This is a genomic window from Sandaracinobacter neustonicus (genome assembly GCF_006385875.1).
In the GTDB taxonomy this organism is placed as follows: domain Bacteria; phylum Pseudomonadota; class Alphaproteobacteria; order Sphingomonadales; family Sphingomonadaceae; genus Sandaracinobacteroides; species Sandaracinobacteroides neustonicus.
Genome location: NZ_VFSU01000032.1, coordinates 111,105 through 156,321, shown reverse-complemented (window position 1 = coordinate 156,321; position 45,217 = coordinate 111,105). Strand labels below are relative to the sequence as shown.

At 64.6% G+C, this 45,217-nt stretch carries 43 protein-coding genes and 1 tRNA gene (1 of these 44 running past the window's edge); 27 read left to right on the top strand and 17 right to left on the bottom strand.

From position 1 onward, the window contains the following. From FJQ54_RS15205 to ung, 9 genes are all read left to right on the top strand, one after another. A partial coding sequence (locus FJQ54_RS15205; RefSeq protein WP_268920591.1) for an alpha-amylase family glycosyl hydrolase occupies positions 1-679 on the top strand: 679 nt, incomplete at its 5' end. Then, positions 676-2,250: an alpha-amylase family glycosyl hydrolase gene (locus FJQ54_RS15200; protein ID WP_140929268.1), complete on the top strand. Its 1,575-nt coding sequence runs from the start codon at positions 676-678 to the stop codon at positions 2,248-2,250. The genes FJQ54_RS15205 and FJQ54_RS15200, both read left to right, overlap by 4 nt. A gap of 1 nt (position 2,251) precedes the next feature. After that, a complete protein-coding gene (locus tag FJQ54_RS15195; RefSeq protein WP_140929267.1) occupies positions 2,252-4,273 on the top strand; it encodes a glycoside hydrolase family 97 protein in 2,022 nt (673 codons plus the stop codon). A gap of 83 nt (positions 4,274-4,356) precedes the next feature. Continuing rightward, entirely contained in the window at positions 4,357-5,817 is a 1,461-nt protein-coding gene (gene zwf / locus FJQ54_RS15190) for a glucose-6-phosphate dehydrogenase (RefSeq protein ID WP_140929266.1), read from the top strand. Between the two features lie 39 nt (positions 5,818-5,856). Further along, on the top strand, positions 5,857-6,552 hold the full coding sequence (pgl, locus tag FJQ54_RS15185) for a 6-phosphogluconolactonase (protein ID WP_140929265.1): 696 nt from the start codon (positions 5,857-5,859) through the stop codon (positions 6,550-6,552). Between the two features lie 31 nt (positions 6,553-6,583). After that, positions 6,584-8,404 carry a phosphogluconate dehydratase gene (gene edd / locus FJQ54_RS15180; RefSeq protein ID WP_140929264.1) on the top strand — a complete coding sequence of 607 codons (1,821 nt, stop codon included), beginning with the start codon at positions 6,584-6,586 and terminating at the stop codon, positions 8,402-8,404. After that, positions 8,404-9,369, top strand: coding sequence for a glucokinase (locus FJQ54_RS15175; RefSeq protein WP_140929263.1), 966 nt, complete (start codon positions 8,404-8,406; stop codon positions 9,367-9,369). The genes edd and FJQ54_RS15175 overlap by 1 nt, the downstream gene beginning before the upstream one ends. Then, positions 9,366-9,977, top strand: a complete 612-nt coding sequence (gene eda / locus FJQ54_RS15170; RefSeq protein ID WP_140929262.1) for a bifunctional 4-hydroxy-2-oxoglutarate aldolase/2-dehydro-3-deoxy-phosphogluconate aldolase — start codon at positions 9,366-9,368, stop codon at positions 9,975-9,977. The genes FJQ54_RS15175 and eda overlap by 4 nt, the downstream gene beginning before the upstream one ends. Next, entirely contained in the window at positions 9,974-10,663 is a 690-nt protein-coding gene (ung, locus tag FJQ54_RS15165) for a uracil-DNA glycosylase (protein WP_140929261.1), read from the top strand. Before eda ends, ung begins: the two co-directional genes overlap by 4 nt. Before the next feature lie 262 nt (positions 10,664-10,925). Here the strand turns inward: ung and FJQ54_RS15160 are convergent. Beyond that, positions 10,926-10,999, bottom strand: a tRNA-Cys gene (locus FJQ54_RS15160). Positions 11,000-11,069: 70 nt separating this feature from the next. After that, entirely contained in the window at positions 11,070-11,384 is a 315-nt protein-coding gene (locus FJQ54_RS15155) for a hypothetical protein (protein WP_140929260.1), read from the bottom strand. Between the two features lie 222 nt (positions 11,385-11,606). Here FJQ54_RS15155 and eno point away from each other — a divergent pair, with 222 nt between their 5' ends. Next, entirely contained in the window at positions 11,607-12,881 is a 1,275-nt protein-coding gene (gene eno, locus FJQ54_RS15150; protein WP_140929259.1) for a phosphopyruvate hydratase, read from the top strand. A gap of 142 nt (positions 12,882-13,023) precedes the next feature. Here eno and FJQ54_RS15145 read toward each other — a convergent pair whose 3' ends face one another. Further along, on the bottom strand, positions 13,024-13,329 hold the full coding sequence (locus FJQ54_RS15145) for a hypothetical protein (protein WP_140929258.1): 306 nt from the start codon (positions 13,327-13,329) through the stop codon (positions 13,024-13,026). 396 nt (positions 13,330-13,725) lie between these two features. Between FJQ54_RS15145 and FJQ54_RS15140 the strand changes: the two genes are divergently transcribed. The 6 genes from FJQ54_RS15140 (at position 13,726) to lpdA (ending at position 20,079) form a co-directional block, all read left to right on the top strand. Then, positions 13,726-14,058, top strand: coding sequence for an FtsB family cell division protein (locus tag FJQ54_RS15140; protein ID WP_140929257.1), 333 nt, complete (start codon positions 13,726-13,728; stop codon positions 14,056-14,058). A 328-nt stretch (positions 14,059-14,386) separates the two neighbouring features. Next, positions 14,387-15,388, top strand: coding sequence for a pyruvate dehydrogenase (acetyl-transferring) E1 component subunit alpha (gene pdhA, locus FJQ54_RS15135; protein ID WP_235890489.1), 1,002 nt, complete (start codon positions 14,387-14,389; stop codon positions 15,386-15,388). Then, positions 15,388-16,746 (top strand): pyruvate dehydrogenase complex E1 component subunit beta, encoded by a 1,359-nt coding sequence (locus FJQ54_RS15130; protein WP_140929256.1) that lies wholly within the window; start codon positions 15,388-15,390, stop codon positions 16,744-16,746. The genes pdhA and FJQ54_RS15130 overlap by 1 nt, the downstream gene beginning before the upstream one ends. 12 nt (positions 16,747-16,758) lie before the next feature. Beyond that, a complete protein-coding gene (locus FJQ54_RS15125; RefSeq protein ID WP_140929255.1) occupies positions 16,759-18,039 on the top strand; it encodes a pyruvate dehydrogenase complex dihydrolipoamide acetyltransferase in 1,281 nt (426 codons plus the stop codon). A 22-nt stretch (positions 18,040-18,061) separates the two neighbouring features. Then, a complete protein-coding gene (locus FJQ54_RS15120; protein ID WP_140929254.1) occupies positions 18,062-18,712 on the top strand; it encodes a hypothetical protein in 651 nt (216 codons plus the stop codon). After that, complete coding sequence (lpdA, locus tag FJQ54_RS15115; RefSeq protein ID WP_140929253.1) at positions 18,709-20,079, top strand: dihydrolipoyl dehydrogenase; 1,371 nt, start codon at positions 18,709-18,711, stop codon at positions 20,077-20,079. The genes FJQ54_RS15120 and lpdA overlap by 4 nt, the downstream gene beginning before the upstream one ends. 9 nt (positions 20,080-20,088) lie before the next feature. Here lpdA and FJQ54_RS15110 read toward each other — a convergent pair whose 3' ends face one another. Genes FJQ54_RS15110 through FJQ54_RS15095 form a run of 4 tightly spaced genes read right to left on the bottom strand, consistent with a single transcriptional unit; the run spans position 20,089 to position 23,388 of the window. Then, positions 20,089-20,733, bottom strand: a complete 645-nt coding sequence (locus tag FJQ54_RS15110; RefSeq protein ID WP_140929252.1) for a carbonic anhydrase — start codon at positions 20,731-20,733, stop codon at positions 20,089-20,091. 43 nt (positions 20,734-20,776) lie between these two features. Next, complete coding sequence (locus FJQ54_RS15105; RefSeq protein ID WP_140929251.1) at positions 20,777-21,316, bottom strand: J domain-containing protein; 540 nt, start codon at positions 21,314-21,316, stop codon at positions 20,777-20,779. Then, the gene (locus FJQ54_RS15100; RefSeq protein ID WP_140929280.1) at positions 21,291-21,749 is read right to left on the bottom strand and encodes a hypothetical protein; all 459 of its coding nucleotides are present in this window, start codon (positions 21,747-21,749) and stop codon (positions 21,291-21,293) included. Before FJQ54_RS15100 ends, FJQ54_RS15105 begins: the two co-directional genes overlap by 26 nt. A gap of 34 nt (positions 21,750-21,783) precedes the next feature. Continuing rightward, on the bottom strand, positions 21,784-23,388 hold the full coding sequence (locus tag FJQ54_RS15095) for a phosphoenolpyruvate carboxykinase (protein ID WP_140929250.1): 1,605 nt from the start codon (positions 23,386-23,388) through the stop codon (positions 21,784-21,786). A 320-nt stretch (positions 23,389-23,708) separates the two neighbouring features. On the opposite strand from FJQ54_RS15095, the gene FJQ54_RS15090 reads away from it, so the two are divergent. From FJQ54_RS15090 to FJQ54_RS15065, 6 genes are read left to right on the top strand one after another with little or no spacing between them, the layout of a single operon-like run. Next, positions 23,709-24,428: a response regulator transcription factor gene (locus tag FJQ54_RS15090; RefSeq protein WP_140929249.1), complete on the top strand. Its 720-nt coding sequence runs from the start codon at positions 23,709-23,711 to the stop codon at positions 24,426-24,428. A gap of 27 nt (positions 24,429-24,455) precedes the next feature. Next, entirely contained in the window at positions 24,456-26,063 is a 1,608-nt protein-coding gene (locus FJQ54_RS15085; RefSeq protein ID WP_140929248.1) for a sensor histidine kinase, read from the top strand. Positions 26,064-26,073: 10 nt separating this feature from the next. Continuing rightward, positions 26,074-26,502, top strand: a complete 429-nt coding sequence (locus FJQ54_RS15080) for an HPr kinase/phosphorylase (protein ID WP_140929247.1) — start codon at positions 26,074-26,076, stop codon at positions 26,500-26,502. A 9-nt stretch (positions 26,503-26,511) separates the two neighbouring features. Beyond that, on the top strand, positions 26,512-27,462 hold the full coding sequence (gene rapZ, locus FJQ54_RS15075; protein WP_140929246.1) for an RNase adapter RapZ: 951 nt from the start codon (positions 26,512-26,514) through the stop codon (positions 27,460-27,462). Then, entirely contained in the window at positions 27,459-27,863 is a 405-nt protein-coding gene (locus FJQ54_RS15070; protein WP_140929245.1) for a PTS sugar transporter subunit IIA, read from the top strand. Before rapZ ends, FJQ54_RS15070 begins: the two co-directional genes overlap by 4 nt. 12 nt (positions 27,864-27,875) lie before the next feature. Next, positions 27,876-28,148 (top strand): HPr family phosphocarrier protein, encoded by a 273-nt coding sequence (locus FJQ54_RS15065; RefSeq protein WP_140929244.1) that lies wholly within the window; start codon positions 27,876-27,878, stop codon positions 28,146-28,148. A gap of 36 nt (positions 28,149-28,184) precedes the next feature. On the opposite strand, the gene FJQ54_RS15060 is transcribed toward FJQ54_RS15065, so the two are convergent. Further along, complete coding sequence (locus FJQ54_RS15060) at positions 28,185-28,442, bottom strand: YjhX family toxin (protein WP_140929243.1); 258 nt, start codon at positions 28,440-28,442, stop codon at positions 28,185-28,187. 386 nt (positions 28,443-28,828) lie between these two features. Then, complete coding sequence (bfr, locus tag FJQ54_RS15055) at positions 28,829-29,308, bottom strand: bacterioferritin (RefSeq protein WP_140929242.1); 480 nt, start codon at positions 29,306-29,308, stop codon at positions 28,829-28,831. Positions 29,309-29,464: 156 nt separating this feature from the next. Here bfr and ileS point away from each other — a divergent pair, with 156 nt between their 5' ends. From ileS to FJQ54_RS15040, 3 genes are read left to right on the top strand one after another with little or no spacing between them, the layout of a single operon-like run. Next, positions 29,465-32,299: an isoleucine--tRNA ligase gene (gene ileS, locus FJQ54_RS15050; RefSeq protein ID WP_140929241.1), complete on the top strand. Its 2,835-nt coding sequence runs from the start codon at positions 29,465-29,467 to the stop codon at positions 32,297-32,299. Beyond that, positions 32,296-32,787: a signal peptidase II gene (gene lspA / locus FJQ54_RS15045; RefSeq protein WP_140929240.1), complete on the top strand. Its 492-nt coding sequence runs from the start codon at positions 32,296-32,298 to the stop codon at positions 32,785-32,787. Before ileS ends, lspA begins: the two co-directional genes overlap by 4 nt. Further along, on the top strand, positions 32,780-33,217 hold the full coding sequence (locus FJQ54_RS15040; RefSeq protein ID WP_140929239.1) for a DUF3035 domain-containing protein: 438 nt from the start codon (positions 32,780-32,782) through the stop codon (positions 33,215-33,217). Before lspA ends, FJQ54_RS15040 begins: the two co-directional genes overlap by 8 nt. A gap of 478 nt (positions 33,218-33,695) precedes the next feature. Here the strand turns inward: FJQ54_RS15040 and FJQ54_RS15035 are convergent, their stop codons facing one another. The 5 genes from FJQ54_RS15035 to hflK form a co-directional block, all read right to left on the bottom strand. Next, positions 33,696-35,219 (bottom strand): helicase HerA-like domain-containing protein, encoded by a 1,524-nt coding sequence (locus FJQ54_RS15035; protein WP_140929238.1) that lies wholly within the window; start codon positions 35,217-35,219, stop codon positions 33,696-33,698. A gap of 98 nt (positions 35,220-35,317) precedes the next feature. Then, complete coding sequence (locus tag FJQ54_RS17870; protein WP_235890484.1) at positions 35,318-36,112, bottom strand: PEPxxWA-CTERM sorting domain-containing protein; 795 nt, start codon at positions 36,110-36,112, stop codon at positions 35,318-35,320. A 158-nt stretch (positions 36,113-36,270) separates the two neighbouring features. Beyond that, positions 36,271-37,854 (bottom strand): Do family serine endopeptidase, encoded by a 1,584-nt coding sequence (locus FJQ54_RS15025; RefSeq protein ID WP_235890483.1) that lies wholly within the window; start codon positions 37,852-37,854, stop codon positions 36,271-36,273. Between the two features lie 107 nt (positions 37,855-37,961). Next, the gene (gene hflC / locus FJQ54_RS15020; RefSeq protein ID WP_140929237.1) at positions 37,962-38,804 is read right to left on the bottom strand and encodes a protease modulator HflC; all 843 of its coding nucleotides are present in this window, start codon (positions 38,802-38,804) and stop codon (positions 37,962-37,964) included. Continuing rightward, the gene (hflK, locus tag FJQ54_RS15015) at positions 38,801-40,045 is read right to left on the bottom strand and encodes an FtsH protease activity modulator HflK (protein WP_235890482.1); all 1,245 of its coding nucleotides are present in this window, start codon (positions 40,043-40,045) and stop codon (positions 38,801-38,803) included. Before hflK ends, hflC begins: the two co-directional genes overlap by 4 nt. Positions 40,046-40,094: 49 nt before the next feature. On the opposite strand from hflK, the gene FJQ54_RS15010 reads away from it, so the two are divergent. Next, entirely contained in the window at positions 40,095-41,102 is a 1,008-nt protein-coding gene (locus tag FJQ54_RS15010; RefSeq protein WP_140929236.1) for a P-loop NTPase, read from the top strand. A 361-nt stretch (positions 41,103-41,463) separates the two neighbouring features. Here FJQ54_RS15010 and FJQ54_RS15005 read toward each other — a convergent pair whose 3' ends face one another. After that, positions 41,464-42,816, bottom strand: a complete 1,353-nt coding sequence (locus tag FJQ54_RS15005; RefSeq protein WP_140929235.1) for a TldD/PmbA family protein — start codon at positions 42,814-42,816, stop codon at positions 41,464-41,466. Between the two features lie 9 nt (positions 42,817-42,825). After that, on the bottom strand, positions 42,826-43,731 hold the full coding sequence (gene ubiA, locus FJQ54_RS15000) for a 4-hydroxybenzoate octaprenyltransferase (RefSeq protein WP_140929234.1): 906 nt from the start codon (positions 43,729-43,731) through the stop codon (positions 42,826-42,828). A 66-nt stretch (positions 43,732-43,797) separates the two neighbouring features. Here ubiA and FJQ54_RS14995 point away from each other — a divergent pair, with 66 nt between their 5' ends. Next, a complete protein-coding gene (locus FJQ54_RS14995; protein ID WP_140929233.1) occupies positions 43,798-44,616 on the top strand; it encodes a dienelactone hydrolase family protein in 819 nt (272 codons plus the stop codon). Here FJQ54_RS14995 and FJQ54_RS14990 read toward each other — a convergent pair. Continuing rightward, positions 44,574-45,217 carry the end of a fatty acyl-AMP ligase gene (locus FJQ54_RS14990; protein ID WP_140929232.1) on the bottom strand. Its footprint extends 1,132 nt past the window's final position, so 644 of the gene's 1,776 nt are visible here — the last part of the coding sequence; its start codon lies off the right edge, out of view — the gene reads right to left on this strand; its stop codon occupies positions 44,574-44,576. The two genes, FJQ54_RS14995 and FJQ54_RS14990, sit on opposite strands and share 43 nt — an antisense overlap.

The following is a 45,217-nucleotide window of genomic DNA, read 5'->3' as shown; positions in this document are numbered from 1 at the left end:
TATGGACCCACTCTATGCCGGCGGGGAGGGCGTACCGCAGCAGTTGCCGACCTTCCTTGGCAATCACGACATCGGCCGCTTTTCAACTTTCGTGCGCAAGGCCAACCCGGACGCCAGCGACGCCGAACAGCTGGCACGGGTGAAACTGGCCCATTCCATGTTGCTGTTGTTGCGTGGCGTTCCCACCATCTATTCCGGTGACGAGCAGGGGTTCGTGGGTGATGGCCATGATCAGGACGCGCGCGAACCGCTGTTTCCCAGCCAGGTCGCGGTCTATAACGACAATCGGCTGTTGGGGACCGCTGCGACGACGGCAAGCGCCAATTTCGACACCGCGCATCCGCTCTATCGCCATATCGCGGCGCTGGCGAAGCTGCGCGCGATCGAACCTTCGCTTCGGGGTGGCGTGCAACGGGTGCTGAACGCAGATGAGGAGCCGGGCCTGTTCGCAGTGGCGCGCCGATTGCCGGAAGGGAACCGGGGGCCGTTTATCGACACCATCATTGCCTTCAACACCTCGTCAAAGCCGCTGAAGGCCAATGTGATGATCGACCCGCGCATCGAGGTGACAAAGTCGCTGTGGGGAAATTGCGCCCAGCCGTCCGCACCTGGAACGCTGCCGGTGGAGATCGAGCCGTTCGGAACGTTGGTATGCGCCGGCGCGGTGGCTGTGCAATGAGCAACGAAATGCCCTGGTGGAAGGGCGCGGTAATCTACCAGATATATCCGCGCAGTTTTCAGGATTCGAACGGAGACGGTATCGGAGACCTGCCCGGGATCACGCGCCGGCTGGAATATGTCGCCAGCCTTGGCGTGGATGCGATCTGGTTGTCGCCCTTCTTTAGATCCCCAATGAGGGATTTCGGATACGACATCGAGGACTATTGCGATGTCGACCCAACATTCGGAACTCTGGCGGATTTCGATGCGCTGGTTGCGCGGGCCCATGCGCTTGGGCTGAAGGTGATCATCGATCAGGTTTATGCACACAGCTCTGATCGCCATGCATGGTTCCAATCAAGCCGGGAAGGGCGACATGGGACGCATGCGGACTGGTATGTGTGGGTTGACCCCAAGCCGGACGGCAGCCCGCCCAACAACTGGCAGTCCGTGTTTGGTGGCCCTGCCTGGACATGGGATGCGCGCCGCCGCCAATATTATATGCACAATTTCCTGCGCGAGCAGCCACAGCTCAACCTGCACAACCCGCAGGTGCAGGACGCCCTGCTGGCCACCGCGCAATTCTGGCTGGATCGCGGCGTGGACGGCTTTCGCGTGGATGCCATCAACTTCGCCATGCACGATCCGCTGCTCAGGGATAATCCGCCTGCGCCGCCGGGGCCGCGCACGCGGCCGTTCGACTATCAACTCAGGCGTTACAACCAGTCCCACCCGGACATTCCCGGTTTCCTCGCGCGTTTACGGGTGTTGCTGGACCGTTATGGCGCAACCTTCAGCGTTGCTGAGGTGGGTGGCGACGATCCCATCCCGGAAATGCGCGTCTTCACAGCCGGGAACAGCCATCTGAACTCAGCCTACAGCTTCGCCTTTCTCTATGCACAGGTGCTGACGCCGCAGCTGGTGGCGCATGCGCTGGGCGAATGGCCGGATGAGCCGGGGCTGGGCTGGCCCGGCTGGGCGCTGACCAACCATGATTCCCCGCGCGGGCTGTCCCGTTGGGCGGAACCGGCGCACCGCACCGCCTTTGCCCGCATGGCGATGCTGTTGCTGATGAGCCTGCGCGGCAATCCTTTCCTCTATTATGGCGAGGAACTGGGGCTGACGCAGGTGGAGATTCCCTTCGAGGAGCTTCAGGACCCGGAGGCGATCGCCAACTGGCCGCTGACGCTGTCCCGCGATGGCGCGCGCACGCCGATGCCGTGGGAAGCGGGCGCGCCAAACCTCGGTTTTTCTCCAGCGCGGCCATGGCTGCGGGTGGGGCCGGATCATGCCGCGCTGGCGGTGGACGTGCAGGAGGCGGACCCGCATTCGCTGCTGCACCTGACGCGGCGGCTGGTGGCGCTGCGCAAGGCGGAACCGGCGCTGCGGCTGGGGCGGCTGGAACGGATCGAGGCGGCGGGCGAGCTGCTGCGCTTCGAGCGCTGGCACGACAATCGCCGCATCCGGCTGGCCTTCAACTTCGGTGCGACGCCGCTGCCCATCGCGCTGGAGGGCGCTGTGCTGGCGGAGGTGAACGGCGCGACGCCCGACCTGCTGCCGCCGTTCGGGGCCATCGCGGTGGAGGGATAGGATGCGAAACCTGATCTGGCTGCTGGCCGGGCTGTTCCTGCTGGGGGCGGCCCGCGCGGAGGCGACGCCGGAGACGCTGCTTTCACCATCCGGGCATTTGAGCTTCACGATCGACACCGATGGCGACGGGCGGCCGCTCTGGTCTCTGGCGAGGGAGGGCGGGGCGGTGGTGAACCCCTCCCGCCTTGGCTTCATCCTTGGCGACGCGCCGAAGCTGGAGCGGAATTTCGAGATCGTGGAAGCCGTGCGCAGCAGCGCCGACAGCCGCTGGGAACAGCCGTGGGGCGAGCGGCGCTTCGTGACGGACCGGCACAATGAGCTGCTGGTGATGCTGCGCGAAAAGACCCCGCTGAAGCGGTTGCTGCGGCTGCGGGTGCGGCTGTTCGACGACGGGCTGGGCTTCCGCATCGAGTTCCCCGAACAGCCGAACCTGAAGACGGCGCGCATTGTGGAGGAACTGACCGAGTTCGATCTGGCGCAGCCGGGCACGGCGTGGTGGATTCCGGGCGGGCAGTGGAACCGCTACGAGTATCTCTATAACCGCACGCCCATCGCCGAGGTGGGGCAGGCGCACACGCCGATCACCTTCCGCGACAACGCCGGGCTGCACCTCGCCATCCATGAAGCGGCGCTGCTGGATTATGCGGGCATGTGGCTGCAACGGGTGGAAGGGCAGCGCTTCCGCTCGCAGCTGTCGCCATCGGGCACCGGGCCTGCGGTGGTGCGCGACCTGCCGTTCGCGACCCCGTGGCGGGTGATGCTGGTGGCTCCGGATGCGGCGAAGCTGTATGCCGCATCAGACCTCATCCTGAACCTGAACGAGCCTTCAAAGCTGCCGGATATCGGCCGCTGGTTCACGCCGCACAAATATGTGGGCGTGTGGTGGGAAATGCATCTGGACAAATCCAGCTGGGCTACAGGCCCAAAGCTGGGGGCGACCACGGAAAACACCCGTCGCTACATTGACTTCGCCGCCGCCAACGGCTTCCGCAGCGTGCTGGTGGAGGGCTGGAATCCGGGCTGGGACGGCGACTGGTTTGGCACCGGAGACGCGTTCATCTTCACCCGGCCCACGCCCTGGTTCGATCTGGAAGGGCTTTCGGCCTACGCCCGCCGCAAGGGCGTGCGGATCATGGGCCATCACGAAACGGCGGGGAACATCAAAGTGTATGAAGCGCAGCTGGCACCTGCGCTGGATCTCTATGCCCGGCTGGGGGTGGATAGCGTGAAGACCGGCTATGTGGCGGACGCAGGCGGGATTCAGGCGGCGGATGGCAGCTTCCAGTGGCATGACGGGCAGGTGATGAGCCGCCATCATCTGAAGGTGGTGGAAGAAGCCGCGACGCGCCGCATCGCCGTGAACCCGCACGAGCCGATCAAGGACACGGGCCTGCGCCGCACATGGCCGAACTGGGTGAGCCGCGAAGGCGCGCGGGGCATGGAATATAATGCGTGGGGCGATCCGAAGAATCCGCCGGACCACGAGATCAACCTGATCTTCACCCGGATGTTGTCCGGCCCGATGGATTACACGCCCGGCATCCTCAGCCTGAAGGGGAAGGGCGGCACCCCCATTCCCAGCACCATGGCGCGGCAGCTGGCGCTGTATGTGCTGATCTATTCGCCGATCCAGATGGCGGCCGATCTGCCGGAAAACTATGCCCGCCATCCGGGGCCGTTCCGCTTCATCAGGGATGTGCCCGCCGATTGGGACGAAACGCGGATGCTGGCGGGCGAGGTGGGGGAGTATGCGCTGATCGCCCGCAAGGATCGCAACAGCCAGGACTGGTATGTGGGCGGCGGCACCGATGAACAGCCGCACGAGCTGGAACTGCCGCTGGGCTTTCTGAAGGACGGGCGGCGTTACGAGGCGCAGATCTATGCTGACGGCCCGGCTGCGGATTTCCGCACCGAGGGGCGCTCAGACATCGCCATTTCGAAACGGGTGGTAACCTCTGCCGACCGGATCGCGGTTCGCATGGGCGCAGGCGGCGGGGTTGCCATTCGCTTCCGGGCACTGTGAAGTAGCGGGGAGATGGCGGCGGCCGGGCGGGAATACGAATTCACCTCTGGCCTCTGCCCAAAGCCTTGCTAGGACATCTGCCCATGACTGCGGTTCTTCTGTTCGGTGCCACCGGCGACCTTTCGCGGCGCATGCTGCTGCCGTCGCTCTATGGCCTGTCGGTGGATGGGCTGCTGCCGCCGGATGTGCGGATCGTGGGCACCGCACGATCGAAGCTGGACGACGAGGCGTTCCGCGCCATGGCGGCCGAGGCGCTGGCCCCGTACATCGCCAACGGGCTGGGTGATCAGGCGAAGGCAGACGCCTTCCTGAAGCAGCTGGCCTATGTGCCGCTGGATGCGACCGACATGTCCGGTTACCAGCGGCTGGCCGATGCCACCTGCGCGGCGGACGGCGGTTGCGAGAGCCAGTCCATCTCCATCTTCCTCTCCACTGCGCCATCGCTGTTCAAGCCCACCATCGAAGGGCTGGCGGGCGCGGGGCTGACGGGGCCGAACGTGCGGATCGGGCTGGAAAAACCGCTGGGCACCGATCTCGGCAGTTCGGCCGAGATCAATGATGCCGTGGCGGCGGCCTTCAGCGAAAGCCAGATTTTCCGCATCGACCATTATCTGGGCAAGGAAACCGTCCAGAATTTGATGGCGCTGCGCTTCGCCAATGTGATGTTCGAGCCTTTGTGGCGATCCGAATGGATATCGCATGTGCAGATCACGGTGGCGGAAACCGTGGGGCTGGAAGGCCGGGTGGACTTCTACGATGGCGCGGGGGCGCTGCGCGACATGGTGCAGAACCATATGCTGCAGCTGCTGGCGCTGGTGGCGATGGAGCCGCCGGGCCATTTCAGCGCCTCTGCCATCCGCGATGAAAAGGTGAAGGTGCTGCACGCGCTGCGCCCCATCGACGGGCGAACGGCCGCCAGCCACAGCGTGACGGGGCAATATGCAGCGGGCGCGGTGGGCGGCCAGCCGGTGAAGGGCTATGCCGAGGAACTGGGCCGCCCCAGCAGCACCGAGACTTTCGTGGCGCTGAAGGCGCATGTGGACAATTGGCGCTGGAAGGGCGTGCCCTTCTACCTGCGCACGGGCAAGCGGCTGGGCGCGCGCAAGTCCGAAATCCTGATCGCGTTCAAGGATGTGCCGTACAATATTTTCGGTGAGGGCGTGAAGGGCATGCAGCCCAACCGGCTGCTGATCAGCCTGCAACCGCAGGAAAATATCCAGCTGCAGCTGATGTCCAAGGTGCCGGGGCTGTCTCGTGGTGGCATTTCCATGCGGCCGGTGGCGCTGGATATCGGCCGCAAGGACGCCTTTGCCGATACCCGCCGCCGCATCGCCTATGAGCAGCTGCTGCTGGACCTGATCGAGGGGCGGCAGACGCTGTTCGTGCGCCGCGACGAGGTGGAGGCGCAATGGGCCTTCATCGACGGAATCCGAAAAGGCTGGGCCGAAAACGGCATGGAACCTCGGCCGTACACCGCCGGAAGCTGGGGCCCATCCGCCGCAATCGCGCTGATCGAGCGCGACAATGCGAGCTGGAACGACTAGCCGCGTGTGATCACAGCGATGACGAAATCGGAGATTCGAATGATCGACGCGGAATGGTGGGACTATGACTCGGCCGAGGAACTGGCCGAGGCCGTGGCAGGCGACGCGCAGTTCGTGATCGAAAGCGCGCTGGATGCGCGCGGCGACGCCGTGGTGGCGTTCGCGGGCGGCCGCACCCCGGATGCGGCGCAGGCGCTGCTGGCGAAGGCGAAGCTGAAGTGGAAGAGCGTGACGATCGTTCCGACGGATGACCGGCTGGTGCCCGTGCAGGATAAGGCTTCCAACGTGCGCGGGCTCGCGGAACGCTTCCTGCCGCTGGGCGCGCGGGTGCTGCCGCTGACGGGCGGGGATCTGCCGGTGGAGGCAGCCGGCAAGGCGGCGGACGCGCGGTTGCAGGCGATCCACTGGCCGCTGGATTTCGTGTGGCTGGGCATGGGTGAAGACGGGCATACCGCTTCGATCTTCCCCGGAGCGGATCTGGAAACGGCGCTGTCCGCGCCGCACCGCGCCATCGGCGTAACCCCCGATCCGCTGCCCGCCGAAGCGCCGTTCGCGCGCGTGACGCTGACGAAATCCGCCATTCTTGGCGCGCGCGCCATCCTGATCCACATCACAGGCGAGAAAAAGCGCAAGGTGCTGGAAAAGGCGCTGAAAGACGGTGCCGGTTCGCAATATCCCATCGGTCGGTTGCTGGCGGACGCCACGCAGGCGATCGATATCCACTGGTGCCCCTGAGATGATGGGGCGGCCGAAAGGGTAAACGCGCATGACCCTGAACCCGACAGTCGAGGCCGTGACGGCCCGGATTATCGAACGCTCGCGCGGCAGCCGCGGGCGCTATCTGGAGCTTGTGGCGCGGGAGGCGGACAAGGGCCTCAACCGCCACAACCTCGCCTGTTCGAACCTTGCCCATGCCTTCGCGGCCGCCGAGGGCGATAAGCCCGCGATCCGCGCGGGCAAGGCGTTCAACATCGGCATCGTCACCGCCTATAATGACATGCTCTCGGCGCATCAGCCCTATGGCCGCTATCCCGAGCAGATGAAGATTTTCGCGCGCGAGGTGGGCGCGACTGCGCAGGTGGCGGGCGGCGTGCCCGCCATGTGCGACGGCGTGACCCAAGGGCAGAGCAGCATGGAGCTGAGCCTGTTCAGCCGCGACACCATCGCGTTGTCCACGGCCGTTGCGCTCAGCCACGCCATGTATGACGGCGTGGCGATGCTGGGCATCTGCGACAAGATCGTGCCGGGCCTGCTGATCGGCGCGCTGCGTTTCGGGCATCTGCCCACCGTGCTGATCCCGGCAGGGCCGATGCCGTCTGGCCTACCCAATAAGGAAAAGCAGCGCATCCGCCAGCTGTTCGTGGAAGGCAAGGTGGGGCAGGAGGAACTGCTGGACGCGGAATCGGCGAGCTATCACAGCCCCGGCACCTGCACCTTTTACGGCACCGCCAACTCCAACCAGATGATGATGGAGATGATGGGGCTGCATGTGCCCAACGCAGCCTTCGCGCATCCGGGCACCAAGCTTCGGCAGCAACTGACGCGCGCCGCGGTGCATCGGCTGACGGAAATCGGACATGGCAGCAATGATTTCCGGCCAATTGGTCATGTGGTGGATGAAAGGGCCATTGTGAACGCGGTGGTGGGCCTGCTGGCCACGGGAGGCTCCACCAACCATGCGTTGCACCTGCCTGCCATCGCGCGGGCGGCGGGAATCCTGCTCGATTGGGAGGATATGGACCAGCTGAGCGGCGCGGTGCCGCTGATCGCCAATGTCTATCCGGCGGGGCAGGCCGATGTGAACCAGTTCCACGAAGCGGGCGGCATGGCCTTTACCATCCGCGAACTGCTGGGCGCAGGGCTGGTGCATGGCGATATCCTGACGGTGGCGGGCGAAACGCTGGGCGATTACGCGGCGGAGCCGGGGCTGGACGGCGATGCGCTGGTGTGGACCCCCGCGCCGGAGCAAAGCCGCGATGAAAGCATCCTGCGCCCGGTGAGCGCGCCGTTCCGCGCCGATGGCGGGATGCGGCTGGTGAAGGGCAATCTGGGGCGCGGCACTTTCAAGACCAGTGCGGTCGACCCTTCGCGCTGGACCATCGAAGCCCCGGCGCGGGTGTTCGAGGATCAGGCAGAGGTGAACGCCGCCTTCAAGGCGGGCGAACTGGACCGCGACGTAGTGGTGGTGGTGCGCTTTCAGGGCCCGCGCGCCAACGGCATGCCGGAACTGCACAAGCTGACCCCGCCGCTGGGGGTGTTGCAGGACAAGGGCTTTAAGGTGGCGCTGGTGACGGACGGGCGGATGTCCGGCGCGTCTGGCAAGGTGCCTGCCGCCATCCATATGAGCCCGGAGGCGCTGGGCGGCGGGCCCCTGGCGCGCGTGCGCGATGGCGACAGGATCCGGCTGTGCGCGGTGAACGGCACCATCGACGTGCTGATGAACCACGCCGAATTCATGGCGCGCGAACCGGCGCAGCCGCCGGTGGAGGCCGACGGCACCGGGCGGGAATTGTTCGCGCTGTTCCGGCAGGCGGCGGGCACGGCGGAATCCGGCGCGTCGCCCATCCTTGAGGCAGCGGGACTGTGATGGAACTGATCACGGCCGACATCGGCGGCACGCATTGCCGCTTCGCCATCGCCACCCGGCAAGCCGATGGCGCGATCAGCCTGAGCGAGATCGCCAAGCTGAAGGTGGCGGAGCATGCCAGCCTGCAAAGCGCCTTCGAAACCTATCGCGCCGGGCTGGGGCGCGAGGTGCCGGCGCACGCGGCAATCGCGCTGGCGGCCCCGACCGATGTGGAGCTGATCACGCTCGCCAACAACCCGTGGGTGATCCGCCCGGCTTTGGCGGCGGAGCGGCTGGGGCTGAAATCTGTGATGTTCATCAATGATTTCGCAGCCGTGGCGCATGCCGTGGCGAAATGCGGGACGGATGAACTTGAATGGATCGCCGGGCCGCATGAGGGGCTGCCGGACGAGGGCGTCGTCAGCGTGATCGGCCCGGGAACCGGCCTTGGCGTGGCCATCCTGCTGACGGGTGCGCAGCCGCGTGTGATCGCGACCGAAGGCGGGCATGTGGATTATGCCCCGCTGGACAGTCTGGAAGACCAGATTCTGCAGCAGTTGCGCAAACGCTTCCGCCGGGTTTCGGTGGAGCGGATCGTCTCTGGCTCGGGCTTTGCCAATGTCCATTCCGCGCTGGCCGCCATCGAGGGGCGCGCGGTGCCGCATCGCGACGATAGCGCGCTGTGGAAAGCGGCGCTGGAGGATAAGGACGCGTTGGCGCAATCCGCCTTCGATCGCTGGTGTTTGGCACTGGGTGCCGTGGTGGGCGATCTGGCGCTGGCCCAAGGAGCGGAAGCCGTGGTGCTGGCGGGGGGGATGCTGCCGCGCGTGCGCCATCTGCTTGGCCCCTCCGGCTTCCATTCGCGTTTCACCGCCAAAGGCCGGTTCGAGGCGCGGATGACGGCCATCCCGATCCTGCACATCACCCATCCGGAGCCGGGCCTGCTGGGCGCGGCGGCGGCCCGCTTCGCGAAGGAACAGCTATGAGCGCGATTGAACCCATCATGCGGCTTGCGCCGGTGATCCCGGTGCTGGTGATCGACGAGCCGAGCCATGGCGTGGCCATCGCCGAGGCACTGGTGGCGGGCGGGCTTCGCGTGCTGGAAGTGACGTTGCGCACGGCGGGTGCGCTGGAGGTGATCCGCGCGATGAAGCAGGTGCCCGGCGCGGTGGTGGGGGCAGGCACGGTGCTGAACGCGCGCGATCTGGATGCGGCGATCGCGGCGGGTGCGGAGTTCATCGTCTCTCCGGGCCTGACGGAAATGCTGGCCCATGCCGCGCTGGACCGGGAGATTCCCTTCCTGCCCGGCGTCGCCAATGCCGGAGACATCATGCGCGGGCTGGATCTGGGGCTGGATCGTTTCAAATTCTTCCCGGCCGAAGCCGCGGGCGGGCTGAAGGCGTTGAAAGCGCTGGCCGCGCCGTTCCGCAATGTGCGCTTCTGTCCCACTGGCGGCATCACGCAGGCGAGCGCGCCGGACTGGCTGGCGGAAGACGCTGTCCTGTGTGTGGGCGGAAGCTGGCTGGTGGGGAAGGGCGCGCCGGACGTTCAGGCGATCCACGCCGCCGCCGAAGCCGCAGCCGCATTGGCGTGAGCAGCGAGATCAAGCTGGAGGAGAGCTGGCGCCACGCGCTGGCGGAGGAATTTGAGCAGCCCTACATGCGCGACTTGCGTGCTTTCCTTGTGGCGGAGCGCGAAGCGGGCAAGCGGATTTACCCGCGCGCCTCGAACTGGTTTCGCGCGCTGGACCTGACTCCGCTGAACAAGGTGCGCGTGGTGATATTGGGGCAAGACCCTTACCATGGGCCGGGGCAGGCGCATGGGTTGTGCTTTTCCGTGCAGCCCGGCGTGAAGATTCCGCCGTCTCTGGTGAACATCTACAAGGAACTGAAGGGCGATCTGGGTATCGAACCGGCACGCCACGGTTTTCTGGAAAGCTGGGCAGAGCAGGGCGTGCTGCTGCTGAACAGTGTGCTGACAGTGGAGGATGGCAAGGCCGCCTCTCACGCCGGGCGGGGGTGGGAGCGATTCACTGACGCGGTGGTGCGCCGCGTGGCCGAACGGCCCGATCCGGCGGTGTTCATGCTGTGGGGGAGCCACGCCCAGCGCAAGGCGGGTTTCGTGGACGGCTCGCGGCATCTGGTGCTGAAATCGGTACACCCCTCGCCACTGTCCGCACATGGCGGCTTTTTCGGTTCGAAGCACTTTTCGCGCGCGAACGTGTTTCTGGAGTCGTCCGGGCTTGGCCCTGTGGACTGGCGCTTGCCAGCCCTGACCTGACGTCGGCGGCCCGAGCGGCCGCATTCAGCCGACCCATCTTCACATTTTAAGCGAAATCCAAAACGGCTTTTCGTTGATGATTGATTAATTAATGTAAAATATCAGTAAAATAATAAAATCAATATAAAACAATATGTTATATCAATTATTAAATTGATGTAAAAAGTGAATACGCGTTAAAATGACGCGCAAAAGGCAGTGCTACCAGAGCGTCCGCGGGGCGGCTTTTGCGAATGGTTTGGGAAGCGCGCGGGAGGAAAACTGGAGGCCCGAGCCGGAATCGAACCGGCGTGCACGGATTTGCAGTCCGCTACGTCACCACTCCGCCATCGGGCCTCGACGCGCGGAAGCGGGCGTCTAGCAGGGGTGCAATGGCAATGGAACCCCCCGTGGGCTCAATATGCCTTCAAGGATTTGATTTCAGATGCGCGCCGATCTCGTCGAAAAATCGCTCCAGCTGGTGCAGCACGTTCAGCTTGAAGGCGTAATTCACATCGGCCGAATTGCTTTCGATGATGGTCGATTCGTCCACCTTTTCCGCATAGGCGTTCGCCAGATTCTGCACATAGCTGGGCGTCAGCTCGATATGGCCGCCATCGGCCAGCAGGCGCAGCTGCACCACCATCATCTGCCGCACCAGCATCTCCAGCGTGGTAATCCGCGCGACGACCACCACGGGATCCAGCTCGATCTGTTCCTGCGGCTGTTCGTCGGACATCATTCGGCTCCTGCAAGGTCGGCGGGCGGCCGCCCCATCGGCGAAACCTAGCGAGGCGGGGCCGCTGGGCGCAAGCCGCCGAAACGCCTGCGCAGGTAATCAGGACGGGCAGGTTGATGTTTAACGAAGGGCAGGGCGACGCTGCCGGAGGTTGAACTTTGCCCGTGCGGCTGTAAGCGACCGTGGACCGATTGAATCGCACCAACCGAGCAACAGGGAGCCCCCATGACAGCGATCGCCGACCTCATCGCCCGAGAGATCCTCGACAGCCGCGGCAACCCCACGGTGGAAGTGGATTGCATATTGGAGGACGGCAGCTTCGGCCGTGCCGCCGTACCATCGGGCGCGTCGACCGGTGCGCATGAAGCGGTGGAGAAGCGCGACGGGGACAAGGCGCGCTATCTGGGGAAGGGCGTGCGCGAGGCGGTGGCGGCCGTGCATGGCGATATTTCCGATGCGCTGATCGGGCTGGACGCCGAAGAGCAGGAGCATGTGGACGCGGTGATGCTGCAGCTGGACGGCACGCCGAACAAGGCGCGGCTGGGCGCGAACGCGATTCTGGGCGTGAGCCTGGCCGTGGCGCGCGCCGCGGCCGAGGCGCGGGGGCTGCCGCTCTATCGTTATGTCGGCGGCACGGCGGCGCGGATACTGCCGGTGCCGATGATGAACATCATCAATGGCGGCGCGCATGCCGATAACCCCATCGATTTTCAGGAATTCATGATCATGCCGACTGGCGCGGAAACCTTCTCTGAAGGGCTGCGCTGGGGGGCGGAGATTTTCCACACGCTGAAGAAGATCCTGCACGATCGCGGGCTTTCGACCGCCGTGGGGGACGAGGGCGGCTTTGCGCCGAACCTGTCCAGCGCGACTGAAGCGCTGGACGTGATCCTGCAGGCGATTGAGAAGGCGGGGTACAAGCCGGGTGAGGATGTGAAGCTGGCGCTGGATTGCGCCTCTACTGAATTCTACAAGAACGACTCTTATCTTATGGAAGGAGAAGGAAAAATTCTTTCTTCAGACGAGATGTCAACATTCCTCGCAGAGCTGGTTTCGCGCTATCCCATCGTTTCCATCGAGGACGGCATGGCTGAAGATGACTGGGCCGGCTGGAAGATGTTGACGGACAAGGTCGGCGCGACGACGCAGCTGGTGGGCGATGACCTGTTCGTGACCAATGCCGTGCGGCTGCGCGAGGGAATCGCCAAGGGCGTTGCCAATTCGATTCTGGTGAAGGTGAACCAGATTGGCACCCTGTCTGAAACGCTGGAGGCGGTGAACACGGCGCACCGTGCGCGCTATACGGCGGTGATGAGCCATCGCTCTGGCGAGACCGAGGATTCGACCATCGCCGATCTCGCGGTTGCGACAAACTGCGGGCAGATCAAAACAGGGTCCCTCAGCCGCTCTGACCGGTTGGCGAAATACAATCAGTTGCTTCGCATCGAAGGTGAGCTGGGCGATACGGCCATCTATGCAGGACGCATTATCAATCTGTAATCACAGCATTATCTGATTGGGGCGCGGGATGTTTCTCCGCGCCCTTTTTCATGTGCCGTGCAAGCAAAATTAGAAAGGGGCCCGGCTTCATATGAAGCCGGGCCCCCAGGATTTTTATTACTCTAGGGTTGGAAGTTTGCGATCAGGCAGCGACCTTACGCCTGCTCGCTGCAACGCCGGCCAGGCAGATGCCCGTGATCAGCATTGCAAGATTGCCGGTGTTCGGCAGTGGCGGCAGTTGACTGCCGCTCGGTTGTTTGAAAGCGACTCGATCTGGTTCTGATTGAATAAAAGCGACTTTTTCTGGTGTCGTCTTAACCGTGACGATCTGTGTTGCGGTCATTGCACTTGCCCCCGGGACTTCTGCCTGGGTTTGCGCGAGTGCCGGAAATCCTCCGACCGAGAGGATCACGAGCGCGGCGCCTGCCTTCATACGTTGGCTGAACATGGCGTCTCTCCGTTTATCAGGGCGACCCGTTATTGTTTTCCGCCCGTTAACGATGGGATATCCGGTTACGAACGAGTGTTAAAGATAAGAAATCACCCGTTTACATTTATTCACGATCGGAATGGGTGCGGTGCGGCAAATTTGCAACACTCGTGCCACGAGTCCGTGATCTTCATATGGTGTGTGAACATAATCTTCACGTAGCGTGTTAACAAATTGACCTACAAGATATTGGGTTCATAGGATTGTTTGCCGGCAAGCGATGGGCTGGGCGGCTTTTGCGGATTCACCCGCGCCGGGCTGTTTCCGGGAGCGCCGGGTTGGCTGGAATCATGTCAATTTGTGATTCGCGGGGACCGCCCTTGACTGATTCGGGCGCGCGTGATTCTGTGAATTATGCACCCCGCCTCTCTTGTCGATCTGATGAAGCGCGCTGCGCTTCCGGCGCTGTGCCTGCTTGTGATTCTCTATTTCGGAACCCACGCGCTGTTCGGCTCGTCGGGCTATTTCGCGCTGGATGATATCCGCCGTTCCAAGCATGAGCTTTCCGAACAGCATGCTGCGCTGGCTGCGCGCAAGGCTGCGCTGGGGCGAAATATCGACCTGTTGAATCCGAAAGGCGCAGATCCCGACTATGCGGACGAACTGGTGCGTCGCCATCTGGGCGTGATTCGGCCCGATGAAGTGATCGTCCCGTTGGATGCGCCGCGCGGAGCCGCGCGCAACTGAACTTACGCGGAGCCGTGCGCAATTGGGGCGTCGCTGGCCCGGGCAGGGCAAATGTCGCACTGGAATTCGTATTCTGAGATAGGAGATAGGCCGGGACCGGCGGTTGAAACTTGGGGCATCCCCGGTAGAACGGCGCAATGGCATTTTTGCCGAAGGGGCGGCCGTTGATCGACCGCGATGAGGATTGAGGGGACTGCCAGTGGCAAAGGCAAAGGGTGCGGCAAGCGCCGGGGCCGGAACGTCGGGCGCACACACGCCCGCAAGGAAGTCGGGCGCGCACACGCCCGCAATGAAGTCGGGCGCGAAGACGCCTGCCGTGAAGGGGCATATGGAATTGCTCCCCAACATGACGCGCCATGAGCCGACGGCGGACGAGTATCGCGACTATTACCGCATGATGCTGCTGATCCGCCGCTTCGAGGAGAAGGCCGGGCAGCTCTATGGCATGGGGCTGATCGGCGGCTTCTGTCACCTGTATATCGGCCAGGAAGCGGTGGTGACCGGCCTGCAATCGGCGATCGTGCCGGGCAAGGACAGCGTTGTCACCGGCTATCGCGACCATGGGCATATGCTGGCCTGCCACATCGATCCGAAGGAAATCATGGCCGAACTGACGGGCCGCGCCGCCGGGATCAGCCGGGGGAAGGGCGGCTCCATGCACATGTTCTCTGTGGAGCAGGGCTTTTACGGCGGGCACGGCATCGTCGGCGCGCAGGTGCCGATCGGCGCGGGGCTGGGCTTTGCGCACAAATATAAGGGCGATGGCGGCGTGGCGCTGGCCTATTTCGGCGATGGGGCTGCCAATCAGGGGCAGGTCTATGAGGCCTTCAACATGGCCGAGCTGTGGAAGCTGCCGGTGATCTTCGTGATCGAGAACAACCAATATGCCATGGGCACTTCGGTGAACCGTGCCTCTGCCGAGGACCAATTGTATCGCCGGGGCGAGAGTTTCCGCATTCCGGGCATGCAGGTGGACGGTATGGACGTGCTGGCGGTGCGTGGTGCTGCGGCCGTGGCGCTGGAGTGGGTGAATGGCGGCCATGGGCCGATCCTGCTGGAGATGAAGACCTACCGCTATCGCGGCCACTCCATGTCTGACCCCGCGAAGTATCGCAGCCGCGAGGAGGTGCAGACGATGCGCGAAAATCGCGATCCCATCGATCACGCCAAGCGGGAAATGCTGGAGCGAGGCGACGCCGACGAGGCCTGGTTCAAGGCCATCGAGCAGGAAATCAAGAAGATCGTGGCGGAAGCTGCGGACTTTGCGGAACAAGCGCCGGAGCCGGAATTGTCCGAGCTTTATACGGACGTTCTGGTGGGGACTTACTGATGGAACTGAAGCTGCCTGCGATGTCCCCCACGATGGAGGAGGGGACGCTCGCCGCCTGGCATGTGAAGCCGGGCGATGTGGTGAAGCCGGGACAGGTGATCGCCGAGATCGAGACCGATAAGGCGACGATGGAGCTGGAAGCCGATGAGGCCGGCACAATTGTGTCTCTGGATGTCGCAGCTGGAACCGATGGCGTGAAGGTGGGGACGACCATCGCCGTGATCGCGCTGGAGGGCGAAGATGCGCCTTCTGCCACGGTGGCGCCGAAAGTGACGGCGCCTGAGCCGACCGAGGCCCCGGAGAAGGATGCTGCGGTGAAGGTGGATGCGCCTGCGCCCGCACCGGTGGAACTGACCCCGGCGACGGCGGCGGTGTTCGATGGCGCGACCCGCAAGCAGACGGTGCGCGAAGCGCTGCGCGACGCGATGGCCGAGGAAATGCGCGCCGACGAATCGGTGTTCGTGATGGGCGAGGAAGTCGCCCAGTATCAGGGCGCCTACAAGGTGACGCAGGGCTTGCTGGACGAGTTCGGCGACAAGCGCGTGGTGGATACGCCGATCACCGAATATGGCTTTGCCGGGCTTGGCGTTGGCGCGGCGATGGGCGGGTTGAAGCCTGTTGTGGAGTTCATGACGTTTAACTTTGCCATGCAGGCCATTGATCATATTATCAATTCTGCTGCGAAAACCAATTATATGTCGGGCGGGCAGATGCGCTGCCCCATCGTGTTTCGCGGGCCGAACGGCGCGGCTTCGCGCGTTGCTGCGCAGCATAGCCAGAATTACGGGCCGTGGTATGCCAGCGTTCCGGGGCTTATCGTGCTGTCTCCTTATGATGCGGCGGATGCCAAGGGCTTGCTGAAATCGGCAATCCGCTCGCCCGATCCGGTGGTGTTTCTGGAGAATGAGCTGCTTTACGGGCACAGCTTCGAGGTGCCGGAGGGCGAGCATGTGGTGCCGATCGGTAAGGCCCGGCTTTACCGCGAGGGCGGCCATGTGACGCTGGTCTCCTATTCCATCGGTGTTGGAATTGCGCTGGAGGCGGCCGCGACGCTGGCGGCCGAGGGGATCGAGGCCGAAGTGCTGGATCTGCGCTCTCTGAGGCCGCTGGACGAAGCGGCGGTGCTGGCCAGCCTGAAGAAAACCAACCGCATGGTGGTGGTGGAGGAGGGCTGGCCGGTGTGCAGCATTTCCTCTGAGATCATTGCCATCGCCATGACGAAGGGCTTCGACGATCTGGATGCGCCGGTGCTGCGGGTGACGAACAAGGACGTGCCGCTGCCCTATGCCAATAATCTGGAAAAGGCGGCGTTGGTGAAGGCGGCCGATGTTGTGGCCGCTGTGAAATCCATTCTGTAAGGGGCTGAAAACATGGCAATCGATATCACCATGCCGGCCCTTTCGCCCACGATGGAAACGGGCACGCTGGCGAAATGGCATGTGAAGGTTGGCGATGCCGTAAAGCCCGGCGACGTCATTGCAGAAATCGAAACCGACAAGGCGACCATGGAAGTGGAAGCCGTGGACGAGGGCGTTGTCACCGAGATTCTGGTGCCGGAAGGCACGGAAGAGGTGAAGGTGAACGCAGTGATCGCGCGGCTGCAAGGGGAGGGTGAAGAGGCGTCTCCGCCGCCAGCTGCCAAGCCGGTTGCTGCTCCGGTTGCGGCTGTTGAAGCTGCGCCCAAGGTGGCCGAACCTGCTCCTGCGCCGCCCGCTCCTGCGCCGGTTGCAGCGCCTGTTTCCTCTGGCACACGCCATATCGCCAGCCCGCTGGCACGCCGCATCGCGCAGCAAATGGGCGTCGATCTGGGTAGTGTGACGGGCAGCGGACCGCATGGGCGGATCGTGAAGGCCGATGTGGAAGCGGCGGCCGGCAAAGTGGCTGCCCCCGTGGCCCAGCCTGTGGCCGCCGCGCCGATTGCTGCGCCTGCCGCGAAGCCATCGGCCGCAGCAGAGGCTGCCGCGCCGTTCGAGGCCGTGAAACTGAGCAACATGCGCAAGACCATCGCGCGGCGGCTGACGGAATCAAAGCAGCAGGTTCCGCATTATTATCTGACCGTGGATGTGCAGCTGGACGCCTTGTTGAAACTGCGAACGGATTTGAACAAGGCGCTGGAAACACAGGGTATCAAGCTCAGCGTGAACGACCTTCTGGTCAAGGCCGAGGCGCTGGCGCTGCTGCAGGTGCCGGATGCCAATGTCAGCTTTGCGGGCGATGTGCTGAAGAAGTTCAGCCGCGCCGATATCTCCGTGGCGGTGGCGATTCCGGGCGGGCTGATCACCCCGGTGATCCGCGATGCCGCCAACAAGCGGCTGAGCCAGATCGCCACCGAGATGAAGGATCTGGCCGCGCGGGCGAAGGACGGCAAGCTGCAGCCATCGGAGTATACCGGCGGCACCGCCAGCATCTCCAACCTGGGCATGTTCGGAATCAAGCAGTTCGATGCGGTGATCAATCCGCCCGAGGCGCTGATTCTGGCCGTGGGAGCCGGAGAGAAGCGACCCTATGTCGTGAATGACGAACTGGCCATCGCGACGGTGATGAGCGCGACGGGCAGCTTCGATCACCGTGCCATCGATGGCGCGGTGGGCGCGGAATTCATGGCGGCCTTCAAGCGACTGGTGGAAGCCCCGCTGGGGATGCTGGCCTAGCCCGGCGAGGAGAAGCGGACGCTTGCCCAGTTCGATTTCCTTCAGCGATTTTCTGCTGGTTGTCGGCGTTGTCGGCGGCCTGATGCTGATCGCCGGGGCGACGCTGCGGCCCTGGCTGGAGGATGTGATGGACCGGGCCGGTCGGCGGCTGCGGGTAGAAGTGCATGATGATCGTAAGATCACCATCTATGTGCCCGAAGGCGTGGAACTGAGCTGGCAGGGCAGGCAATATCCGCGCGTGGTCCAGCAGGAGGTCGTGCTGGAGAACAACACGCGCAGCGTGTTCCACGAGGTGGAATTGCGGCTGCGTTATCGGCCGTTCAACAATATCCCCACCGATGAGCCGCTGCTGCTGGGCATGGTGGTGCCGCCCACGCCCAATGCCGTGGCAGTGGCGCGCCCCCCTGCCGTTCGCGGAGAGCGGGTGATCGAGTTTGAATATATCTCGCCGCAGTCTCAGGTGACGATGCTGGTGTTTTCGAACCATGATGGCGAGATCAGTTTCGAAACGCTGTGCGACCGCGAGATCGTGCTGCGCCATGTGGGCGTGCTGTTTTCGGAAAATGTGCAGAAGGTCATGCCCGCGTGGATGGAGGTGCTGAAGCCGATTGTGCTTCCGTTCACCATCGTCACCGTCGTGCGGGAACGCCTCCGCAGGAGAAAGAGACAATGAGCGAGCAGTTTGATCTGGTGATCGTGGGATCCGGCCCCGGTGGTTATGTGGCGGCGATCCGCGCCGCGCAGCTTGGGCTGAACACCGCCATTGTGGAGCGGGAGCGGCTGGGCGGCATCTGCCTGAACTGGGGCTGCATCCCGACGAAGGCGCTGCTGCGCTCGGCGGAAATCAAGCATTATCTGGACCATGCGAGCGTTTATGGATTGAGCGCAGGAACTGTCGGCTTCGATCTGGCCAAGGTGACGGAGCGCAGCCGCAAGGTCGCGAACCAGCTGAATGCCGGTGTGAAGGGGCTGATGAAGAAGAACAAGGTGACGGTGGTGGAAGGTGTCGCCACGCTGACTGGCGCGACAACGGTGAAGGTGGGCGAGCGGACGTTGCAGGCGAAGAATGTGATCGTGGCGACCGGCGCGCGGGCGCGGGAGTTGCCGCATCTGAAGGCCGATGGCGAGCGGGTGTGGACCTATCGCCACGCCATGGTGCCGCCTGCCATGCCGACGGAATTGCTGGTAATCGGTTCCGGCGCGATTGGAGTGGAATTCGCCAGCTTCTACAGCGATATGGGCGCGAAAGTGACCATCGTGGAAGCCTTGGATCGCATCCTGCCGGTGGAGGACGCCGAAGTCTCTGCCTTTGTGGAAAAGGCGCTGGTGAAGCAGGGCATGATCATCCGCACCAAGGCGACGGTGGACAAGCTGGACGTGAAGCCGGACGGGGTGATCGCCACCATCAGCGGCGAAGCGAAGGCGTTCAGCCATGTGATCGTGGCCATCGGCATTTCCCCCAACACCGAAAATCTGGGGCTGGAGGCGCTGGGTGTGGCGCTGGATCGCGGCCATATCATCACCAACGAATGGGGGCAGACCAATGTGCCCGGCCTGTGGGCCATCGGCGACGTGGCGGGCGCGCCATGGCTGGCGCACAAGGCGAGCCATGAGGGCATCGTGGCGGTGGAGAAGATCGCCGGTGAACCGCATGCGCACCCGATGGACAAATCCAACATCGCGGGCTGCACCTACAGCCGGCCGCAAGTGGCGAGCGTGGGGCTGACGGAAGCCAAGGCGAAAGAGGCCGGTTACGAGGTGAAGGTGGGCAAATTCCCCTTTATCGGCAACGGCAAGGCCATCGCGCTGGGCGAGGCGGAGGGCTTTGTGAAGACGGTGTTCGACGCCAAGACCGGGGCGCTGCTGGGCGCGCATATGGTGGGCGCGGAAGTGACGGAACTGATTCAGGGCTATGTGATCGCTCGCCAGTGCGAGGCGACCGAAGCCGAACTGATCCAGACCATCTTCCCGCACCCGACGTTGAGCGAGATGATGCACGAAAGCGTGCTGGACGCTTACGGGCGGGTTCTGCACATTTAAAACATGGGGTTACAGGTCGACCTTCACAGGTTCGAACTGGCCGGTTTTGGCATCCAGAATCTTCAGCACGCCTTCGGCGATATCGAACAGCACGCCGTGCAGCTTCACGGTCCCCTTGGCCACCGCGTCGGCGACGAAGGGGTAGCTGCGCAGATTTTCCAGCCCCAGCCGGATGTTGGCGAGTTCCAGCGCGCGCTGGGCGTCGATATCCGGGGATAGCTGGCACGCCGCCTTCACGGCATCGCGCGCCGGGGCGATGAATTCCATCCACGCATGCACATGCTTGCCCGCGACAGGATTGTCGAAATCGCCCGCCAGCGCCGCCGAGACGCCGCCGCAGCGGGCGTGGCCGAATATCACGATGTGGTGCACATGAATTCCGGTAACGGCATATTCCAGCGCGGCTGCGACTGAGGACTGGCCGGAAATCGCGGAATAGGGCGGTACCAGATTGGCGATGTTCCGCAGCACGAACAGCTGGCCGGGGCTGGCATCGAACACGCGGGTGGGATCGACGCGGCTGTCTGAGCAGGCGATCACCATGATCTTGGGCGACTGCCCCTGCGCGAGCTGATCATAGCGCTCGCGCTGTTCGCGATAGGAACCGAGGCGGAAGCGGCGGTATCCGTCGATGAGGTCTTCGAATGCAGGCATGCGGGCGTCATGCCGGAGACGGGCGGCAAGGGGAAGGGGGCACTCAGCCCTTATGCTGCTCCGCGCGGCGCTCGGCGGCGGATTTCAGCACTTCGTAGGCGGCCTGCGCGGCCTGAAAACGCTGGGCAGCTTCGGCGTTGTTGGGGTGGAGATCGGGGTGATTCTCCTTCGCCATGCGGCGGTGCGCGGCCTTGATGGCGGCTTCGTCGGCGTCCGGATCCAGCTCGAACAGGCGCAGCGCGTCCAGTTCGGCGCGGCTGCGGCTGCCGTCTCCATCGCCCCAGTCCCAGTGGCGGGCGCGCTGATAGCTGCGCTGGCCCCGCTGTTCCTTCGCCTCCTGCTCAGCGGCCTCTTCTTCGCTCAGCGCGCCGAAATAGTTCCAGCCCTTGTTGTATTCGGCGGCATGGGCTTCGCAGAAATACCAGCGGTCGGGCCGGTTCGGGGCCTTGGGGGCAGGGCAGTTGCCGGGGTTGGTGCAGCCTTCGCGGTCGCACAGGCGTTGCGCTTCGGGCGTTTTGCCTGCGCCATCATAGTCCCGCCAGCGCGGGAAGCCCCAGTCAGAGCTTCGGCGCGGGCGCGGCATCTGGCATGTCCCAATCGAATCGCATCAGGTCCGGTTCCACCAGATGGCGACGGGCTTCAACCGAAAAGAGGCGTTCGCGGCTGTAATAGCGAAGCGGCGCGTCCCGGCGGCCCCTTGGCGACAGGATGAAGGCGTTCACCTGATCGAGCAGCGACCCAGCCGGATTCGCGGCCAGATGCGCGCGGGCGTTGGCGATCCAGAATTGCGTGAGGGTTTCGTGATAGCCTTGGGCGTCGTCATTCACTCCGCCCACGCTTTCGTTGAAGCGTGAAATAATACCTGGAAGCTGTTGTTCCAGCTGGATTTCGGGATGTTCAACCAGCAACGCGACCACGGTGGCCAGATGCGCCTCGTGAGTCCATGCCGCGCGCGGCAGGGTGAAGGTGAGAAGCCCGGCGGCGATCCGCCGGACTTTCGCCTCCGCCTCGAACAAGCGGGGCGGAAAACCGTCCGCCCCGCTTGTCACCTCAGGCGGCTTTGGGGGCGGCTTCGCGCACGCCCTGTTCCACATGGTCTTCGAACTGGGCGAAGTTTTCGACGAACATCTTCACCAGCCCGCGCGCCTTTTCGTCATACTCTGCCGGGCTGGGCCAGGTGCTACGGGGATCGAGGATGCCCGGTTCCACGCCCGGCACGCTGACGGGCACGTCGAAGCCGAAGAAGGGGTCCTTGCGGAACTCGGCGGTTTTCAGCGAGCCATCCAGCGCGGCGTTCAGCAGCGCGCGCGTCACCTTGATGGGCATGCGGCTACCGGTGCCGCCGGTGCCGGCTCCACCGCCGGTCCAGCCGGTGTTCACCAGCCAGCAGTCCACGCCGCCCTTGGCGATGCGTTCCTTCAGCAGATTGCCATAGACGCTGGGGTGGCGCGGCATGAAGGGCGCGCCGAAGCAGGTGGAGAAGGTGGCGTCCGGCTCGGTCACGCCGATTTCCGTGCCCGCGACGCGCGCGGTGTAGCCAGACAGGAAGTGATACATCGCCTGGTCCGGCGTCAGCTTGGCAATGGGCGGCAGGATGCCGAAGGCGTCAGCCGTCAGCATGATGATGTTCTTCGGCACCGGGCCGAGATTTTCGGCGCTGGCGTTCGGAATGAAATCAATCGGGTAGGAACCCCGGCTGTTTTCGGCCAGCCGGTTGTCGTCCAGATCGATCACACGGGTTTCCGGATCGATCACCACATTTTCCAGCACCGTGCCGAAGCGTTTGGTGGTGGCGTAGATTTCCGGTTCCGCGCTTTCGGACAGGCGGATCATCTTCGCGTAGCAACCGCCTTCGAAGTTGAACACGGCCGTGTCAGACCAGCCATGCTCGTCATCGCCGATCAGCGTGCGGCTGGCGTCTGCGGACAGCGTCGTTTTGCCGGTGCCGGAAAGGCCGAAGAACACGGCAGTGTCGCCCTTGCTGCCGATGTTGGCAGAGCAGTGCATCGGCATCACGCCCTTGGTGGGCAGCAGATAGTTCAGGATGCCGAACACCGATTTCTTCATTTCGCCGGCATATTTGGTGCCGCCGATCAGGATCAGCTTCTCGGTGAAGTTCACCGCCACCACCGTTTCAGACCGGCAGCCGTGGCGGGCCGGATCGGCGCGGAAGCTGGGCAGATCGATGATGGTATATTCGGTCTTGAAAGCCTCCAGCTCAGCCGCCGTCGGCCGCACCAGCAGGGTGCGGATGAACAGCGAGTGCCAGGCGAATTCGGTGACGACGCGGACGTTCACCCGATATTCCGGCTGCGAGCCGCCGAACAGTTCCTGCACGAACAGCGTGTCTTTCTCGCCCACGGCCTTCAGGAAATCATCCTTCAGGGCGGCGAAATGGGCCGGATCCATGGGCTTGTTGCTCTTGCCCCACCAGACACTGTTTTCGGTTTCGGCGTCTTTTACGGTGAACTTGTCGTTGGCGGAACGGCCGGTGTGCTGGCCGGTTTCCACCACGAACGCGCCGTCCTTCGAGAACAGGCCTTCGCCGCGATTGGAGGCGATTTCGAGAAGCGGCGCGGTGCCGAGGTTGCGGTGCACGGTGGCGTCCGCTTTCACACCCAGCGCGCTCAGTCCGTTCGCGATGCTATTGCCCACCTGATCAGTCCCTTCATCTCGGCCCGGCGCACTTGCCGGGAGTTCCCGTTTTCGGCTTTCCGCCGTTCTGTGGCGCCCGGTCGTTTACGGCGACTTCGACCGATGCGCTCTGTTGCTTCGTTGCGCCCTATCGCAGGGTTGCCGCAACTCCGCACATTGGCCGTGAGTCAAAACTGACATCATGCCCGCATACGTATGCACAATCCCTACCGAAGCTCGCACGCCATGTGAAGCGCCTGAAACATGAACCTTTGGAACAAGCAGCGTTAGCAGCTATACACCTTCCGCATGACGAACCGTGCACCAGACCAGCCCGCTGCATGACGGACGAGGCAGCCCCGACCATAGCGCTGGTCGACGATGATCGGAATATTCTTACATCCGTCAGCCTTGCGCTGCAGGCAGAGGGGTTCACAACCCGAGTCTATGCCGATGGCGCGGCCGGGCTGAAGGGTGTGATGGAGAATCCGCCGGACCTTGCCGTGGTGGATATCAAGATGCCGCGCATGGACGGCATGGAAATGCTGCGCCGCCTGCGCGAGAAATCCGACGTGCCAGTGATCTTCCTCACGTCGAAAGACACTGAGATCGACGAGGCGCTGGGGCTGGCGATGGGGGCGGACGATTATATCGGCAAGCCGTTCAGCCAGCGGCTGCTGATCGAGCGGATTCGCGCCGTGCTGCGCCGCACCGCCAACCGCCGCACGCCCGTCGATTCGGACGAAGTGCCATCGGAACCCATCTTGCGCGGGAAACTGGAGATGGACCCGGCCCGCCACCGGGTGCGCTGGGGTGGCCGCGACGTGCCGCTGACGGTGACGGAATTCCTGATTCTGGATGCGCTGGCGCAGCGCCCGGGCTTTGTGAAATCGCGCGATCAGCTGATGGACGTGGCCTATGCGCATGACAGCTACGTGGATGACCGCACCATCGACAGCCATATCAAGCGCTTGCGCAAGAAGTTCCGCGCCGTCGATTCGCAGTTCAAGGCGATCGAGACGCTCTATGGCGTGGGATATCGGTTCGACGAGGAAGACTGATTTGGCGGCTCTGTTCAGGGATGCGCGGTGAACGAGCAGGCGAGCTTCCGCAACGCCCGGCCGGCGGTGCGGCGCAGCGGTGGGACTCTGCGTTTTTCGGGCTGGTCCTCGCTTGTCACGCGAATCCTGATCGTGAATCTCGTGGCGATCCTCGCGCTGGCGGGCGCGCTTTTCTACATTGAGAGCTTCCGCAGCCGCCTGCTGGAAACCCGCGAGCAGGAATTGCTGCGGCAGGGCGAGATCATCGCCCAGTTCCTTTCTGAACAAGGGGTGGAAAAGGGGCGGGCCGATGTGCGCGCAATTTCCAGCCCGCGCGGCACCCGCATCCGGCTGTTCGATTCCGGCGGCAAGCTGATCGCAGACAACTGGAGCAACCCGGCCGTCACCCGCTTTGAACTGGTCGATCCCACGACGGCGGGGTTTCGCCGGGAAAGCGCGATCCTGATCGACCGGATGATTGACTTGCTGACGGGGCAGGCCGAACTGCCGCCGCTGCCAAACCCGGTGCCCGCGCTGGACACGCGCACGGTGTGGAGCGAGGCCGACATCGCGGCCCGCACCGGCAATTCGGTGACGCAGGGGCGGCAGACGGACGACCGGCTGGTGGTGTTGCAGGCGGCCGTGCCGGTGCGAACGGCGGGAATGGGGCCGCCATGGCCGGTGGTGATGCTGTCTGTGGATACGCCGGACGTGGTCGATCTCGTCCGGCGCGAGCGGATGACCTCGTTTCTGGTATTTCTGGTGGTGCTGGCGTTCAGCCTTGCGCTGAGCCTCTATCTGGCGCGTACGGTGGTGGTGCCGCTGAGGCAGCTGGCGCTGGCGGCGCACCGGGTGCGGCTGGGGCGTCAGCGCGACGTGGTGGTACCGCGCCTGCCGCACCGGCGCGACGAGATCGGCGGGCTGGCGCGCGCGCTGGCCGATATGACGGCGGCGCTGCGGCAGCGGATCGACGCGACCGAGGCCTTCGCGGCGGATGTGGCGCATGAACTGAAGAACCCACTGGCCAGCCTGCGCAGCGCTGTGGAGACGCTGGGCAATGTGCGGGACGAAGGCGCGCGCGCCCAATTGTTCGCGGTGATCGAGGAGGATGTGCGCCGCATCGACCGGCTGATCACCGATATCTCCGCTGCCTCGCGGCTGGACGCGGAAATGTCGCGCACGCGGTTGCAGCCGCTGGACGTGGCGCAGCTGGCGGAAACCATTGTATCCACCCAGACGGCGGGCGGACCGCCGCGCCGGGGCGTGCGGGTGCGGCTGGACCTGCCCGCGCCGGGTGCCGCCATGGTGCTGGCCGATGGAGACCGGCTGGCGCAGGTGCTGAACAATCTGATCGACAATGCGATCAGCTTTTCGCCCGACGGCGGGGAGATCATCGTCTCCGCATGGCGCAAGGGCGGCGTGGTGACCATCGCCGTGACGGATGACGGCCCCGGCGTGCCGCCCGAGGCGCGGCAATCCATCTTCGAACGCTTCTATTCAGAGCGAACGGACAATCAGGAATATGGCAAGCACAGTGGGCTGGGGCTTTCCATCGCCAAGGCCATCATCGAAGCGATGGACGGGCAGATCAGCGTGGAGGACCGGCCGGACGGCCTGCCCGGGGCGCTGTTCCGCGTGACTTTGCCTGCGCTGTGACGGCCGCGCTGTGACGGGCACCATTCATGCCACGGCCGTTGCGATCCGGGGGCAGGGGGTGTTGCTGCTGGGGCCGCCGGGCAGCGGCAAATCCGATCTGGCGCTGCGGCTGATCGACAGGGGCGCGCAGCTGATCGCCGATGACCGGGTGGCGGTGGGGGAGGGGACGCTGCTCTCTGTGCCCTCCAGCATCGCCGGGCGGCTGGAGGTGCGCGGGCTGGGGATCATCAGCCTGCCGTTTGTGGTGGGCGTGCCCGCCGCACTCGCCGTGCGGCTGGATGAAGTGCCGGAACGGATGCCCGAGCCGATGCAGTTTCCACTGGGCAACATTGCGGTGCCGCTGATCCATCTGGCCCCGTTCGAAGCGTCTGCGCCGATCAAGGTGGAACTGGCGCTGGCGGATGTGTTGGGGTTGGCGCGCGCGGGCACAAATGGCTAAGGCAACCCCATGCCCGACGCAGTTGCAGCAAACCTGCCGATGAAGGACGAGCCGCCCGCCCCGGTGCTGCTGGTGACGGGCCTGTCCGGCGCGGGCAAGTCCACGGCGCTGAAGGCGTTGGAAGATCTGGGCTATGAAGCGGTGGACAATCTGCCGCTGTCGCTGCTGGGGCCGCTGCTGGCGGTGCCGGGCGGGCACCGGCTGGCGATTGGAATCGACGCCCGCACCCGCGCCTTCAGCCCGGAACTGGTGCTGCAGGCGATGGCCGAGCATGCCAGCCCGGCCCGGCCGATCCGTATCCTCTACCTCGATTGTTCCGGCCCGGAACTGGTGCGGCGCTTTTCCGAAACGCGCCGCCGCCACCCGATGGCGCAGGACCGGCCTGCTGGCGACGGAATCGCGCTGGAACGGGAGATTCTCTCTGAACTGCGGCGGGTGGCGGATGTGGTGATCGACACCACGGATTTTTCCACCAACGATCTGCGCCGCGCGATTTCCACCCGCTTCGGCGCACCCGGCCACAAGGCGCTGACGCTGACGCTGATGAGCTTCGGCTATTCGCGAGGCGTCCCGCGCGACGCCGATCTGGTGTTCGACATGCGCTTCCTGAAGAACCCGCACTGGGATCCGGCGCTGCGCCCGCTCACGGGGCTGGACGCCGCCGTCAGCGAGCATGTGAAATCCGATCCCGCCTACGCGCCCGCCTTCGGGACGATTGTGGGGCTTCTAACGATGCTGCTGCCGGGTTATGCCAAGGAGGGGCGTGCCTATCTGACGGTGGCGTTCGGCTGCACCGGGGGGCGGCACCGCTCTGTCGCGGTGGCGGAAGCCGCCGGGGCGGCGCTGGCGGCGGAGGGATGGGTGAATTCCGTGGTCCACCGGGATCAGGCGGCCGGAGCAGTTGATGACGAGCCTGAGGCCGGGCAAGCGGCTGCGGGCGAAAGGAAAGGTCCTGAATGATCGGGTTGGTTCTGGTGACTCACGGCAGGCTGGCAGCGGAATTCGTGGCCGCGATGGAGCATGTCGTCGGCCCGCAGGCGCAGTGCCAGGCGATCTGCATCGAAGCCAATGATGATATGGAGGAACGCCGCGCCGACATCGCCAGGGCGGCGGCAGAGGTGGACAAGGGCGACGGGGTGATCCTGCTGACGGACATGTTCGGCGGCACGCCTTCCAACCTTGCCATTTCCCTGCTGGGGCGGCCCAATCTGGAAGTGATCGCAGGGATCAACCTGCCGATGCTGATCAAGCTGGCGAGTGTGCGCAAGGCGAAAACGGTGGGAGAAGCCGTGGATCTGGCGCAGGAAGCGGGGAGGAAATATATCAGTGTTGCCAGTCGATTGCTGGGCGAAGCTGCCTGAAGGTCTCAGCACATGAGCGCTGGCCCCATCACCGTTGCGATCACCAACCGGCGGGGGCTGCACGCCCGCGCCAGCGCGAAGTTCGTCACGCTCGCCAGCCAATATGACGCCACCATCACCGTCTCCAAAGACGGGTCAGACGTGCTCGGCACCTCCATCATGGGGCTGATGATGCTGGCCGCCGCCATGGGCGAAAGCATCGAGATCAGGGCCGAAGGTGCACAGGCCAACGCGGCGCTGGCGGCGCTGGTCGATCTTGTTCAGTCGAAATTCGGCGAGGAGTGACGCGGAGCGCTGATCCGCCCCGCGTCCCCTCGCGATCTACCGGTTGTCGGGCTGGCTTCGCACCAGTTCCAGCCCGTGCCGCGTGATGCGATAGGGCTGGCTTCCGGTGGACGAGATCGCCCGCCGACGTTTCAGTTTGCGAAACAAGGCGAGATCGAAGGCGCTCAACTGCCACCCCTCGCGGGTGAAGCATTGCGCCGCGACGATCTGGCCGCGTTCATCCTTGATCGGCGTGATTGATCCGCCTTGAGCGAGCAGGTGCAGAATGCGCTGCTCCGGCCTTGAAATATCCATTGAATCTGTCCGGTGCTGCGGGCCGCACGGCAGCGGCCCAAGCCAAACGGCCCTGCGCGCACGGAGGCGGGCAGGGGGCTTCGGTTTGGCGCCTCACCCCGCAGGGTGAGGCCTCAGCGGGTCTCAGACAGGTTCTTTTGCACGGGGTGGAGATAAGGCTTCGTGTGGGGGGCTACAATGGCTGGCTGCGGTGGGGGCGGCCGCAGGCGAAGCCTGCGAGTCCGCTTGGGGGGAAGAGGAAGGCAGAAAGAGGTCCGGCGAACCCGATGGTCAGCCTCTGGCTGAACGCCGGACTCGTCGGACTGGTCGGCGATAGAGATCGCCGACTCAGCCGGCCGGGTCTGCGGCGAGTCTGCGAGTTAAGGCTGCGCCTTAATCGCAGCCGCCTACGAGCCCGCCGCTTCCGACTGCAATTGAATATAATTCTGCAGCCCCTGATCCTTGATCATCTGCTGCTGCTTCTCGATGAAATCGATATGCTCTTCCTCGGCCTCAAGGATTTCCGTCAGCAGTTCGCGGGTGCCGAAATCGCGGATCGATTCACAATAGGGGATGGCCTCTTTCAGCAGCGTCAGCGCCTCATATTCCAGCTCCAGATCGGCCGCGAGGATTTCGGGCACATTCTCGCCGATGCGCAGGCGGTTCAGCGTTTGCAGATTGGGCAAGCCGTCCAGGAACAGGATGCGTTCCATCAGCTTGTCGGCATGCTTCATTTCGTCAATCGACTCATGATATTCATATTTGGCGAGCTTCAGCACGCCCCAGTTTTCCAGCATGCGATAATGCATGAAATATTGGTTGATCGCAGTCAGTTCGCCTTTCAGCACTGCGTTCAGATAGTCGATCGCCTTCTTGTCGCCCTTCATGGCAGCCTCTCAGATATTCGGGAATTTGCACCATCTTAGATATGTTGAAATAAAAGTCAAGTAAAACCAATTGGTTAGTTGAGAACGAGTTTGCGCAGCATTCTCAAACGCGCCGAGGGTTGCGCGGATGCGCCGATGCTCTAAAGCCTCCCCGCCATGACCGAGCAAATGAAGGCGGCAGATTACCGCCATACCGTGTTCCTGCCCGAAACGGGCTTCCCCATGAAGGCTGGCCTCGCCGCCACCGAGCCGCGCCTGCTGGCGCGCTGGGCAGAGGAGGGCGCGCACCAGAAGCTGCGCGAACTCCGCACCGGCGCGGCGCGCTGGATTCTGCACGATGGCCCGCCCTACGCCAACGGGGACATGCACCTCGGCCATGCGCTGAACCACATCCTGAAGGATTTCGTGGTTCGCAGCCGCACGCAGATGGGCTTTGACAGCCCCTATATCCCCGGCTGGGATTGCCACGGCCTGCCCATCGAATGGCGGGTGGAGGAACTGAACCGCGAAAAGGGCATCAAAAAGGGCGAGATGGATTTCATCGCCTTCCGCCAGCAATGCCGCGATTACGCCGGGCATTGGGTGGGGGTGCAGCGCGAGCAACTGAAGCGGCTGGGCATTTGGGGAGATTGGGAAAATCCCTATCTCACCATGAACTTTTCGTCCGAAGCTGTGATTGCATCCGAACTGATGAGGTTTGCCGAAACGGGCCAGCTGTATCGCGGTGCCAAGCCGGTGATGTGGTCCCCGGTGGAGCAGACCGCGCTGGCCGAGGCGGAAGTGGAATATGAGGACATCATTTCCACGCAGGTGGATGTGGCGTTCGAGATCGTGGAAGCGCCGAACGCGCCGGAACTGGTCGGTGCGCACGCGGTGATCTGGACGACGACCCCATGGACGCTGCCGGTGAACCGGGCTTTGGCGTATGGGGGAGATGTCCTTTACGAGCATTTCGAGATCAAGAGCGGTGAGATCGATGATCGCCCTCATCTTGAATGGTTGCGGGGTAAGCGCTTCATCATAGCGTCAGACTTGCGCGTGGTGTTCTTGAAGCGCCTCGACTCATCACTCCCTGACAACGCTGACTGGAGTCTCGGTGCAGTCCGTGGAGGGCTCGCTGGAGCCATCGCCCGCCACCCATGGCACGCGCTCGGCGGCTTCTTCGCCGAACCCCGCCCGCTTCTGGCCGGCGACTTCGTCACCACCGATGCCGGCACCGGCCTCGTCCACATGGCCCCCGATCATGGCGAGGACGATTTCTACCTGTGCAAGACGAACGGTATCGATCCGAAGTTCGTGGTCGGGCCAGATGGCACCTATCAGGCGGATTGGCCCGTCGTCGGCGGGATGCACGTCTATAAGGTGAACGCGCCCGACGGCCCCGTCTGCACGGCCTTGAAAGAGGCAGGCGGCCTGCTGGCGGCCTCCGCCGATTACAAGCACAGCTACCCGCACTCGTGGCGCTCCAAGGCGAAGCTGATCTACCGCTGCACGCCGCAATGGTTCGTGGCGATGGACCGCGACCTTGGCGACGGCACCACCCTGCGCGGCCGGGCGCTGACGGCGATCGGCGACACCCGCTGGTTCCCCGCGCAAGGCGAAAACCGCATCCGCGCCATGGTGGAGGGCCGCCCGGACTGGGTGCTCAGCCGCCAGCGCGCATGGGGCGTGCCCATCACCCTGTTCGTGAAAAAGGGCACGGGCGACTATCTGGTCGACGCAGAGGTGAACGCCCGGATCAAGGCCGCCTTCGAAACCGACGGCGCGGACGCATGGTGGACGCGCGACCCGCAGGAGTTCCTCGGCAACGCCTATAACGCCGAGGATTATGAGCAGGTGACGGACATCCTCGATGTCTGGTTCGACAGCGGCTCCACCCACGCCTTCGTGACGGAAGCGCGGCTGCATGCCGAACAGGCCGACCTCTATCTGGAAGGCTCGGACCAGCACCGGGGCTGGTTCCAGTCCTCCCTGCTCGAATCCTGCGGCACGCGGGGAAGGGCGCCCTACAAGGGCGTGCTGACGCACGGCTTCACGCTGGACGACAAGGGCCGCAAAATGTCCAAGTCGCTGGGCAATGTGGTCGATCCGCAGAAGATCATCGGCGAATCCGGGGTGGATGTGCTGCGCCTCTGGGTCGCCTCCACCGATACCTCGGAAGATCAGCGCTTCGGCAAGCTCTCCATGCAGACCAGCGTCGACAATTACCGCAAGCTGCGGAATACGCTGCGTTATCTGCTGGGCGCGCTGCAAGGCTACACCGCCGAAGAAGCGCTGCCGGTGGCCGAGATGCCGGAGCTGGAGCGCTATATCCTCTCCCGCCTTGCGGCGCTGGATGCGGAAATCCGCGTGGCGCTGGATTCCCATGGCTATGCGCGGATGATGGCGGCGATCTTCAGCTTCGTGAACGTGGATCTGTCGGCCTTCTTCTTCGATGTCCGCAAAGACAGCCTCTATTGCGACGCCGCCTTCGCGCCCAAGCGCCGCGCCTATCGCACCGTGCTGGCAACCCTGTTCGAAGCGCTGAACCACTGGCTAGCCCCCGTGCTGGTGTTCACCACAGAGGAAGCGCATGAGCATCGCCACGGCGACGGCACCTCCGTGCACCATGGCACCTACGCCCAAATCCCCGCCGACTGGCGCGACGACGCGCTGGAGGCGAAGTTCGAGCGCCTGCGCGACCTTCGCGCGCTCGTCACGCAGGCCATCGAACCGATGCGGCGCGAGAAAGTCGTGGGGTCGTCCAACGAAGTCGCCGTCGCCGTGCACGCCCCCGCCGCGGACGTGGCTCTGCTGCAATCGGTGAACTTCGCCGAACTCTGCATCGTCTCCCATGTGGACGCCGTCGCCGCCGACGGCGAACCCGCCGTCTCAGCCGTCGCCAGCACCGAAGCCCGCTGCGCCCGCTGCTGGCGGCACCTGCCGGATGTTCGCCCGGAAACGGACCTGTGCGAACGCTGCGACGATGTCGTGGCGGAGATGGACGCATGAAGCGCTTCGCCTATGCGCTGGCCGCGCTGGTGTTCCTGCTGGATCAGCTGGTGAAATACTGGATCGTCAATGTGGTGCAGCTGCAAGAGCGCATCACCATCCCCGTGCTGCCCTTCTTCTCCCTGACGTGGGTGGAAAATCGCGGCGTTTCCATGGGGATGATGACGGCCGACACCGAAGTGGGCCGCTGGCTGCTGGTGGGGCTGACGGCGCTGATCGCCACTGTCGTCGCCCTGTGGATTCGCCGCGAACGGCACTGGCCCGAATCCGTCGCGCTGGGGCTGATCCTCGGCGGGGCGCTGGGAAATATCGTGGACCGGGTGCGCTTCGGCTATGTGGTGGACTTTGTGCATTTGCACTGGGGGCCATGGTCCTTCTATGTGTTCAACGTGGCGGATGCGGCCATCACCATCGGTGTGCTCATCCTATTGTTTCGCGCGCTCATCGGCCGTTCAGACGGCAACTCGGAAAGACTGCCCAATGCGTAACCTGCTGATACTCTCCGCCGCGGCCCTTTCGCTGGCCGCCTGCCAGAGCAACGACATCGCGGACCGCAAGCGGCCCGACGAATTCGCCATCGGCAAGCAGGCCCCGCTGGTGATCCCGCCCGATTATTCCATGGCCCCGCCGCGCCCCGGCGCGCCGCGCCCCATCGGCTCAGACAGCCAGCAACAAGCGCTGGAAGCGCTGTTCGGCCCCGGCGCGCAACTGCCGCCCAAGTCGAAAATCGAAAGCCAGCTGCTGTCAGACGCGAAGGCCGACCGCGCCGATTCCGGCATCCGCAACACGGTTGCAGATCTGCCCGGCCATGCCGGCACGCAAACCGTGGACAAAGGCACCTTCCTGCGCGAACTGCTGGACGCCCCCGCTTCCACCCGCAACGCGGATATCGCCCGGGTGACGGTGCCGGGGGCCTGAGAGGCCTTTTAGCCTGACGGTTTTTTGCCTCCGGCGGCCAAGGGCTCTGCCCTTGGAACCCGGCAGGGAAATGATTTCCCTGCACCCTCAAAATTGGCGTCGCGCCTGAACTCCAGCGCCGTGTGAGCGATCAGATTCGATTGCCTGCGGCGCTACAAAGCCCTCTCCCCCTATGAGGGGGAGAGTTGGAGAGGGGGTGTCACCGCCGGGCCTGATCCACAACCTCGCTACAACCACAACCGTCACCCCGGACTTGATCCGGGGTCCAGCTGTTCGTCGGCAACATTGGAGAAGAAAGCTGGGCCCCGGATCAAGTCCGGGGTGACTTGTGGAGAGGCGGCGGGTGGGAGCCTCCCCAAAGCGCCGCAGGCAATCAATCCAACCCCAAACCCAGCCTAACCGTAAGACCTACGAATGTGGGTGCAGGGAGCACGGCTCCCTGCCGGGGTGAAGGGGCAGAGCCCCTTCGAAACACCCCTTAGCGCTTCTTGAACAACCCGCCCAAGATCCCCCGCACAAGGCTGCGGCCTGCCTGCACGGCGACGGCGGTGGCGGTCGCGACGGCGACCTTTTCCATTTTGCCCATGGGCGAGGCCCGATAGGCTCGGTCTGCGGCGGCCTTTTCCTTGGCCTCCTGCACGGCGGCCTTCTTGGCAACGGCGGCTTCCTTCTCGGCAGATTGGGCATCCGCCTGCGCGGCCACCTTGGCGGACAACACTTCGAACGCGGATTCGCGGTCAACAGTTTCCTCATATTTCCCCGCCACGGGGGAGCTGGTGACGATCACCTTGCGCTCGCCGGGGGTCAGCGGTCCGACGCGGGAGGCGGGCGGGCGGATCAGCACGCGTTCCACGGGGGAGGGCGCGCCATCGGCTTGCAGCAGCGAAACCAGCGCCTCACCGGTTTTCAGTTCGAGGATGGCGGTTTCCACGTTGATCGCCGGGTTCTGGCGGAAGGTGGTGGCGGCTGCCTTCACGGCCTTCTGGTCGCGCGGAGTGAAGGCGCGGAGCGCGTGCTGCACGCGGTTGCCCAGCTGGCCGGCGATGCTGTCCGGCACGTCGATGGGGTTCTGGGTGATGAAATAGACGCCCACGCCCTTGGAACGGATCAGGCGGACGACCTGTTCCACCTTGTCCAGCAGGGCCTTGGGGGCTTCATCGAACAGCAGGTGCGCCTCATCGAAGAAGAACACCAGCTTGGGCTTGTCCGGATCGCCGACTTCGGGGAGTTCCTCGAACAGTTCGGAAAGCATCCAGAGCAGGAAGGTGGCGTAGAGCTTCGGGCTGGAGATCAGCTTGTCCGCCGCGAGGATGTTGACCTGCCCGCGGCCATCCTCGCCCACCTTGATCATGTCCGTCATCACCAGCGCAGGCTCGCCGAAGAAACGGTCCCCGCCTTGCGACTCGAGGCTGAGCAGCTGGCGCTGGATGGCGCCGACGGAGGCGCTGGTGACATTGCCGTAATTGGTGGCGAGGTCTTTCGCATTGTCTGCGCACCAGGCCAGCATCTGCTTCAGATCCTTCAGGTCCAGCAGCAGCAGGCCCTGATCATCCGCCACCTTGAAGGCGATGGCGAGAACGCCCTCCTGCGTGTCGTTCAGGCCCAGCAGGCGGGCGAGCAGCAGCGGCCCCATTTCGGAAACGGTGGTGCGAACCGGATGGCCCTGTTCGCCGAACAAATCCCAGAAAACCACGGGATTGTCGTGATATTCATAGGGGTTAAGGCCGATCTGCTGCGCCCGCGCGGTGAAGGCTTCGTGCATCTTCGCGGTGGGGCTGCCGGGCAGTGCCATGCCGGAAAGGTCGCCCTTCACATCGGCCATGAACACGGGCACGCCTGCCTGACTGAGGCCTTCGGCCATCACCTGCAGCGTGACTGTCTTGCCGGTGCCGGTGGCACCCGCGATCAGCCCGTGCCGGTTGGCCCGGCGCAGCACAAGGCTTTGCGCCGCGCTGCCATCGTCCTTCGCGCCGATGAAAAGTGTGCCGTCTGCGTCCGCCATGCCGCCCCCACTTGCCGCCTGTGTCAGTGGAAAGTGGTAGCGGGGATTGGCCGGAAGCTTAAGCGATTATTGGATCTTCAAAGCCGCCAGACGCATTTTCACGCCGGGCTGAAAACCGACCGACGCCGACGCGAGATGGCACCGACCAGACCAAAGCCGGCGATCATCATCGCCCAGCTGGCGGGTTCGGGAACGCCCGGAACGATAGGCGGCTTCGGCGCGATGCTGGCGCCCACAAGGCCCCTGACCTGTTGGCTACCGGCAAAAGTAGCGCGGATATAGGAGACGCTGCTGGATTCCGGCGTGAGCTTTTCGATGGTCTGGCCATAGCCCCAGAGCAGAGACGTCGTCGGCCCTTCAACGACGGTCGCCTTCACGAAACCGGGATCCGTGAACCAGCTGTTGCCCGCGATCAGGCCGAACTGCGCGAGCATCGGGTTCCAGTGCGCTGCTTCGCTGACCGGGTTCCCATATTGGCCGCTGCCGAGCGAGATGTAAGCGCCGCCGCCGCCGTTCACATAGGCGGCGAAATCGGCGGGCGAGGCGACGTACTGCCCGACGTGGAACACTGCATCATAGCCCGATGCGGTGGCGAGATCGAACGTGGCAGAATAGCTCACGGTCTTGCCGAGCGAGGTGAATTGCGCGGCAAGCTTGCTGAGGCTCGCCTGCGGAATGCCGACATTGCCGGTGAGAAGCAGATAGTTGGTGCCGCCGAAGGTGGTGGCGAGGCTGTTCACAAATGCCGTGGTGCCCGCGACATAGTCCGGATCATAGGCGGAGTCCGACAGTTGCCATTCGTCTCCGGAAACGACGAGCGTGCCAGCCGCTGCGATGGACGACAGGCTGGCGGCCATTGCAAAGGCTGCAATCCGGATGATCGATTTCGACATTCTACCCCCTCTTGGTTGCCCGAGGCGGGGATAAAATGGCGATCAGGCAAACAGCAAGCACAGCCGCGCGAAATTAACCAGATTTCGCGGAATTCCAGGAAGATTGTCGGGAATATACAAGCCCGCGGGGCAATGCCCGCGGGCTTGGCACCTAATCATTACTGGACTTTAACACCCACGAATCGGCCGGGCGTGTTGCCCCGCTGCACGAACAGCAGCACGGTGTCGCGGTTGGCCTTGCGGGCGGCTGCGACGACATTGGCGGCTTCCTGCGGGGTTTTCACAGGTTGCTGGTTCACCGAAACGATGATGTCACCGCGTTGCAGCCCTTCTTCGGCTGCGCTGGAAGACTGGTTCACATTGGCAATCACCACGCCCTGCACGGTTTCGGGCAGACGCAGCTGCTGGCGGATTTCCGGCGTGATCGCCTGCAGCGTCAGCCCCAGCGACTTGCGAGCGGCTTCCGCGCCGGGCTGATCCTTCGGGCTGGCGTCGTCACTTTGCGCCTCGCTGTCCTGACCGATGAGTGATGCTTCGGACGGACGCTCGCTGATGGTGGCGGTGAACGTCATGCGCTTGCCGCCGCGCACCACTTCGATCGGCACGCGCGAGCCGATCGGCGTGTTGGCGACGATGTAGGACAGGCTGTTGTCCGGCGTGACCTCTTGCCCGGCCACTTTCACCACCACATCGCCCTGCTGCACGCCGGCTGCGCGCGCCGGGCCAGACGGTTCCACGGCGGCGACGATCTCGCCACGGTCTTTCGGCAGGCCCAGCGACGAGGCGATGGCGGGCGTCAGTTGCTGGATTTGCACGCCCAGATAGCCGCGCTTCACCTTGCCGCCGTTGCGCAGCTGCTCGATCACCGGTTGCGCCAGTTCGGCGGGGATTGCGAAGCCGACGCCGACATTGCCGCCGGTGGGCGAGAAAATGGCGGTGTTCACGCCGATCACATTGCCGTTCAGATCGAACAGCGGCCCGCCGCTGTTGCCCTGGTTGATGGAGGCGTCCGTCTGGATATAGCGGTCATACGCCCCGCCGCCCTGAATGCCCCGGTGCAGCGCGGAGACGATCCCCGCAGTCACAGTGCCGGACAGGCCGAACGGGTTGCCGATGGCGATCGCCCAGTCGCCCGGGCGGATCGTCTGCGAATTGCCGAACTGCACATAGGGCAGGTTCTGGCCGTCGATCTTCAGCAGCGCGAGGTCAGACAGCGGGTCGCGGCCGATCACCCGGGCCGAATATTCGCGCCGGTCAGACATGGTGACTGTGATGGTATCGACCAGCTTCTGGCCGTCGCGGCCGGAAATCACATGGTTGTTGGTGACGATATAGCCATCGGGCGAGATGATGAAGCCTGAACCGAGCGAGTTCGCTTCGCGCGTGACGGGCTTGCCGTCGTCCGTCTGCTGCTCCTGAAAGCGGCGGAACAGGTCTTCAAGGTTGGTGCCGGGGCCAAAGCGCGGGAAGCTGCTGCCCACTTCCACCCGCTGCGTGGTGGAGATGTTGACGACCGCCGGTTGCAGCCGCGCAGTCAGGTCTGCGAAGCTGACGGGCGCGCCGCGCGGGGGCAGGGCGGCGGGCGCTTGCGCAGCAGGGGCCTGCACGGCGGCAGGCGGCGGGGCAGGCGGCGCTTGCACGGCGGTTTGCGCGAGCACGGGAATCGCGGTTGCGACAACGGCTGCGATACCGGCGGAAATACCGGCTGTCAGGAAGCGGCTCTTGTTCGAGCTGTCGGGCACGTGTGGTTCTCCAAAAGGAAGCTCTCTCGCTCCGTTCCTAGCAGCCGGCCGATTGAATGGCGGCTGAACTGTTCAGAATCGAAGTCGAGCCGTAATGGACGCCTTCATCAATTGCTGCGCCGCCCCTGGAATTCCCGCAGGAATTCGTTGCTGGGGCTCAGCACGACATTGCTGTTTCCTTGCGCGAAGCTCTTCCGATAGGCCTCCATCGAGCGATAGAAGGCGTAGAAGTTCGGGTCCTTGCCGAAGCTTTCCGCATACACGCGCGCGGCGTCCGCATCGGCTTCGGCGCGGATGATCTGCGCATTTTTCGCGCCCTGCGCGCGGATCGTCAGCGCTTCCTGCTGCCGTGCCGTGCGCATCCGCTCGAACGCGGCTTCCAGCGGCGTGCCGGAGGGAAGGTCTGCGCGCTTGATGCGCACATCGATGATCTCCGCGCCATAGGCCTGCGCCGAGCGGTTCACCGCCAGCTGGATCGCGTCCATGGATTGGCCGCGTTCCGGTGACAGCATCGCGTCGAAGCGCTGCTTGCCAAGCTCGTTGCGGATTCGCGACGAGAGGATGCGCGACAGTTCCTCCTGCAACCGTTCCTCCGTGCGCACCGTCTGATACATCAGCACCGGGTTGGTGATGCGGAAACGGGCGAAGGCATCCACCACCAGCCGCAGCTGATCGGTGGAGAGCACCGTCTGCGGCGCGATATCCAGAGAGCGGATTCGCTTGTCCACGAACACCGTGTTCTGGAAGAACGGCGTCTTCAGCACCAGCCCGGCCCCGGTTTCCCCGAAGCGCTGATTCGGCTGATAGGTGTTCACCGTCGCTTCCGGGCGGCCGAACTGCAGGATGATCGCCTGCTTGTCCTCGGGCACCCGCACAACGGCGACTGCAGCAAGAATGCCAAGCGCGACGAGGCCGATCCCGCCGAACAGAAGGGCGCGTTGACTGGTCATTTCTGCGCCTCCTGGGCTTCACGATTGGCAGCGGCGCGCCGCTGGACCTCGGGTAGCGGCAGATACGCCTGCACGCCGGGGGCCTCTATGATGGTGGTATCCACCTTGCCCAGGACATTTTCCATCGTTTCCAGATACATACGCTTGCGGGTTACCTCCGGCGCCAGCCGATATTGTTCATACACCTTGTCGAATGCGGCGGTGGCGCCTGCGGCCTGCGCTTGCACCTGCTGGGCATAAGCGCGCGCCTGATTCAGAAACTGCTGCGCATCCTGCTGCGCGGCGGACACATCCTTGAAGGCTTCGTCCACAGCGGCGGGCGGGTCGGCCTTGTTGATATCCACGCCCTGAATCAGCACGCCCGAGCCATAGGAATCGAGGATTTCCTGCACCCGTTCGCGCACCTGTTCGGCAATCGCCGCGCGTTCCGGGCCGATGGCGTTGTTCAGCGTAGAGCGGGCGACGATTTCCCGCATCGCGCTTTCGGTGGCGTCGCGGACGGTCGCCTCCGGATTGGCGATCTGGAACAGGAAATTCTCGGCATTGTTCACGCGCCAGCGCACGGCATAGGCGATGTTGATCACATTGCCGTCGCCGGTGATCATCAGATTTTCCGCGTCGCCATCGGTCGCGCCGATCAGATCGGTGCGGATATCCTCGAACTTCACCTTCGTCACCTGATCGATCGGCGCAGGGAGCTTCAGGTGGAAGCCCGGGCCGCTGGTGGAATTATATTGGCCAAAGCGGGTAATCACGGCACGCTCGCCCGCATCCACGCGATAGGCAGAGGTGGTGGCGATCAGCACCAGCGCCAGCCCGCCCGCCACAAGGCCCCATGGAATGTCCGGCATGCCGCTGCTCCGGCCGCTTCCGCCGCCACTGCCGCCGCCTTGCCCGCCACCCAGGCCGCGCAGCCGTTCCTGGCTGCGGCGGATGAATTCGTCGAAATCGGGAGTGCCACTGCCACGGCCGCGGTCATCATTACCGCGCGGCCGGGGCGGTTCGCCCCAAGGGTTGCGCGGGCCATCGCCCTGACCGGATTTGCCTTGATTGCCCGGTCCGCCAGAGCTTCCCGCCGATCCGCCCCAAGGGCTGCGGCGACCGCCCCCCTTGCCATCCGAACCGTCACCGTCCTCGTTGTTCTGCCAGGGCATGTAGGCCTTTCCCGTCCCCATGTGCTGCAATGTGCTGCGATGTGCTGTCGCGAACTGCTGGCCCGGATTGTATCCGGATTGCAGCATCTCCTGTTGGGGATATAGGGGCAGCCTTCACGGAAAGCGAGGGGCGAGGATGCCGGGCAAGGATGTCGCGGAAGCAACGTTGAAGGCAATCGCCGATCCGGTCCGACCCGGAGACCTGCTGTCCAGCGGCCGGGTCTCGGGCCTCGTCGTGCGCGACGAAGGCGGCGTGGGGCTGGTGCTGGGCGTGGAGGATCTGGCCCGCGCAGCGGCGCAGGCGCTGGAAAGCCGAATCGACAAGGCACTGAAACTGGCCGGTTTCAGCAGCGTGCGGGTTATCCAGACGGCGGATCGCAGCGACGGGCCGGCCCCCAAAGGCAGCGCCGTGCCGGGCGTGGCGCACATCATCGGCGTGGGCGCAGGGAAGGGCGGGGTGGGCAAATCCACCATCGCCGTGGCGCTGGCGCTGGCGCTGAAACGGCGCGGGCTGAAAGTGGGCCTGCTGGATGCGGATATTCAGGGGCCGTCTGTGCATATCCTGCTGGGAATCAAGGAACGGGCACGCGCCACGGCGGATAAACGGCTGATTCCACTGGAAAGCCATGGCCTGAAGATGCTGGGCATGGGCGTGATGGCCGATCCGGACAAGGCCGTCGCATGGCGCGGCCCGATGGTGGCAGGCGCGATGGTGCAGATGGCGACAGTCGCCGATTGGGGCCAGCTGGACGTGCTGGTGGTAGACCTCCCGCCCGGCACCGGAGACATCCACCTGTCGCTGGCGCAGAAACTCGCCCCCTCCGGCGCGCTCGTCGTCACCACGCCACAGGCCCTCGCCCGCGCAGATGCCCGCCGCGCCGTCGCCTTCTTCGAGCAACTGCAAGTGCCGGTGCTGGGCGTGGTGATGAACATGGCCGGCATGGCCATGCCAGACGGCCAGGTGCTGCACCCCTTCGGCCAACCCCCGGCAGACAGCGGACTGGGCGCAGAGGTTATCGCGAACCTGCCACTGGACCCGGCAGTGGTCGCAGCCTCAGACGCGGGCGCGCCGATGGAGACGGGGGCTGTTGCGGCGGGGCTGGACAAGGTTGCGGCACAGATTGTGCGGCAGTTAGGGGTGTAAGCGGAGCTTTGCCTCCGGCGGCCAAGGGCTTTGCCCTTGGAACCCAGCAGGGACATGATGTCCCTGCACCCTCAAGATTGGCAAAGCGGCCCAACTCCAAGCAAGTGGAGCTGATCAGATTCAATTGCCTGCGGCGCAACGCGGCTCTCTCCCCCTGCAAGGGGGAGAGATGGAGAGGGGGTGTCAACGCCGGGCCTGACCCACTGACCTCACCACCAACCATAACCGTCACCCCGGACTTGATCCGGCGTCCAGCTTTCATCCGCAACGCTGCTGAAGAACAGCTGGACCCCGGATCAAGTCCGGGGTGACGTGTGGAGAGGCGAGGGGACTGCCGCCCCGAAGCCCCTCATCGCCCCGCCTATTGCCCTGCCACAGTCAGTCCATCCACGCGGATCGTTGGCGCGTCGGTGGCGTGGCGGAACTCCAGATCGTTGGCGGGGATCAGCGCCTTGAACATGTCGCGCAGGTGCCCGGCGATGGTGGCTTCCGTCACCGGCTCGGCGAGTTGGCCGTTGCGGATGCGGAATCCGCCTGCGCCCCGGCTGTAATCCCCGGTGAGCAGGTTTACGCCCATGCCAATCAATTCATTGATATAGAGGCCATCCTTGATATCCGACATCAGCTGTTCGGGCGAACTGCTGCCCGGCTCCAGCCAGAGGTTGGAGGTGGAGACGCCCGGCGGGCCGCTGCTGCCCCGGCTGCCGTGGCCGGTGGGGGGCAGGCCCAGCTGACGGCCCGACGCGCTGTCCACCAGCCAGCCCGTCAGCATCCCCTTGTCCACGATGGCGCGCGGCGCGGTCGCCAGCCCCTCCGCATCGAACGCACGGGAACGCAGGCCGCGATGGCGGTGCGGATCGTCGCGGATGGTGATTCCGGGGCCGAACAGCGGTTCCTTCTCATGCCCCAGCACAAAGCTGGTTTTCCGCGCGATGCTGCTGCCGGTGATCGCGCCGAGCAGATGGCCAATCAGGCTGGCGGACACGCGCTTGTCGAAGATCACCGGCATCTGCCCGGTTGGGGCCTTGGCGGGGTTCAGCCGCGCCAGTGTGCGCTCGGCGGCCCGGCGGCCCACCAGCGCGGGCGATTCGAGATCGGACAGGTGACGGGCCTGATGCCAGTCATAATCACGCTGCTTGTCCGCCCCCTCTCCGGCGATCACCACGGCGGAGGTGGAGACGGAGGTGCCCCGCGCCGCGCCCCGGAAACCGGCCGACGTGGCGAGCGCCGAAACGCTGGTTCCGGCGCTGGCCGATCCACCCTCGCTGTTGCTGATGCCTTTCACGGCGCGCGCCGTATCCTCGGCCTCCAGCGCCATCAGCTTCAGCTGTTCGGGGCTGAGCAATTCGGCGGCGGGATCGAACAGGTCGAAATCGGCGAACGGGCCGCTGGTCAGCAGCTCTGCCGGGGCGAGGCCCGCGAATTTGTCCTCCGTAGCTTCGCGCGCCATGGCCACGGCGCGCTCCACCGCTTCGGCCAGCGCTGCCTTGGACAAATCCGAAACAGAAACCTGCGCGGACCGCGCACCCAGAAACAGCCGCAGGCCGATCTCCTCGCCCTCTGAACGGCCGATATCTTCCAGCTGCCCCAGCCGCACGCCGATTCCCAGCGAGGATTCACCGAAATAGACGGCATCCGCCGCATCGGCTCCGGCTTTCGCCGCAAGGGAGAGCAGAAAATCGAGGCGTTCGAGCGCGGCGTCAGGTGTCAGCATCTGCCCGGCTTAGGCCGCGCGGATGAGGGCGGCAAGCAGGATGGGCAGCAACAGTAGAAAGCCGCCGAACTGGTTGGCGCGAAAGCGGCGCAGCGCGGAGCCGACATCGGCCGGGTCCAGCGTGAGCGCCTGCCAGCCCAGATGCAGCCCGGCGGGCAGCAGGCCGATCAGCGGCACGACACTGCCCGTCCAGCGCCAGAGCGCCGCCGCCAGCAGGCCGATGGTGAGGGTGTAGAACAGCGCGACTCCGGCCTTCAGCCGGGCCCCGAGCGCCCGCGCGGAGGATTTCACCCCTGCCAGCGCATCATCCTCCACATCCTGCGCGGCGTAGATGCTGTCATAGCCCAGCGTCCAGAAAAAGGCGGCGGCATAGGCGAGCAACATCGTGGGCAGGTCGGCGCGCAGCGCCGGTTCGGCGGCCGCCCAGCCCACCGGCAGGCCCCAGTTGAAGGTGAGGCCCAGCCACGCCTGCGGCCACCATGTGATGCGCTTCATGAAGGGGTAGGCGGCCACCAGCAGCAGAGAGGCGAGCGCCACCAGTTGCGCGGCGAAGGGCAGGGCCAGCAGAACGCCCAGCCCCACCAGAGACAGCGCCAGCAGAAAAGCCCAGGCACTGCGCAGCGAAATCGCTCCGCTGGCGACGGGCCGGTTGGCGGTTCGGGCGACCTGCGCGTCCAGATCGCGATCCACGATGTCGTTGTACACGCAGCCCGCCGCGCGCATGGCGATGCTGCCCAGCAGGAACAGAGGCCACCAGCGCCACCAGCCTGCGGGCGGGGCCAGAAACGCGCCCATCAGGCAGGGCCAGAACAGCAGCCAGATGCCTGCAGGCCGGTCGAATCGGGCCAGCCGCGCATAAAGGGCGGCGCGGGGCGGCAGGCGATCCACCCAGTTTGGAAGCGCATCGGGCGTCATGGTGGCAGCCTTTAGGGGATGCGAGGCCGTCTTGACAGCCGGGGTTTCCGCGCAGAGCCTTGCGCCATGCCATTGCCGGATTATGCCTGCGAGGATTTCACCGACGGCCAGTGGACACGGCCGGTGTATCGGCGTGGGTCTGGACCTGCGGTGATCGTGATCCACGAAATTCCCGGCTTGCACCCGCAGGTGGTGGACTTCGCGGACCGGCTGGTGGCGGCAGGCATGACGGTATTCATGCCCAGCCTGTTCGGCACGCCGGGCCGCCCGCTGAGTTCGGCCTATATGCTTGGCACCGTTGCCGGAATCATCTGCATCCGGCGCGAGTTCGCCATCTGGAACGGCGGGCGCAGCAGCCCCTTCGTGGATTGGTTGCGGGCGCTGGCCCGCCACGCCCATGCGCAATGCGGCGGCCCCGGCGTCGGCGCGGTGGGCATGTGCTTCACCGGTGGCTTCGCGCTGGCGATGGCGACGGACCCGTCTGTCATCGCCCCGGTGCTGTCCCAGCCCTCGCTGCCGTTGCGCAAGAGCAAGGCGGGAGAGATCGACGCCTCACCGGAAGAAGTCGCCTGCGTGCGGGAGCGGTTCCAGCGCGACGATCTGACGGTGCTGGGCCTGCGCTATCGCAGCGACAAGCTGGTGCCGGATGCCCGCTTCGCCCGTTACGCGCAGGATCTGGGCGACCGCTTCGTCGCCATCGAGCTGGACGATGCCGACGCGCGGCAGGGCACCGGCATGGCCCCGCATTCGGTTCTGACGGTGCACCTGCCCGAAAGCGGCCCCGGCAAGGATGCCGAGATACGAACGATCAGCTTCTTCCGGGAACGGCTGGGGCTGTTGCCTCAGGCCGCAACGTCGAACGGAACGATTTCGCCAGACAGATAAAGCTGGCGCGCCTTCACCCGGCTAAGCTTGCCGGACGAGGTGCGGGGCAGGGTGCGCGGCGGCACCAGTTCCACCACGCAGTTCATGCCGGTGATGGCGCGAACCTTGGTGCGGATGGCATCTTTCAGCCGGGCGCGCTCGTCCAGATCGGTGGTGCGGCATTGCACCAGCACGGCAGGAGCTTCCTCGCCCTGCGGCGTGGTGATGGAGAAGGCGGCGATGTCACCGGCCTTAAAGCCTTCCAGCTGCTCGATGGCCCATTCGATATCCTGCGGCCAATGGTTCTTGCCGTTCAGGATGATCATGTCCTTGGCGCGGCCGACGATGAAGATATGGCCGTCCACCAGATAGCCCATGTCGCCGGTGTCCAGCCAGCCATCGGCGGACAGGCAGGCGGCGGTCGCTTCGGGATCGCGGAAATAGCCCTGCATGATCCCTTCGCCCTTCACCAGCACGCGGCCGATCTGGCGATCCGGCAGCACCTTGCCGGCGCTGTCATGGATTTCGATGGTGAGGCCGTGCACCGCCACGCCACAATCGACGACGGCGCGATAGCGGACGGGTTTTCCAGATTCTGAAGAACTGTCTGCAAAACCTTCGC

Excerpts from the sequence above, each read along its gene's own strand:
- zwf (WP_140929266.1), top strand. The coding sequence starts at position 4,357 with ATGACTGCGGTTCTTCTGTTCGGTGCCACCGGCGACCTTTCGCGGCGC.
- FJQ54_RS15110 (WP_140929252.1), bottom strand. The coding sequence starts at position 20,733 with ATGCCTGCATTCGAAGACCTCATCGACGGATACCGCCGCTTCCGCCTC.
- FJQ54_RS15145 (WP_140929258.1), bottom strand. The coding sequence starts at position 13,329 with ATGTTCAGCCAACGTATGAAGGCAGGCGCCGCGCTCGTGATCCTCTCG.
- ileS (WP_140929241.1), top strand. The coding sequence starts at position 29,465 with ATGACCGAGCAAATGAAGGCGGCAGATTACCGCCATACCGTGTTCCTG.
- FJQ54_RS17870 (WP_235890484.1), bottom strand. The coding sequence starts at position 36,112 with ATGTCGAAATCGATCATCCGGATTGCAGCCTTTGCAATGGCCGCCAGC.
- FJQ54_RS15155 (WP_140929260.1), bottom strand. The coding sequence starts at position 11,384 with ATGATGTCCGACGAACAGCCGCAGGAACAGATCGAGCTGGATCCCGTG.
- FJQ54_RS15195 (WP_140929267.1), top strand. The coding sequence starts at position 2,252 with ATGCGAAACCTGATCTGGCTGCTGGCCGGGCTGTTCCTGCTGGGGGCG.
- FJQ54_RS15125 (WP_140929255.1), top strand. The coding sequence starts at position 16,759 with ATGGCAATCGATATCACCATGCCGGCCCTTTCGCCCACGATGGAAACG.
- pdhA (WP_235890489.1), top strand. The coding sequence starts at position 14,387 with ATGGAATTGCTCCCCAACATGACGCGCCATGAGCCGACGGCGGACGAG.
- FJQ54_RS15060 (WP_140929243.1), bottom strand. The coding sequence starts at position 28,442 with ATGGATATTTCAAGGCCGGAGCAGCGCATTCTGCACCTGCTCGCTCAA.
- lpdA (WP_140929253.1), top strand. The coding sequence starts at position 18,709 with ATGAGCGAGCAGTTTGATCTGGTGATCGTGGGATCCGGCCCCGGTGGT.
- FJQ54_RS15035 (WP_140929238.1), bottom strand. The coding sequence starts at position 35,219 with ATGGCGGACGCAGACGGCACACTTTTCATCGGCGCGAAGGACGATGGC.
- FJQ54_RS15105 (WP_140929251.1), bottom strand. The coding sequence starts at position 21,316 with ATGCCGCGCCCGCGCCGAAGCTCTGACTGGGGCTTCCCGCGCTGGCGG.
- bfr (WP_140929242.1), bottom strand. The coding sequence starts at position 29,308 with ATGAAGGGCGACAAGAAGGCGATCGACTATCTGAACGCAGTGCTGAAA.
- FJQ54_RS15200 (WP_140929268.1), top strand. The coding sequence starts at position 676 with ATGAGCAACGAAATGCCCTGGTGGAAGGGCGCGGTAATCTACCAGATA.
- hflC (WP_140929237.1), bottom strand. The coding sequence starts at position 38,804 with ATGACCAGTCAACGCGCCCTTCTGTTCGGCGGGATCGGCCTCGTCGCG.
- lspA (WP_140929240.1), top strand. The coding sequence starts at position 32,296 with ATGAAGCGCTTCGCCTATGCGCTGGCCGCGCTGGTGTTCCTGCTGGAT.
- pgl (WP_140929265.1), top strand. The coding sequence starts at position 5,857 with ATGATCGACGCGGAATGGTGGGACTATGACTCGGCCGAGGAACTGGCC.
- FJQ54_RS14995 (WP_140929233.1), top strand. The coding sequence starts at position 43,798 with ATGCCATTGCCGGATTATGCCTGCGAGGATTTCACCGACGGCCAGTGG.
- FJQ54_RS15090 (WP_140929249.1), top strand. The coding sequence starts at position 23,709 with ATGACGGACGAGGCAGCCCCGACCATAGCGCTGGTCGACGATGATCGG.
- FJQ54_RS15140 (WP_140929257.1), top strand. The coding sequence starts at position 13,726 with ATGCACCCCGCCTCTCTTGTCGATCTGATGAAGCGCGCTGCGCTTCCG.
- rapZ (WP_140929246.1), top strand. The coding sequence starts at position 26,512 with ATGCCCGACGCAGTTGCAGCAAACCTGCCGATGAAGGACGAGCCGCCC.
- ubiA (WP_140929234.1), bottom strand. The coding sequence starts at position 43,731 with ATGACGCCCGATGCGCTTCCAAACTGGGTGGATCGCCTGCCGCCCCGC.
- edd (WP_140929264.1), top strand. The coding sequence starts at position 6,584 with ATGACCCTGAACCCGACAGTCGAGGCCGTGACGGCCCGGATTATCGAA.
- FJQ54_RS15070 (WP_140929245.1), top strand. The coding sequence starts at position 27,459 with ATGATCGGGTTGGTTCTGGTGACTCACGGCAGGCTGGCAGCGGAATTC.
- FJQ54_RS15005 (WP_140929235.1), bottom strand. The coding sequence starts at position 42,816 with ATGCTGACACCTGACGCCGCGCTCGAACGCCTCGATTTTCTGCTCTCC.
- hflK (WP_235890482.1), bottom strand. The coding sequence starts at position 40,045 with ATGCTGCAATCCGGATACAATCCGGGCCAGCAGTTCGCGACAGCACAT.
- eno (WP_140929259.1), top strand. The coding sequence starts at position 11,607 with ATGACAGCGATCGCCGACCTCATCGCCCGAGAGATCCTCGACAGCCGC.
- FJQ54_RS15175 (WP_140929263.1), top strand. The coding sequence starts at position 8,404 with ATGGAACTGATCACGGCCGACATCGGCGGCACGCATTGCCGCTTCGCC.
- FJQ54_RS15065 (WP_140929244.1), top strand. The coding sequence starts at position 27,876 with ATGAGCGCTGGCCCCATCACCGTTGCGATCACCAACCGGCGGGGGCTG.
- eda (WP_140929262.1), top strand. The coding sequence starts at position 9,366 with ATGAGCGCGATTGAACCCATCATGCGGCTTGCGCCGGTGATCCCGGTG.
- FJQ54_RS15010 (WP_140929236.1), top strand. The coding sequence starts at position 40,095 with ATGCCGGGCAAGGATGTCGCGGAAGCAACGTTGAAGGCAATCGCCGAT.
- FJQ54_RS15130 (WP_140929256.1), top strand. The coding sequence starts at position 15,388 with ATGGAACTGAAGCTGCCTGCGATGTCCCCCACGATGGAGGAGGGGACG.
- FJQ54_RS15040 (WP_140929239.1), top strand. The coding sequence starts at position 32,780 with ATGCGTAACCTGCTGATACTCTCCGCCGCGGCCCTTTCGCTGGCCGCC.